46 protein-coding genes and 4 pseudogenes (1 of these 50 only partly in view) are annotated in these 56,659 nt (G+C 64.6%); 26 read left to right on the top strand and 24 right to left on the bottom strand.

All coding sequences use genetic code 11. The features are described 5' to 3' along the window. Window positions 1-193 precede the first annotated feature (193 nt). Window positions 194-1,192, bottom strand: a complete 999-nt coding sequence (locus FVF58_RS08675) for a phosphatase PAP2 family protein (RefSeq protein WP_149669479.1) — start codon at window positions 1,190-1,192, stop codon at window positions 194-196. 436 nt (window positions 1,193-1,628) lie between these two features. On the opposite strand from FVF58_RS08675, the pseudogene FVF58_RS52575 reads away from it, so the two are divergent. Beyond that, window positions 1,629-1,769, top strand: a pseudogene (locus FVF58_RS52575) (LysR family transcriptional regulator); the annotation flags it as partial. A gap of 333 nt (window positions 1,770-2,102) precedes the next feature. Here the strand turns inward: FVF58_RS52575 and FVF58_RS08665 are convergent. Together FVF58_RS08665 and FVF58_RS08660 are read right to left on the bottom strand one after the other, a co-directional pair. Then, window positions 2,103-2,630: a GNAT family N-acetyltransferase gene (locus FVF58_RS08665; protein WP_149669478.1), complete on the bottom strand. Its 528-nt coding sequence runs from the start codon at window positions 2,628-2,630 to the stop codon at window positions 2,103-2,105. Continuing rightward, window positions 2,627-3,217, bottom strand: coding sequence for a helix-turn-helix domain-containing protein (locus FVF58_RS08660; protein ID WP_149669477.1), 591 nt, complete (start codon window positions 3,215-3,217; stop codon window positions 2,627-2,629). The genes FVF58_RS08665 and FVF58_RS08660 overlap by 4 nt, the downstream gene beginning before the upstream one ends. A 161-nt stretch (window positions 3,218-3,378) precedes the next feature. Between FVF58_RS08660 and FVF58_RS52570 the strand changes: the two are divergent. After that, window positions 3,379-3,615: pseudogene (locus tag FVF58_RS52570) on the top strand (ester cyclase); the annotation flags it as partial. Here the strand turns inward: FVF58_RS52570 and FVF58_RS08650 are convergent. After that, a complete protein-coding gene (locus tag FVF58_RS08650) occupies window positions 3,616-3,888 on the bottom strand; it encodes a hypothetical protein (protein ID WP_149669476.1) in 273 nt (90 codons plus the stop codon). It abuts the pseudogene before it with no gap. Here FVF58_RS08650 and FVF58_RS08645 point away from each other — a divergent pair. Both FVF58_RS08645 and FVF58_RS08640 read left to right on the top strand, forming a co-directional pair. Next, window positions 3,872-4,312: a YciI family protein gene (locus FVF58_RS08645; RefSeq protein WP_149669475.1), complete on the top strand. Its 441-nt coding sequence runs from the start codon at window positions 3,872-3,874 to the stop codon at window positions 4,310-4,312. The genes FVF58_RS08650 and FVF58_RS08645 overlap by 17 nt on opposite strands. Window positions 4,313-4,575: 263 nt before the next feature. Then, on the top strand, window positions 4,576-5,397 hold the full coding sequence (locus FVF58_RS08640) for an alpha/beta hydrolase (protein WP_149669474.1): 822 nt from the start codon (window positions 4,576-4,578) through the stop codon (window positions 5,395-5,397). 244 nt (window positions 5,398-5,641) lie between these two features. Here FVF58_RS08640 and FVF58_RS08635 read toward each other — a convergent pair whose 3' ends face one another. Beyond that, entirely contained in the window at window positions 5,642-6,391 is a 750-nt protein-coding gene (locus FVF58_RS08635; RefSeq protein WP_149669473.1) for an SDR family oxidoreductase, read from the bottom strand. Between the two features lie 101 nt (window positions 6,392-6,492). Between FVF58_RS08635 and FVF58_RS08630 the strand changes: the two genes are divergently transcribed. Next, window positions 6,493-7,410, top strand: a complete 918-nt coding sequence (locus FVF58_RS08630) for an AraC family transcriptional regulator (RefSeq protein ID WP_149669472.1) — start codon at window positions 6,493-6,495, stop codon at window positions 7,408-7,410. Window positions 7,411-7,777: 367 nt separating this feature from the next. Here FVF58_RS08630 and FVF58_RS08625 read toward each other — a convergent pair whose 3' ends face one another. The 8 genes from FVF58_RS08625 to FVF58_RS08590 all read right to left on the bottom strand — a co-directional run bounded on the left by FVF58_RS08625 (window position 7,778) and on the right by FVF58_RS08590 (window position 15,600). Continuing rightward, window positions 7,778-8,815 (bottom strand): SGNH/GDSL hydrolase family protein, encoded by a 1,038-nt coding sequence (locus tag FVF58_RS08625; RefSeq protein WP_149669471.1) that lies wholly within the window; start codon window positions 8,813-8,815, stop codon window positions 7,778-7,780. 428 nt (window positions 8,816-9,243) lie between these two features. Continuing rightward, entirely contained in the window at window positions 9,244-10,122 is an 879-nt protein-coding gene (locus FVF58_RS08620) for an ABC transporter permease (RefSeq protein ID WP_149669470.1), read from the bottom strand. Then, window positions 10,119-10,949 (bottom strand): ABC transporter ATP-binding protein, encoded by an 831-nt coding sequence (locus tag FVF58_RS08615; RefSeq protein WP_149669469.1) that lies wholly within the window; start codon window positions 10,947-10,949, stop codon window positions 10,119-10,121. The genes FVF58_RS08620 and FVF58_RS08615 overlap by 4 nt, the downstream gene beginning before the upstream one ends. Window positions 10,950-11,019: 70 nt before the next feature. Then, window positions 11,020-12,072: an ABC transporter substrate-binding protein gene (locus tag FVF58_RS08610; RefSeq protein ID WP_149669468.1), complete on the bottom strand. Its 1,053-nt coding sequence runs from the start codon at window positions 12,070-12,072 to the stop codon at window positions 11,020-11,022. Window positions 12,073-12,121: 49 nt separating this feature from the next. Then, a complete protein-coding gene (locus tag FVF58_RS08605) occupies window positions 12,122-13,030 on the bottom strand; it encodes a TauD/TfdA dioxygenase family protein (RefSeq protein WP_188130753.1) in 909 nt (302 codons plus the stop codon). Window positions 13,031-13,244: 214 nt separating this feature from the next. Beyond that, window positions 13,245-13,940 (bottom strand): amino acid ABC transporter permease, encoded by a 696-nt coding sequence (locus FVF58_RS08600; RefSeq protein ID WP_149669467.1) that lies wholly within the window; start codon window positions 13,938-13,940, stop codon window positions 13,245-13,247. Beyond that, the gene (locus FVF58_RS08595) at window positions 13,937-14,686 is read right to left on the bottom strand and encodes an amino acid ABC transporter permease (protein ID WP_149669466.1); all 750 of its coding nucleotides are present in this window, start codon (window positions 14,684-14,686) and stop codon (window positions 13,937-13,939) included. The genes FVF58_RS08600 and FVF58_RS08595 overlap by 4 nt, the downstream gene beginning before the upstream one ends. Before the next feature lie 95 nt (window positions 14,687-14,781). Beyond that, window positions 14,782-15,600: an ABC transporter substrate-binding protein gene (locus FVF58_RS08590; protein ID WP_149669465.1), complete on the bottom strand. Its 819-nt coding sequence runs from the start codon at window positions 15,598-15,600 to the stop codon at window positions 14,782-14,784. Window positions 15,601-16,413: 813 nt separating this feature from the next. Between FVF58_RS08590 and FVF58_RS08585 the strand changes: the two genes are divergently transcribed. Continuing rightward, window positions 16,414-17,874 (top strand): amino acid permease, encoded by a 1,461-nt coding sequence (locus FVF58_RS08585; protein ID WP_149669464.1) that lies wholly within the window; start codon window positions 16,414-16,416, stop codon window positions 17,872-17,874. 110 nt (window positions 17,875-17,984) lie between these two features. On the opposite strand, the pseudogene FVF58_RS52565 reads toward FVF58_RS08585, so the two are convergent. Beyond that, window positions 17,985-18,371, bottom strand: a pseudogene (locus tag FVF58_RS52565) (LysR substrate-binding domain-containing protein); the annotation flags it as partial. Window positions 18,372-18,479: 108 nt separating this feature from the next. On the opposite strand from FVF58_RS52565, the gene FVF58_RS52560 reads away from it, so the two are divergent. Both FVF58_RS52560 and FVF58_RS08575 read left to right on the top strand, forming a co-directional pair. Then, window positions 18,480-18,887 carry a hypothetical protein gene (locus FVF58_RS52560; protein WP_246216986.1) on the top strand — a complete coding sequence of 136 codons (408 nt, stop codon included), beginning with the start codon at window positions 18,480-18,482 and terminating at the stop codon, window positions 18,885-18,887. 72 nt (window positions 18,888-18,959) lie between these two features. Next, a complete protein-coding gene (locus tag FVF58_RS08575; protein WP_149669463.1) occupies window positions 18,960-21,518 on the top strand; it encodes a penicillin acylase family protein in 2,559 nt (852 codons plus the stop codon). A gap of 57 nt (window positions 21,519-21,575) precedes the next feature. On the opposite strand, the gene FVF58_RS08570 is transcribed toward FVF58_RS08575, so the two are convergent. Both FVF58_RS08570 and FVF58_RS08565 read right to left on the bottom strand, forming a co-directional pair. Continuing rightward, complete coding sequence (locus FVF58_RS08570; protein ID WP_149669462.1) at window positions 21,576-22,913, bottom strand: MFS transporter; 1,338 nt, start codon at window positions 22,911-22,913, stop codon at window positions 21,576-21,578. Between the two features lie 90 nt (window positions 22,914-23,003). Further along, window positions 23,004-24,788 (bottom strand): FAD-dependent oxidoreductase, encoded by a 1,785-nt coding sequence (locus FVF58_RS08565; RefSeq protein WP_149669461.1) that lies wholly within the window; start codon window positions 24,786-24,788, stop codon window positions 23,004-23,006. 234 nt (window positions 24,789-25,022) lie between these two features. Between FVF58_RS08565 and FVF58_RS08560 the strand changes: the two genes are divergently transcribed. The 4 genes from FVF58_RS08560 (at window position 25,023) to FVF58_RS08545 (ending at window position 32,316) form a co-directional block, all read left to right on the top strand. After that, window positions 25,023-25,805: an IclR family transcriptional regulator gene (locus FVF58_RS08560; protein WP_246216979.1), complete on the top strand. Its 783-nt coding sequence runs from the start codon at window positions 25,023-25,025 to the stop codon at window positions 25,803-25,805. A gap of 659 nt (window positions 25,806-26,464) precedes the next feature. Next, window positions 26,465-27,646 (top strand): efflux RND transporter periplasmic adaptor subunit, encoded by a 1,182-nt coding sequence (locus tag FVF58_RS08555; protein ID WP_149669459.1) that lies wholly within the window; start codon window positions 26,465-26,467, stop codon window positions 27,644-27,646. Window positions 27,647-27,656: 10 nt separating this feature from the next. After that, window positions 27,657-30,869: a multidrug efflux RND transporter permease subunit gene (locus FVF58_RS08550; protein WP_149669458.1), complete on the top strand. Its 3,213-nt coding sequence runs from the start codon at window positions 27,657-27,659 to the stop codon at window positions 30,867-30,869. Continuing rightward, entirely contained in the window at window positions 30,862-32,316 is a 1,455-nt protein-coding gene (locus FVF58_RS08545) for an efflux transporter outer membrane subunit (RefSeq protein ID WP_149669457.1), read from the top strand. The genes FVF58_RS08550 and FVF58_RS08545 overlap by 8 nt, the downstream gene beginning before the upstream one ends. A 66-nt stretch (window positions 32,317-32,382) precedes the next feature. Here FVF58_RS08545 and FVF58_RS08540 read toward each other — a convergent pair whose 3' ends face one another. After that, window positions 32,383-33,816, bottom strand: a complete 1,434-nt coding sequence (locus FVF58_RS08540) for a trypsin-like peptidase domain-containing protein (protein WP_149669456.1) — start codon at window positions 33,814-33,816, stop codon at window positions 32,383-32,385. A 334-nt stretch (window positions 33,817-34,150) separates the two neighbouring features. Between FVF58_RS08540 and FVF58_RS08535 the strand changes: the two genes are divergently transcribed. The 5 genes from FVF58_RS08535 (at window position 34,151) to FVF58_RS08515 (ending at window position 38,491) form a co-directional block, all read left to right on the top strand. Continuing rightward, complete coding sequence (locus FVF58_RS08535; RefSeq protein WP_149669455.1) at window positions 34,151-34,672, top strand: 2,4'-dihydroxyacetophenone dioxygenase family protein; 522 nt, start codon at window positions 34,151-34,153, stop codon at window positions 34,670-34,672. Next, on the top strand, window positions 34,669-35,418 hold the full coding sequence (locus FVF58_RS08530; RefSeq protein ID WP_149669454.1) for an SDR family NAD(P)-dependent oxidoreductase: 750 nt from the start codon (window positions 34,669-34,671) through the stop codon (window positions 35,416-35,418). Before FVF58_RS08535 ends, FVF58_RS08530 begins: the two co-directional genes overlap by 4 nt. Before the next feature lie 91 nt (window positions 35,419-35,509). Continuing rightward, window positions 35,510-36,814, top strand: a complete 1,305-nt coding sequence (locus tag FVF58_RS08525) for an MFS transporter (RefSeq protein WP_149669453.1) — start codon at window positions 35,510-35,512, stop codon at window positions 36,812-36,814. 19 nt (window positions 36,815-36,833) lie between these two features. Next, window positions 36,834-37,562 carry an SDR family NAD(P)-dependent oxidoreductase gene (locus FVF58_RS08520; protein ID WP_149669452.1) on the top strand — a complete coding sequence of 243 codons (729 nt, stop codon included), beginning with the start codon at window positions 36,834-36,836 and terminating at the stop codon, window positions 37,560-37,562. Window positions 37,563-37,669: 107 nt separating this feature from the next. Next, window positions 37,670-38,491: an IclR family transcriptional regulator gene (locus FVF58_RS08515; protein WP_149669451.1), complete on the top strand. Its 822-nt coding sequence runs from the start codon at window positions 37,670-37,672 to the stop codon at window positions 38,489-38,491. 79 nt (window positions 38,492-38,570) lie between these two features. Here FVF58_RS08515 and FVF58_RS08510 read toward each other — a convergent pair whose 3' ends face one another. Further along, complete coding sequence (locus tag FVF58_RS08510) at window positions 38,571-39,671, bottom strand: NADH:flavin oxidoreductase/NADH oxidase (protein WP_149669450.1); 1,101 nt, start codon at window positions 39,669-39,671, stop codon at window positions 38,571-38,573. Window positions 39,672-39,975: 304 nt separating this feature from the next. On the opposite strand from FVF58_RS08510, the gene FVF58_RS08500 reads away from it, so the two are divergent. From FVF58_RS08500 to FVF58_RS08495, 3 genes and pseudogenes are all read left to right on the top strand, one after another. Beyond that, window positions 39,976-40,866: a LysR family transcriptional regulator gene (locus FVF58_RS08500; protein ID WP_149669449.1), complete on the top strand. Its 891-nt coding sequence runs from the start codon at window positions 39,976-39,978 to the stop codon at window positions 40,864-40,866. A 257-nt stretch (window positions 40,867-41,123) separates the two neighbouring features. Continuing rightward, window positions 41,124-41,294: a hypothetical protein gene (locus FVF58_RS51290; protein WP_188130752.1), complete on the top strand. Its 171-nt coding sequence runs from the start codon at window positions 41,124-41,126 to the stop codon at window positions 41,292-41,294. A gap of 60 nt (window positions 41,295-41,354) precedes the next feature. After that, a pseudogene (locus tag FVF58_RS08495) lies at window positions 41,355-41,534 on the top strand (hypothetical protein); the annotation flags it as partial. 29 nt (window positions 41,535-41,563) lie between these two features. Here FVF58_RS08495 and FVF58_RS08490 read toward each other — a convergent pair. Next, the gene (locus FVF58_RS08490; protein ID WP_149669448.1) at window positions 41,564-41,851 is read right to left on the bottom strand and encodes a DUF4148 domain-containing protein; all 288 of its coding nucleotides are present in this window, start codon (window positions 41,849-41,851) and stop codon (window positions 41,564-41,566) included. A gap of 317 nt (window positions 41,852-42,168) precedes the next feature. On the opposite strand from FVF58_RS08490, the gene FVF58_RS08485 reads away from it, so the two are divergent. The 3 genes from FVF58_RS08485 to FVF58_RS08475 are packed head-to-tail and all read left to right on the top strand — an operon-like array spanning window position 42,169 to window position 48,206. After that, a complete protein-coding gene (locus FVF58_RS08485) occupies window positions 42,169-45,393 on the top strand; it encodes an efflux RND transporter permease subunit (RefSeq protein ID WP_149669447.1) in 3,225 nt (1,074 codons plus the stop codon). Between the two features lie 19 nt (window positions 45,394-45,412). Continuing rightward, window positions 45,413-46,696: an efflux RND transporter periplasmic adaptor subunit gene (locus tag FVF58_RS08480; RefSeq protein WP_149669446.1), complete on the top strand. Its 1,284-nt coding sequence runs from the start codon at window positions 45,413-45,415 to the stop codon at window positions 46,694-46,696. 25 nt (window positions 46,697-46,721) lie between these two features. Further along, window positions 46,722-48,206 carry an efflux transporter outer membrane subunit gene (locus FVF58_RS08475; RefSeq protein ID WP_149669445.1) on the top strand — a complete coding sequence of 495 codons (1,485 nt, stop codon included), beginning with the start codon at window positions 46,722-46,724 and terminating at the stop codon, window positions 48,204-48,206. A gap of 35 nt (window positions 48,207-48,241) precedes the next feature. On the opposite strand, the gene FVF58_RS08470 is transcribed toward FVF58_RS08475, so the two are convergent. Both FVF58_RS08470 and FVF58_RS08465 read right to left on the bottom strand, forming a co-directional pair. Next, window positions 48,242-49,702 carry a heavy metal sensor histidine kinase gene (locus FVF58_RS08470; RefSeq protein WP_149669444.1) on the bottom strand — a complete coding sequence of 487 codons (1,461 nt, stop codon included), beginning with the start codon at window positions 49,700-49,702 and terminating at the stop codon, window positions 48,242-48,244. Then, window positions 49,702-50,379, bottom strand: coding sequence for a heavy metal response regulator transcription factor (locus FVF58_RS08465; protein WP_149669443.1), 678 nt, complete (start codon window positions 50,377-50,379; stop codon window positions 49,702-49,704). The genes FVF58_RS08470 and FVF58_RS08465 overlap by 1 nt, the downstream gene beginning before the upstream one ends. A gap of 301 nt (window positions 50,380-50,680) precedes the next feature. Here FVF58_RS08465 and FVF58_RS08460 point away from each other — a divergent pair, with 301 nt between their 5' ends. Further along, window positions 50,681-51,724, top strand: coding sequence for a rod shape-determining protein (locus FVF58_RS08460; RefSeq protein WP_149669442.1), 1,044 nt, complete (start codon window positions 50,681-50,683; stop codon window positions 51,722-51,724). A gap of 255 nt (window positions 51,725-51,979) precedes the next feature. After that, entirely contained in the window at window positions 51,980-53,572 is a 1,593-nt protein-coding gene (ggt, locus tag FVF58_RS08455) for a gamma-glutamyltransferase (RefSeq protein ID WP_149669441.1), read from the top strand. 115 nt (window positions 53,573-53,687) lie between these two features. On the opposite strand, the gene FVF58_RS08450 is transcribed toward ggt, so the two are convergent. The 3 genes from FVF58_RS08450 to FVF58_RS08440 are packed head-to-tail and all read right to left on the bottom strand — an operon-like array spanning window position 53,688 to window position 55,982. After that, on the bottom strand, window positions 53,688-54,278 hold the full coding sequence (locus FVF58_RS08450) for a flavin reductase family protein (protein ID WP_149669440.1): 591 nt from the start codon (window positions 54,276-54,278) through the stop codon (window positions 53,688-53,690). Then, the gene (locus FVF58_RS08445; protein WP_149669439.1) at window positions 54,268-55,023 is read right to left on the bottom strand and encodes a GntR family transcriptional regulator; all 756 of its coding nucleotides are present in this window, start codon (window positions 55,021-55,023) and stop codon (window positions 54,268-54,270) included. Before FVF58_RS08445 ends, FVF58_RS08450 begins: the two co-directional genes overlap by 11 nt. Next, window positions 55,020-55,982: a polysaccharide deacetylase family protein gene (locus FVF58_RS08440; protein ID WP_149669438.1), complete on the bottom strand. Its 963-nt coding sequence runs from the start codon at window positions 55,980-55,982 to the stop codon at window positions 55,020-55,022. Before FVF58_RS08440 ends, FVF58_RS08445 begins: the two co-directional genes overlap by 4 nt. Window positions 55,983-56,300: 318 nt before the next feature. Here FVF58_RS08440 and FVF58_RS08435 point away from each other — a divergent pair, with 318 nt between their 5' ends. Beyond that, window positions 56,301-56,659 carry the 5' end (the start) of an ABC transporter ATP-binding protein gene (locus FVF58_RS08435; RefSeq protein ID WP_149669437.1) on the top strand. 700 nt of this gene lie beyond the right edge of the window, so 359 of the gene's 1,059 nt are visible here — the first part of the coding sequence; it begins with the start codon at window positions 56,301-56,303; its stop codon lies beyond the right edge, outside the window.

The raw sequence follows: 56,659 nt of genomic DNA, 5'->3' as shown, positions 1-56,659 counted from the left end.
AGACTGGAACACGATACGACGAAAGTGTCTATCTGAACGCATTGAGGAAGCGAGGCTCGCCCCTTCTTGCAAACCTCACGCCTCCCCCTCTAAAAACTTGACGGACTGACTCAGGGCGTGAAACGGACCGTCGACCGGGGGCCTCTATGGCATTTAGCGCCTGTCTGATTGGGGCGGTCTGTCGACGGCCGTATCAGTCGCTAACGGCAAAATCTTCTCGGCGGGCTCCCCAGAAAATGCGACCGGGTGCCAAACGGAGCCCGCGGCGGAATATGAAAATAGTCAGCGCGCTTAGCAATATTCCCGCAAACACGTCCGCCAGATAGTGTCCTCCTTGTGTCGGCGTCGAAGCGATCATGGTGAGATTCAGCAAAACTGCCAGCGGAAATAGCTTTCGAATATGTCGAAGGGCGTAGGCAGAGAGAACCGCGACTATCGTGTGAAACGAAGGCAGGGATATGAGACCTTGCGATGGCACCATTTCGAACACTCTGAGTTTGCCATTGCGAAGCAAATTGAAATCCGAGTAACCAGATGCGGTGCCGGGGTCGGAAATGCCGAAATGCAGGAAGGCACTCGATGCTGGAATCGGCGTCGAAATCAAAAGAAGCAGAGACCCGGTGAGCATAAAGAGAAGCACAAATTCTGATAGCTCGCTTCGGCGACCGGTCAGGCCGAGGATGATCGGAACCGCGAGGACTTGCACAAAGAAGCTCAGATACGCCAGTTGAAGAGCGGCTTGAAGCGTCGGATGGGCATGCACCCATCGATAAAAGAGTAACCAGTGAAAGCCGAGGGCATTATCGAATCGTATGAGACTTTCATCGACGAGGGGCGCGTTTACCGTTACGGTCAGGTATTGAAGTAAGTCATCAGATGCAATGAAGCAAAGCAGCAAGACGAGCCAACTCAGCGTATAAGCTGCCTCTCGGAAGCGCAGTATCGCGGTCATCGCAGCGTAACGGCGGATGCACGCAAGCGAGAATAGACCGCCTGCGATGCCGATTAGATTCATGGCGAACCGCACGATCCCAATCACCCCTTCTTCGTGAACCGAATAACCGCCGACCGAAACCCAGACGTAGTCAATAGTCGTGACCAGTACAAGGATGAGACATCCTGAAAAGTATCGGCTCACGAATAGTTGGCTAGTTTGCGCTCGAGATATCAACTTGCGATGGATCCCCGTCATGTGCGTTCATCCTCGATTCTTGTTCTACGAGTCTTATTTGTCGGTCGATTCTGCCATCGATCGCCGCTGCGACCCATTCATAAGCATCAGGCATGCCATCGGCCGATCGTCCGTGTCGTTGGCCATCCGTAGACGTCAGCGCGAGATGGAAAGTTGTACTGGTGTTTCAGATTTGAGACAGCGAGCGTTTTCGAGGGCCCGTAGCGCGATTTGTTAAAGCCTGGAAGAATCTCCCAGCTATAGCGTGACGCGAGCATCCTTTCGGGTTGATCCCGATATTGCGGAACAATTCAACCAATCGCGCGGTGCGATAAATGCCGAGAGGTCCGAGGAGCACTCCGCGTTTGGCATTGGGTCCCGAGTCTCCTTCTTCGAGCCGTCCAATTTGTCGCAAATCTGAACGTCGCGAGTCTGTAAATGCGCGTCGTGTACGCGCGCCTTCAACGTCTCGGCGATCTGGCATCCGCGCCTCGATCAGGATCCGGCCCATCGCTGGCTTCGAGCCGAGGTGCTCGAGGTATGCCTGGCGGCTTATCAGCGAGATCCTGTCCCGGACTCGCCGCAATCCAGTCGCTAGTTCGGTCCCACGCGCAACGGCTGTGTCACGGTCCGTGATGCGCTGTTACTCGCCTGCTAGCCGCGATTGAAGGTCGTCGTGGCAGAAGCGATGCCTGTGTCGCTTCTCCGAGGCGCAGGTCGCCAGCCTGGCTGGCTGCATCAACGACTTCAATCGATTCAAACCGCTCGTTCGGCCGAACGACGCGAAGTGCCACACTGGGAATGGCAGCGTCCATTTGGCGGAGCGCACAAGGAGATTGCCATGGAAGCGTTTGATTCCTCTTGTCATCGGCGGGTGCCGTGGAACAAAGCCAGCTTGACCGGGCAGAAGCCGCCGTCGAAGTGTCGGCCATCAGAGTTGCTTGCAGAAGAAGGTCGTCGCACACAACTCGCCGTTGGGCATTAATGCGTAGTTGGGCACTGTCCCAACGCGCCGCCACCCGGAACGCTCATAGAGCCGTTCGGCGTCGCCGCCGGTCACCGTGTCGAGCACGAGCACTGACTTGCCCTCTTCCCGTGCTGCGTGTTCGACAGCCGCCATCAGACGCTGCGCGACGCCGCGTCGTCTGGCCTTGCGGCGTACCAGCATCTTCGCAATGTCCGCGCGATGCGGTTGATTCTCCGGCTGCGCGGTAATGAGGTGCACCGTGCCGACAATCTGACCATCTCCTTCTTCGGCGATGAGCAATACACGTTCGCCGCTCGCGACATCATCGGCGACCTTGCGCCAGAATCCCACGGCTCTCTCACGCGATATCGGCAGCATGAAGCTCACCGAGGCTCCGCCTTCGACGCAATCGATGAGCACATCGGCCAACGCCTCCACACAGGCCGCCGCTTCGTTGGCACCGACGCGGCGCACGCTCAGATTGTCGATCACCCGTGTCCCCTACGATCGTTGATGGAAACCGTTGTCAGCGCCACGAGGTAACGCGCGGGCTTGCGGGTCGCGTTGAAGAAAGAGATGGGACCGTCCAGCCGCATCGCGAGGCAGTCACCGGCTTTGAGCCGCCAATGTTTGTCGCCGACAGTCATCTCCATCGCGCCTGAGACTATCCAGACCTGCTGATGAATCTCGGCGTCGCGCGCACCGGTGTCGTAGGTGACGCGCTGGCCTGCGGGAAAGTTGACCTCTACCAGTTGAATGGGCGAGGGAGCAACAGGTGAGAGCTTGCGGCGGACATAGCCGGAAGCGGGATCGGTCCAAACCGATTGCTCGGCGGAACGCGCCAGGGGCGACGCCTCGGTGACCGGTTCACCAGGTTGCTCGAACAGTGACGCGAGGGGGACATTCAACGCGGTGGCGAGCTTATCGAGAATGACGGCGGTGGGACTGCTCTGCCCTCGCTCGATGAGCGATATGTTGGAGCGGCTCACCTTGCTGCGTTCAGCCAAGGCGTCCAGAGACCATCCTTGCGCGTCCCGAAGTTCTCGCACGCGGCGTGCAATGGTGCTGTTGATGTCCATTTCATCCAGTATTATGGATTGCATTTCCAAAATACTGGATGATCAAATCTGGCTTGTCAACTGGATGGAATATGCGGTTTATCGAGTATCACAGCAAGAAACGAGGGGCAGTTGACTGTCGGCGCTAATATTGTTCAGGCAGAGGGAAGCAAGGGTGCGCCGCTGATCTCATCGCCGAGGGGGACTATGTAGTGGGTCGTTGGGAGGGTGGTGGCACACATACCGGCCCGGCATTCGGCGATTTCCTTGTCGGATCGTTGCCTGCTGCGACCGGCCGGAAAATGCACTTCACCGGCACCACCGTGCTACGGCTCAAAGACGGCAAGATCGTTGAAGAAATCGGGCTGGACGACGGCGTGACCGCACTGCAGCAACTTGAACTCCTTAAGGCAGCGTGATCAAAGGCGCAGCGCTCGCGCAGTCTTCAGGCAACAGGCCGGGCGCACTCCGGCCTGTTCAATGGGTGAAACGCGAAACGGATCGCCGATCTCGCGGAAACCATGTCGGGTAGCAGATCGTTCATAGGTCGGAAAAATTTCTCCCGCGTGATACCTTGCGGATGTCGATTTTGTGTCCACTCGTTCGTCGTGGTGTTGAAGGCAGCGAATGTCTTTCGACATAATCCGGAACTCACTTTTTGACAGGAGAAAACCAATGCGCGTGATGGTCATGATCAAGGCATCCCCCGAATCCGAAGCCGGTCAAATGCCCAGTATGGAACTCATCGAGGCGATGGGCCGTTTCAATGAAGAACTGGTCAAGGCTGGCATCATGCTCGGCGGCGACGGACTGAAGCCGAGCTCGAAGGGCGTGCGAGTGAAGTTTTCCGGCAAGGACCGAACCGTCGTCGACGGCCCGTTTGCTGAAACCAAAGAACTGATCGCCGGCTACTGGATCTGGCAAGTGCAATCCATGGACGAAGCCATCGACTGGGTACGCCGCTGCCCGAATCCGATGGTCAGCGACTCGGAAATCGAAATTCGCCCCTTCTTCGAGCCCGCGGACTTCGGCGAGGCGTTCACGCCCGAGCTGCAGGAGAGCGAAGAGCGGCTGCGGCAGCAGATTGAATCCAATCAGGGTAAAGAGCGTCGTTGACCAAGTACGCGACACGGCACGCTCCGTGCCGTCACGCCCTCGCGCCCAAATCCTCAAGTCCGATAGGACGTTCAGAAGATTAATCGTCGAGACGGTCACCTGCCGTGGCCGCTCTTCGATTTGCTGGCTCGGCCCGCTCGTGCATAACCGCCGTGCGGGTCTTGCAGTCCTACTGTCCACCCCAGACACCCCCTGCCCCCGGACCCCACTAAAATATCCCGGCATCTGTCCCACCAGACATCTACGACCGAGGCCGACACACTATGACGACTCTTTATCGCGGCATGGACCGGGCCGCGCTCGACGCGGCCTACAACAATACCCAGGCCATTCCAGACTTCCCCGAGGTGCTGCGGGATTTTCAGTCGCGCAGCACGAAGCTTTATGAAAGAGTGTCGTGCCGGCGGGACCTGCGCTATGGCGAGCGTCCCCGTGAACGTTTTGACTGGCTGAGTTGCGGCAATGCAGGAGCGCCCACGTTCATCTTTATCCACGGCGGCTACTGGCAGAACTGCACCAAGGAAGACTTTGCGTTCATCGCCGATGGACCGCTTGCCCGAGGTTTCAATGTCGTACTGGCCGAATACACACTTGCGCCGCAGGCATCGATCACGCAGATCGTCGGCGAAATCGGCCGTCTGCTGGATCACCTCGCCGCCGACCCCGATCAGCTCGGAACAGCAGGCCGCGAAGTGTGTCTGAGCGGTCATTCGGCCGGCGGTCATTTGACGGCCTTGCATCGGGCCCACCCCGTCGTCACGAGCGCGCTTGCGATCAGCGCTCTGGTCGATCTCGAACCGATCAGTCTTTCGTGGCTCAACGACAAGCTGCAACTGAGCAGGGATGAAATCGACGCCTATAGTCCGTTGCACCATATCGGCAACGGCGCGCCAATGATCGTCGCGGTGGGTGCAGCAGAACTGCCAGAGCTGGTGCGCCAGTCGGACGAGTATGGGGCGGCCTGTCAAGCCGCGGGCGAAAGCGTCGAACTTGTTCACGTGCCGGCGTGTACGCATTTCTCCGTGCTGGATGATCTTGCGCGACCGGACGGTATGTTGATGAGTGCGCTCGGGCGGCTGGGCTAGCGTTGCCTTTAGCGCGTTTGGCTGATCGGTGTCGTGGCGGCAATCGATGGTTGCTCGTGCAGCGGAGCAGCGCCATCGCCGGGCGCAACGCACCGGCCGATGCTTCAGGCGAACGGCCGCAAGGATGTTGAACCCCCGGTATGCGTGCGTCCAGCAGACGCGACTTCAGCTGACCGCAAGCATTCGCACGGGCCGTTCGACAAGTCCCGATATTCCTGAAATGCAGAGCGATGGCGCCGATCGGTCAGCGAACCTCGGCCGCCCATGCTTCGGCGTCGGCGCCGGCCGGGATGCGCAGCGGGGATGACGGGTCGGTCGCCGCACGCCACACGGCTTCGGCGACGTCCTGTGCCCGGGTGATCGGCGAAGACGTTTCCTCCAGCCCCGCGAAGACCTTCTTGACGAGATCGGCATAGGCTTCGTGGTCGATGCCATGCATGTGCGCACGCGCGTTATCACCGAAACGGGTCTCGGGGGCGCGGCCCGGCAGCACCAGGCGCGCCCGCACGCCGAACTGCTCGAGCTCCAGCGCCATCGACTCGGTGAATGCGTTCACCGCCGCCTTGCTCGCGCGGTACGCGCCGAGCAACGGCAGTGCCTTCAGCGTCACGCTCGACGTGACGTTCACGACGACGCCGGCCCTACGCTGGCGGAATTGAGGCAGCACCGCTTGCGTCATTGCGATCGTTCCGAGGGTATTGGTTTCGAAAACCTCACGCACCGTCGCGATCGGCACGAGTTCGGCAGGGGAAGCCGCGCCGAAGCCCGCGTTGTTGACGAGAACGTCGATCGGGCCCGCGGCCTCGACAGCCGCTTGAATGCTCTGTGGATTCGTGACATCGAGCGCCAGCACGCGCAAACGGTCTGAAGGTGGCAGCACATCGGCACGCGGCGTGCGCATCGTCGCGATAACCTGCCAGTCGCGGGCCAGGAAGCAGCGCGCGATCTCGAGGCCAAATCCGGAAGAGCAGCCGGTGATCAGCACGGTTTTCATGAGAACTCCTGTGGGGTGGTTGACGTGTGCACCTACGATAGATCGCCGAGTCCGTACTCGCTACAATCAATCATCCGAATTTCATTTGCAGGAGTCCGGCAATGATCGATCCGTTGGCCGAAGTCGTCACGCTGCTGCAGCCGGGCGCCCGGTTCTCCAAACTCGTGCTCGGCGCGAGCCCCTGGCGCATCAGCCGATCGGATGCCGGCCAGCCGTTCTATTGCGTGATACTCGACGGCGGGTGCCGCATCGCGATCGACGGACACGAGCCCATCGAGCTACTGGCGGGCGACTTCGTGCTGATTCCAGCGGCCTACGGCGTCGCCATGTCCAGCCTCGCAGCGCCACCGCCAGGCGTCGAAACGCCCGCGCCCGTCGCGCTGGGCAACGGCGAATTCAGACTCGGCGCGCCGGACCGCCCGATCGACGCACGCATGATGGCGGGCCACTGCAGCTTCGGTTCGCCGGATGCGTCGCTGCTGGTCTCGCTGCTGCCGCAAATCGTGCATGTGCGCGGCGAACAGCGGCTCGCCACGCTCGTGCAACTCGTCCGGGAGGAATCGCGCGAGCAGCGGCCCGCGCGCGAAGTCGTGCTCTCGCGACTACTGGAAGTGCTGCTCATCGAGGCGCTGCGGTCGACGGCAGAAACGAACGCGTCACCGGGCCTGGTGCGCGGGCTCTCTGATGGCCGCCTCGCGGCCGCGATCCGCGGGATGCACGAGCACCCGACACGCGGGTGGACGGTGGCCGAGCTCGCGAAGGAGGCCGCGCTTTCGCGCTCGAGCTTTTTCGAGCGCTTCAGCCGCGCGGTCGGCGTTGCGCCGATGGAATATCTGCTCACCTGGCGCATGGCGCTCGCGAAGGATCTGCTGCGTCGTAACGAAGGCCGTGTCGCCGAGATTGCGCAGCGCGTCGGCTATAGCTCGGCCAGCACGTTTAGTGTCGCGTTCACGCGGCATGTCGGCCGGCCGCCTACACAGTACGCGCGAGAAGAACAGGCGGCCGCGAATAACGGATGAGGTGTGACCGCTCAACCTAAGGCCGCCCGATGGCCACCAAAGCCCCCGCTTTCAATCGACACACGCTGGAGGAGTCATGACTCATCTGGCGCAGCCGCCGCAATCAGCATGTCGCGCAACCATCTGGTCGCGGGGCCGCCATGGTTCCGGGAATGCCACGCCATCGAGCGCGTGAAGTTTTACACTTCGAATGGGAGTTCGACACGGCCCAATCTTCACTAATGACCGACTGAACGTACGTTCAGCCGGAGCGAGGCATCAATGAGTCTTTCGCAGGACCCAGGCGGCGCTGCCGGGCTCCCGCAAACAGGTCTAGCCGACCAACCGGCAGCGCCGACTCAGCCGACCAGTCATCGTTCCCGGCATTTCAATGGCCCAGCCCGGCGCTGGCAATCTGATGCTCCACGAACTGGGCGAACAGCGTATGCAGATGCGTCGTCGGATGAAGGTCGTCGGCGAACATGTAGGTCTGGTCCGCGTTGGCGGCGATGTAGGTTGCCGGCGAGCACAGCAGTGCCGTCTGGTCAGGCGTTTTCTTCGGATCGCAGGCGACGCCGGTGTTCGACACGGTGAAGCCATTGGCCTGGAAGTTCGCGATGATCTGGTTCACCCACGTATAGGCGTCGATCTGGATCACCTTGCCTTGCAGGCCATCGGTCTGCAAGGCGGCGTTCAGGGTGCTGTTGAAGAGTTGCGAAAGCTGGGCCAGGTTGGCCCCGCCATCGGACGATGCGATGCCAGTGGGCGACAGTCCGATGTTCGGCAGATTGACCACCACCACATGAACGCCGCCGTTCTGGACGATCTGCCCGACCAGCTGGGCGAGCGTGTTCGCCGCCGTCTCCACGGGCTGGGCTGCGGCCGGCAATTGGCCGGCCCGAAGGACATCGTTCGCGCCGGCCCACACGAGCACCAGCTGATTGGCGTTGAAGCTCTTGTGAGCGCCCAGATAGCTCGAGATCTGCTGATTGACGGGCATCTCGATGTTGCCGATCACGTCGGTCAGGAAGTCGTTCTGGTCCGCCGGCGTCGCCACCGTGGCGCCGCCTTCCGCATAGCCGAGGCCGCTTTGCGCACTGAGCTTATGTGTAATGTCGATGGTGTATGCCGCGCTCAGCGTATCGCCGTAGTATTGCGCGACATCCTGAGTCCACACCTGTCCGGGATTCGTCGTGAACCGCCCGCCGCCAACCGCCCTGGCGATCGGCGCGTAGGTCCCGACGTCCGACAGGCTGTCGCCGAACGAGACGATTTGCAGATTGACGCCGCCCGCAGGCGTAGGCGTGGGCGTGCTGCCGTTGCTCGAACTGCTCGAACCGCTGTCGTGTCCGCCGCCGCATGCCGCAAGCAGTGAGATCGCAATGGCAAAAACTACAGCGCGGACCTGGTCATTTATTCCTCGCATGGCTCCTCCTACCTGAAAGATCGGGCGGTTCAGCCACGTGACGTGGTTTGGCGGCCACCGCTGTCGCGACAAGCATGCTGATTACGCAAAAAGCGTGCGCTGTCGTGTTCGGGGGTTGACTGCGCGCTACTCTCGGCGTCATGCGGGGTCGTTCCGGCCGGTCGCGGTCCCGTCCCCTCAAGCTCGAGCCATGCACAGAACAGCACGACGAACTCATCGCCGAGATCGCCGCCTCAAATCAAAGGGCGCGAATGCCAATTGCTCCCATTTGTAAGGATGAGCAGGCCAGATTACAAATTACTGCGATCGACGGGAATGGTGGCGAGGTCTGACTGCGGCGTTGCGTGCCTCTTCGCTTCGGGTTCGCCGTCAGTCAGCGGCGAACCCCGGCATGGCCTGGCGGCGTCGTGAGCCCCGGCGTCAGTCCTTTAGTGCTGGACTCCCCAGCGGCGCACCGTCACGCGCTCCAGCGTATCGAACACCAGATGCTCGATCAGCAGGCCGATCACGATCACCGCGGCGAGGCCCGCGAATACACGGTCCGTGTAAAGTTCATTGCGATTCTGGAAGATGTACCAGCCGAGCCCCCCGCTGCCCGAACTCGCGCCGAACACCAGTTCGGCCGCGATCAGCGTGCGCCATGCAAACGCCCAGCCCACCCTCAAGCCGGCCAGAATCGACGGCAACGCAGCGGGCACGAGGATCAGCAGCACGTGGCGGATGCCGGTCAGTCCATAGTTGCGCCCTGTCATGCGCAGCGTCGCGGGCACCGACTGAAAACCGGAGTACGTGTTCAGAGCAAGCGGCCACAGCACCGCATGCACCAGCACGAACAGCAGGCTGCCGGTGCCGAGACCGAACCACAGCAACGCGAGCGGCAACAAAGCGATCGACGGCAACGGGTTGAACATCGCGGTCAGCGTCGACAGGACATCGCGGCCCACCCGCGTCGATACGGCAAGCGACGTCAGCACGAACGCAAGCGCGGCGCCGAGCAGATAACCGCGCAGCAGCACGGACATCGACACTGCCGTTTTCTGCAGCAGTTCGCCGGACCACACGCCCTGCACAAACGCGCTGAGCGTCGCGCCGAAAGTCGGCAGCAACAGGTCGTTGTCAACGATGCGCGCGGCAATTTCCCATCCCGCGATCAGCACCAGCGCAATCAGCGCCTTGCGCAACCAGCTTTGCGCAAACAGACGCTTGCCGAGCGGCAACGGCGCTTCGAGAGCGAGTCCGCCGAGCGGTTCGAGCGGACGTTCATACTCTTCGCGAACCGGCGGCAACAAGGTGGCGGGCGAACTCATTGAGCGGTCTCCGTCTGCTCGAACAACAGGTGATGAATGCGTGCAACGCTGCGCTGAAAATCGCTGCGCCCGAAACTGTCCTGCGAATACTGGTGGCTGTTGAGTTCGGCGCGCACGCGGCCGGGATGCGGCGACAGCAGCAGAATCCGGTTGCCGACCACGAGCGCTTCTTCGATTGAATGCGTGACGAACAGCAGCGTGAAATTCACCTCTTCCCACAGCCGCAGCAGTTCCTCCTGCATCTTGCGGCGAGTAAGCGCATCGAGCGCGGCGAAGGGTTCGTCCATCAGCAGCACGCGCGGTTGCATCGCCAGCGCACGGGCAATCGCGACGCGCTGCTTCATGCCGCCCGACAGCGTATGCGGATACGCGTTCGCAAACGAGGCCAGCCCGACCTTCTCCAGATAATGCAGCGCGCGCTCGTCGGCTTGCGCGCGCGAGAGCTTCTTCGCGACGCGCAGCGGGAACGCGACGTTCTGCAGCACCGTCTTCCACGGCGGCAACTGGTCGAACTCCTGGAACACGACGATCCGGTCCGCGCCTGGGCCGCGCACCGCCTGGCCGTCGAGTGAAATACTGCCCGAACTCGGCTGGATGAAGCCGGCCACGGCCTTGAGCAACGTCGACTTGCCGCAACCGGACGGCCCGAGCAATACGAAGCGATCGCCGCCGTAGACATCGAAGCTGACGTCGTGCGTCGCGCGAACGATCCGCTCGCGCGTGCGGTATTCGAGGTTCACGTGTTCGACCGCGAGCAGTTTCTCGCTGGTCGCCGCGCTGGGCTCGCCTGCGCGGTGCGGAAACAGAAGCGTGGGATTCGCCACCATCAGATCGCTCCCTGTGTGCTGAATGAACGGACTAAGCGGACCGACCGGGGTCCGGCAACGATGACCATGCTCAACTCCCCGCCGCCGTCGCCGGGTCGTCGAAGAAGTAGTCCTTCCACGACTTCGGCTCGTTCCTGATCGCGCCGACGCGATACATGAACTGTGCAAGCCCGAACGTGTTCTGCGGCGCGACCTTGAATTGCACCTGCGGATTCTTGATGACCTTCACGAGCAGATCGCGGTCAACCTTCGATTGATTCGTGCGGATGTAGATATCGGCGGCGGCATCCGGGTTCGCGGTGATGAAGCGCGCGGCATCGGCGAGTGCATCGACGAACGCGCGATACGTCTTCGGATTGTTGTCACGGAATTTTTCGGTCGCGTAAAGCACCGTCGCCGAACTCGGGCCGCCCAGCACGTCGTACGAATTCAGCACGATGTGCGCCTTCGGATTGCCCGCCAGTTCCTGGTCCTGAAACGGCGGATTGCCGAAGTGGCCGGTGATTTCCGTGCCGCCCGCGATGATCGCCGCGGCCGCGTCGGGATGCGGCAGCGCCTGGGTGAACTTGTCGAGGCGGTTGTACTCCTTGTCGCCCCAGCGTTTAGCGGCCGCATATTGCAGCACGCGCGATTGCACCGACACATTGACGGCCGGCACCGCGATGCGGTCCTTCGCGGAGAAGTCGGCGATCGTCTTCACCTCGGGATTGTTGCTCACCAGGTAGTACGGCAGATTGCCGAGCGACGCCACGCCCTTCACGTTCTGCTTGCCGTGCGTGCGGTCCCAGATGGTCAGCAGCGGGCCGACGCCGCCGCCGGCCACGTCGACCGCGCCCGACAGCAGCGCGTCGTTGACCGCTGCGCCGCCCGAGAGCTTCACCCAGTCGACCTTGATGTCGAGCCCCTGCTTATGCCCTTCCTTCTCGACGAACTGCTGGTCGCGCGCGACGTTCAGCAGCAGATAGACGATGCCGAACTGCTCCGCGATGCGGATCTGCCCTTCGGCATGCGCGGGCGCGCTGGCGGCGAAGCCCGCGACGCCCATTGATACAGTCAGCAGTGCCGCGGTGAAGCGGCGAACATACGACGGCCGCTCGGCGGTCGTGCGAAACCTGTCAGGCATTGAAACTCCGGTCAGCGTGTAGTGTGAGATGAAAGCGGACGACGTTGCGTCAGAACGGCACGTCGCCTTCGATCGTCGTGCGATAAAGTTTGCGGCGCAGATGATCCGGTGTGCCGGCCGCGAGATGCATCAACGAGCGGTTGTCCCAGAACACCATGTCGTGTTCCGCCCACTGATGCCGGTAGATGTGTTCGGGGCGCACGCTATGCGCGAAGATTTCGGCGAGCAGCGCGCGGCTCTCGTCTTCCGGCAAGCCGATCACGCGGGTCGTGAAATGCTCGCTGACGAACAGCGCGCGGCGCCCGGTCTCGGGATGCGTGCGCACGATCGGCTGCACGACCGGCTTCACCTGGGCGATCTGCTCGGCCGACAGGTCGGGCCGCCACGGGCTGCGCTTCTGCAGTTCCGCGTATTTGGCGAGGTAGGTGTGCTCGGCCGAACGCCCTTCCACGGCGGTGCGCAAATGCGCGGGCAACGTGTCCCACGCGAGGTGCATGTTGGCGAACAGCGTGTCGCCGCCTTCGGCGGGCAACTCCTGCGCATGCAACAGCGAACCGAGACTCGGCTTCTCCTTGTACGAGAGGTCGGAGTGCCAGAAATGGCCGGCGTCGCCCAAACCGATCGGCTTGCCGTCTTCGACGATGTTCGACACCACCAGCACCTCGGGATAGCCCGGCAACTGGAACTGGTGCAGCACGTGAATCTGCAACGGACCGAAACGGCGGCTGAACGCGATCTGTTGAGCGGGTGTGATGCGTTGATCGCGAAACACCAGCACATGATGATCGAGGTGGGCGCGGTGAATGCGCGCGAAATCGTCGTGGCTCAGAGGCTTGGCGAGATCGAGCCCGAGCACTTGCGCGCCGACGGGGCCGTCGAAAGCGCGAATCTCGATGGGCTGGTTCTCGATGGAGGCGCCGGCATGGCGGGTATCAGCAGGGGCAAAGGCAGTCGTCACAGGAAACTCTTCGTCGAATCTGTTCGGAGGACGCCGTCGAAGGCGCAGTCAGATGAATTTACCGGCGCGCGGGCGCGGCGACAACGAAGCAAATACGATACGTTTATCTGCTGGAGTGATAAACCCGATGCTTTAACGGGCCTGGGTGCGCGTGAGCGTTCCTGACAACTGCGTGCGGGCGGCCGTCAATGCGCGACGGCGCTCTGTGTTGCCATCAACGAGCACGCGCACCCGCATCGAACGCGCCGGCCAGCAAACGCGTGACCGCCCACTGAAACGCGCCGCACAACACGAGATACACCAGACCGACGAACAAAAAAATCTGCGCCGGGTAGACCATGAGGCGGCTATTCACCTGATTCGCGAGGAAGGTGAACTCCGGCACGCCGACGATATAGGCAAGCGACGTGTCCTTGATCAACGACACCCATTGATTGACGAACGACGGCGTCATCGTGCTTATCGCCTGCGGCAGCAGCACATGGCGCAGCGCCTGAGCGCGCGTCATGCCGAGCGACAGCGCGGCCTGCCACTGCCCGTCGCCGAGCGCGACGATGCCAGCCTGCACCGAATGTGACAGATACGCGCCGCCGATCAGCGCAAGCGCGCAGACCACGGTCGCAAGTCCTGGCACATCGATATGCAACAGCACCGGCATCAGGAAGAACGTCCAGAAGATCAGCATCAGCACCGGAATCGCGCGAAAAAAAACCACTGCGGCAAGCAGCAGAACATGCAGCGCGCCGCGCGTCATCACCAGCGCGATGCCGCCTGCCAGGCCGAGCAGCGCCGACAGCACGGCCGAGCTCAGCGTCAGCGCCACGGTCAGCGCGACTCCGCCGAGCGGGCCGGCGGGAAACGCGCCGGCTAGCAGATAGCGCAGGATCGGCAGCCAATCCGGCGCGTTCATGAGCCGCCTCCCCGCACGAACCGCGCGCCACCCGATTGATAGGCACCACGCCGCTGCCAGATCAGCAATGCAACTTCGATCGCGGCGATCGCCGCAATGTAGAGCAAGGTCGCCATGCCGAACGACTGAAACGTCTTGAGGGTCTCGGTCTCGACCTGGCGCGACGAGTACGACAACTCTGCGAGGCCGATCGCCATCGTCAGCGACGAATTCTTGATGACGTTCATATATTGCCCGGCGAGCGGCGGCGTCGCGATCCGCACCGCCTGCGGCAAAATCACATGGCGCAACGTAGCGAAGCGCGTCAGGCCCAGCGCCGCGGCTGCCTGATATTGGCCGGTGCGCACGCCACGCATCCCCGCGCGGAATTCCTCGCCGATGAAGGTCGTCGAATAGCACGTGAGGCCGAGCCAGCCCGCGACGAATTCGAACGTCGGCCAACCCAGCGTGACGGGTCCAAGCGCGACTGCATGCGGGGTATTGAGCCAGTTCATCACGCTGTCGGGCAACAGGACCGCCGCGCCGAAATACCAGAACAGCAATTGCACGAGCAGCGGCGAGTTGCGGAATATCAGCACGTAGCCGGCCGCCGCGCGGCGTAGTGCCGCGCCACGCGCGCTGCGTGCAAGCGCCAGCGCGAAACCCAGCAGCGTCGCGCAAACGATCACACTGGCCGACAGCGCCAGCGTCATCGCGAAGCCGCGCCAAATCCACGCGACATAGCGAGGTTCGAGCCACGCGTTCATGGTCACCATCCAGAAGCTATTGCATTTGCAGCGATAAAACAAAGCGGGCCGCCGTCATGCGAATGGCAGGCCGGACAGCGAGCGCTCCGAACGGCTCAACTCTTTTGCGGATCGCCGATCCTGAACAGACGAGGCAGCGGCGCTTTGCTCGACGGACCGAACCACTGGTCGTAAATCTTCGCCGCGTTGCCGTTCGCTTCCAGATTCACCAGCGTTTCGTTGACGACACTCAACAGGCGCGCCTCGTTCTTCGGTACGCCGACGCCTTCATAGTCGTTTGAAATCGTGAATGGCGGGATCTCGTACTTCTCTTTGTCCGGCACGTTGGCAAGCAAGGCGACCAGCTTCGGGCCGTCCTGCGTGATAGCCTGCACATTGCCCGCGCGCAGCGCGGCGAATGCGAAAGGCGTGTCGTCATAGGCAACGATGGTCGCGGCCGGGAATTGCGCGCGGACCTGCTGTTCATTCGTCGTGCCCTTGTCCGCGCCGATACGCAAACTGTCCAGTTGCTGCGGCGACTTCAACACGCCCTTCTTCGCGATGAACTGCGTGCCCGACGCAAAGTACGGGGTGCTGAAGTCGATTTCCTTTCTGCGCTCGTCGGTGATCGTAAAGTTCGCGAAAACCAGATCGACTTTGTTCGACTTCAGAAACGCGATCCGGTTGGCGGGATTGGTGGGCTGAATCTCGAGCTTGACACCGAGCTTCGCCGCGACGGCGCGTGCATAGTCGACGTCGAGGCCCGCGATCTGATTGGTCTTCGGGTCGACAAAACCGAACGGCGGATTACTGTCGAAGGTCGCGACGCGCAGCACGCCGGCTTTCCTGATGTCATCGAGTCGATCGGCGTGCGCGACGCCTGATAAGGTGAGCAGCAGGCCCAGCACAGCGGCGCTGCGAGTCCAGGTTTTCATGATCAAGCCCCGTAGTTATCCGTTCAATGCGTGTGTATCGTGTCGGGCATTCCTGTGCCCGTAGCGAAGACTGTAGCAGCGCGCCCTATCGTCACGAACAAACGATTTGTCACGTGCTAAGTCGGTGGCGTGATAACGGCATGTCGGAGCGCGGATCGTTGCCCTATCTGCAAGAGTGCAAGTGCTATCTGTGTGCGGTGGCTGACGCTGCACGATCTGCGTCGCGGCAACTGCTCGCGCATACCGGTGCGCGTGGACAGCGTCTACGAATTCAATGGAATTGCGCTGCAACATACAAACCTGGATGTCGAAACCAGGCAGCGTTGCACCCTGCTGATTCACTTCTACGACCCGGGGCTACCCGCTGGGCCTTGGCGCGATTGTGCGTCGTGGCAGCATACCTCGATGGTTTCCGCCGATAACGCGCGAGCGCACGCCGTCTTGCACTCGCGCATCCGCGTAATGCAGTTCGCTGCATCGATCTTCTCAAACCCCGAACTCCAGCAATTGCGGCCAAATCCCAATTGATAGGATGACCTTCCATCGCCATCGACTCTGTGCGCCCTTGCGGGCTTCGCCGGGCCCATTCAACACTCCGCGCTTCAATGCGCATGCTCCACGAGCCATCTCGACGAGCCCGCGTGCCGGCCAAAAACTTTCCCATTCCATTTAATCCGGAATACACTGAATTCGGGACTGCCTCCCATCTCTCCCCCACCAGCCTTCGCCAGCAGGAAGCTTTTGTCGTTTTCCGCGAGCCGAAGCAAGCCAGGTCGGTTCGTGCCCACACAACATCGAACGGGACGACTCATCATGGCTGATACGAGCTACATGGCACGCAAAACCGTCGCCGACATCGTGCACAGCGCGGATGTCCACGGAACCGCATCACTGTCGAAAACCCTCGGCGCGACCAGCATCACCGCGATGGGTATCGGCGCGATCATCGGCGCCGGCATCTTCGTGCTGACCGGCACGGCTGCCGCCCAGTTCGCCGGTCCGAGCATCACGCTGTCGTTCGTGCTCGGCGGTATCGCGTGCGCGTTCGTCGGCCTGTGCTATTCGGAACTGGCGGCCATGCTGCCGGTCTGCGGCAGCAGTTACACGTACACGTATGCCACGCTAGGCGAGATCTTCGCGTGGATCATCGGCTGGGACCTGATCCTCGAATATGCAATGGGCGCCGCGACCGTCGCGGTCGGCTGGTCCGGGTATATCGTGAGCCTGCTTCACAACGTGGGCATCAATATCCCGCCCACGCTGGCCGCCGCGCCCGGCACCGTCGTCAAGCTCGCGGACGGCACCACGGTGACCGGCGTCGTCAATCTGCCGGCCATCTTGATCATCGCGATCCTCACGACCATGCTGGTGCTCGGCACGAAGGAATCCGCACGGCTGAACAACGTCATGGTCGCGGTCAAGCTGGTCGTGGTGGTGGCCTTTATCGCGCTTGGCGTATTTTTCATCAAGCCGGAGAACTGGCATCCGTTCATCCCGGCGAACACCGGCGAATTCGGCAACTACGGCCTGAGCGGAATTCTGCGCGGCTCGGCCGTGGTGTTCTTCGCGTTCATCGGCTTCGACGCGGTCTCGACCGCCGCGCAGGAAGCGAAAAAGCCGCAGCGGGACATGCCGATAGGCATCCTCGGATCGCTGATCATCTGCACGGTGCTGTACATCCTCGTCGCGGGCGTGCTCACCGGGCTCGTGCCTTACACGGAATTGAACGTGCCTGATCCGATCGCGAGAGGCGTCGACGCGATCGGTCTGACCTGGTTCTCGATCCTGATCAAGGTCGGCGCGCTGACCGGCCTGACCACGGTGATCCTCGTGCTGCTATACGGACAGAGCCGCATCTTCTTCACGATGTCACAGGACGGCTTGCTGCCGCCGCTTTTCGCGCGGGTTCATCCGCGTCTGCAGACGCCTCATCGCAGCCAGATGCTGATCGGCACGGTGGTCGCCATCGTGGCGGCGCTGACGCCGATCGGGGTGCTGGGCGAGATGGTCAGCATCGGCACGCTGTTCGCATTCATCCTCGTATGCGGCGCGGTGATTTATCTGCGCCGCAGCGATTCCGATGCGACGCGCCCGTTCCGGGTGCCGGGCGTGCCGGTGGTGCCGGTGCTGGGAATCCTGTTCTGCCTGTTGCTGATGGTGGGGCTGCCGCTCGTCACGTGGCTGCGGCTGCTTGTGTGGCTGGTGATCGGGATGGTCATCTACCTCTCATACGGCCGTAATCATTCGAAGCTGAGGTTTCCGGAGCGGCATTGAGTAATGGGGTGTTCGATCGGCGCTGAGTGCCGTGCCTCACGCACTCAGCTCCCGTCCATCAAAGACGGCAACAGGACGCGATCCGGCAATTCACCGATCCCCTTCAGACGCTACGCCATGAACTCGCGCAGCACGCGGAGCCTGGTCGAGAAGCGCTGGTTCGGCAGATAGACCATGCAAATCTGCCGAACCGTCAGCGCGTTTTGGAGTCGGTGCTGCGGCAGCGCAACCTCCAGCTCGCCACTCACCAGCAGCTCGCGGATCAGCCAGACCTCGAACCCGGCAGTCCCGAGTCCGGCGCGCGCCGCCTCCAGCAGCAGTTCCGAATGATCCGACTGCAGGTTGCCCGCGGGCAGCACCGACTGCACCGTCGTCCCGTCCGACCGATGCCAGCGAGGATCGCCCTCCGGATGCAGATAGCGCAGGCGGTTGTGCTGCGCGAGATCGGCGGGCGGGCGCGGCCGTCCGCGTCGCGCGAAGTACGCGGGGGGCCGCGCACAGAATGCTGGCGTTGCGCGAGATCGGCTGCACGATCAGGTTGTCCAGAGAGTTCTCGCCCTCGTGAATGTCCAGGTCGAAGCCGCCAATCACATCACCGTGTCGTTGTGATTGCCGGTCAGTCGCAGAGCGAGCTGGACGGCCGGACAAAGCTCCAGAAATGGCGCGATCAGCCGTGCCCGAACGCGCTGGGCTATGCGATCCCCTATCACGAACTGCTGTACCGCTCGCAGGACGTGTCGAGCTATGCGCCGCGGTCGCTGTTGCAGGCGGCGTTCATCGTCACGATGATGTACGGTGTGTCGCGCACGGCGCTGCTCTATCTGAAGCGCTGGATGACGCGCCGTCAGGGACGTGTGGTGGTGAGGAGCGCTGCCGTGAGCGGTCTTTCCGCGGCGGCGTCCGATGCGCCGCAATGTCGCCGAGGCATCGGTTGCCGGGGTGATGCCGAGGAAATGAGGGCGCAGCGCGGGCCATGGGCCTGCGTTGGGGTTCTGGGCTCGCGCTTCGGATGATCGGCGCAGGTACGTCAGACGGCGCGATTGCGGTATGTTCTCTACCGCTAACCGCGTTTTCGTGAGCCGCCCATGCCTTTGAATGCTTCCCCGCGCCGCTGCAGCCGTTTTGCCCACCGGGTCCGACTGCTGGCCACCCTGCCCTTGATCGCCTTGGGATTGCAAAGTTGCGCCGTCCCGAACGCCGACGCCGATGCGCACGCTGGACCGTATCAGGTCGAGATCCGCCGCACCGCTCTCGGCATTCCGCATGTGAAAGCCGGCGACTGGGGCAGCCTCGGTTACGGCTATGGCTATGTCCAGGCGCAGGACAATCTGTGCACGATGGCCGACGGCTTCATCACGTATCGCGGCGAACGTTCGCGCTACTTCGGCGCCGACGCGCGCCCCGCTTCCGAAGCGACCTTCGGACAGCCCGACAATCTGAACGCCGACTTCTTCTTCCGCTTCATCGTCGACGATGCCGCTGTGTCGCGCTATCGGCAAAGTCAGACCGCCGAGATGCGGGCGCTGATCGACGGCTTCGCGGCAGGCTACAACCGCTATGTCGGCGAGCTTGCGCACGGCGAGTTTCCCGGTGCGCACGCGGCATGCCGCGCGGCGCCGTGGGCCGGAAAGATCAGCAGCGCGGACGTGTACCGGCGTCTTTACGCGGCGAATCTGGCCGGCGGCCAAACACGCTTCGTCAATGCGATTGCGACCGGCAGGCCGCCGGCTGCGGCCGCGCAATTGCCGGATGCGTCGCGCGAACCTGATGCTGAAGATGAGCATGGCGGCAGCAACGGCGGGCTGGCCGCCAACGCGCCGCTCGACCCCATCGGCGGCCACTCCGGAATCGGCAGCAACGCGCTCGCGTTCGGCGCGGACGCGACCCGCAACGGCAGCGCGCTGCTGCTCGGCAATCCGCACTGGTTCTGGAGCGGCCCGGACCGCTTCTACCAGGCGCAACTGACGATCCCCGGCCAGCTCAACGTGAGCGGCGTGTCCTTTCTCGGCATGCCGCTGATCTTGATGGGGTTCAACGAAAACGTCGCATGGGCGCATACGGTCTCCACCGCGAAGCGCTTCGGCCTCTTCAAGCTGACGCTCGTGCCGGGTTCGCCGACCACCTATCAGGTCGACGGCAAGGCCGAAGCGATGACGCCGACGCAAGTGAAGGTCGACGTGCGCGCCGCCGACGGTTCGATCCATACCGTATCGCGCACCTTGTATCGTTCGCGCTTCGGCCCGCTCGTCAATCTCGGCGCGAGGTCGCCCGCGCTGGCCTGGAACGCGCAGCAGGCTTTCGCGCTGCGCGATATCAACGCCGATAACTTCCGCGTGTTCGAAAACTTCCTCGAATGGAGCCAGGCGAATTCGCTCGACGACTTCATCCGCATCCAGAAGAAGAACGCGGCGTTGCCGTGGGTGAATACGCTGGCGATCGGCCGTGGCGATCCGCGCGTGTGGTACGCGGATATCGGCGCGGTGCCGGATGTGCCCGACGAACTCGCGCAACGCTGCACGCCGCCGGTCGGCAAGGCGCTCGCGCAGTCGATGCCGGGCGTGCCCTTGCTCGACGGCTCGCGCAGCGAGTGCGACTGGCGCGATCAGCCTGGTGCCGCGCAGCCTCGTGCGATGCCGGTCGCGCAGATGCCGGGGCTGCTGCGGCGCGATTATGTCGGCAACTTCAACGGCAGCTACTGGCTCAGCAATCCGGCTGCGCCGTTGACCGGCTACGCGCAGATCATCGGCGCGACGAATACGCCGCAATCGCTGCGCACGCGACTCGGGCATAGCATCGCGACGCAATTGCAGAGCGATCCGAAGGGCGTGTCCGCCGACGCGCTCGGCCGCGCCGCGCTCGACAGCCGGTCGATGTCGGCGCTGCTGTTCAAGCAGCCGGTGCTTCAGCGTGTGTGTGGCAGCGGCGGCGACGCGGCGGCTGGTGCGAACGCGGTTGCAGGCACCGCTGCAAAAGCGGACGCGGACACCGCTGCAAGCGCCGCAGTCAACACCGCCGAACTACACGAGGCCTGCAAAGTCCTCGCGGCATGGGACAACACCGCTTCTGCCAACGCCATTGGCGCGACGCTCTGGGACGAGTTGTGGCGCCGCCTCATGACAATTCCACCTGCGCAACTGTATGCAGTCCCCTTCGATCCGGCCGAACCTTTGACGACCCCCGCAGGCATCGCAGCCGATCCGGCCAAACTCGCCGCCGCGCTGCACGACGCAAGCACGGCGCTGCAAAAAGCCGGCCTCGCGATCGACGCGCCGCGCAGCGCCGCGCTCTACTTGCAGCGCAACGACGAACGCATCCCACTGTTCGGCGGCTGCGACGCGGCCGGCTACTTCACCGCCGCATGCGCGGCCCATCCGTTCGACGCGCGCGCCTATTCGATGAACGTCAACCCGAGCGGCGACACCTACTTGCAGATCGTGTCGTTCGCCGGCGATCAGGTGCTTGCGCGGACCCTGCTGGCGTCGTCCGAATCGGACGACCCCGCATCGCCCCATTACGCCGACGCGACGCGCGACTATGCCGCGCAGCGCTGGCTCAGTATTCCGTTTTCCGAAGCGTCGATCGTGCGCGATCCCGCGTTGAGCGTGCGCACCCTGAGTTCATCGGACGCGCAACCGGTCAATTGAATCGAGGCATTTGGCTGGCCGGAAAAATGACCACACGATGCGATGAGCCCGCGCTCGTCAGCTTGCCGAGGCCCGCCCCTTCACGCCGAGAATCATCGCAACGCCGCACGCCAGCAGCAACGCGGCGAGCATGTACATGGCGCCGTCCATGCTGCCGGTATGCGTGCGGATCTGGCCGATGACCCACGGGCTGATCATTCCGCTCGACACACCGATGCTGCTGATCAACGCAATCGCACCTGCCGCGCCCGCACCCGAGAAGTAAGTCGACGGCACCGCCCAGAACACCGGGTGCGCGGAAAAAATCAGCAGCGCGGCGAGCGACAGCAGGCCGAGCATGATCGACAGACTGTTGAAGTGCAGCGTCATCAGCAGCAGCGTGATCGCCGCGCCGCCGACACACACGGCGAAATGCCAGCGCCGCTCCGCCTTGCGGTCCGAATGGCGCGCGATCAGAATCACGCCTACCGCGCCGATCGCGTTCGGAATGATCGACAGCAGGCTGATGTGCACGACATCCTGAATGCCGAACTCGCGGATCATCAACGGCATCCAGAACAGCAGCATCAACAGCGCCGAGGTGAGCGAGAAATAGATGAACGAGAACAGATAGGTGCTCGGGTTGCGCAGCGCGGCGCCCAGCGAGTGTCCGGCGTGCACGGGTGCAACACGGGATTCGGCGGCAAGATCGTCGGCGAGGCGTTGGCGGTCCGTGCCCGACAGCCAGGCGGCCTGTTCGGGACGGTCGGTGAGCCAGAACCACGCAATCACGCCGAGCAGCACCGCGGGTGCGCCTTCGATCGCGAACATCCATTGCCAGCCGTGCAGATTGAAGACCCCGGCCATGCCGCGCATGATCCAGCCGGACAGCAGCCCACCCACCATCCCGGCCACCGCGACGCCCGCGTAGAAGATCGACAACACCGCTGCGCGGCGCTTTGCCGGGAACCAGAAGGTCAGGTACAGCACGACGCCCGGAAAGAACCCCGCTTCGAACACGCCGAGCAGAAAGCGCAGCACATAGAAATGCCGGGCGCTGGCAACGGCGATCATCGCAATCGATGCCGCGCCCCACAACACCATGATCCGCGCGAAGGTGCGGCGTGCGCCGAACTTGCGCAGCAGGAGATTGCTCGGCACTTCGAACAGCACGTAGCCGACGAAGAACAGCACGGCGCCGAGGCTATACATGGCATCCGTGATGCCGAGATCCTGCTTCATCTGCAACTGCGCGAAACCGATATTGCTGCGGTCGAGAATCGACACGATGTAGCAGATGAACAGGAACGGAACGATGCGCAGCGAAACGCGCCGGTACAGCGTGTCGGCGCTGCCGTCGTCGGCTGGACTGGCGTGGCCGACGGCAAGCGCCGGGGCGGGAATGGGTGCGGACATCGGGTCGTCTCCTCAATGATGGCCGTCGCGTAGCGCGTGACGGCCGGTGCGGTGCGATAAACAGCGACGCTCTGACGGCGTCCTTTCTCTTCAGAATTCCTCGGCGGCAGAAGCTTCCGCACTGACTCGCGCGGTCCCCGCCGGCGCATTCGCGTCGTGGCAATCGTTCATGCGATCGCCGGCAAGCTGCCTGCCCGCGATGTAGCCGAACGTCAGCGCCGGGCCCAGCGTGATGCCGGCACCCGGATAATTGCCGCCCATGATGCTGGCCATGTCGTTGCCGACGGCGTACAGCCCGGCGATCGGCTGGCCTTGCCGGTCCAGCACCTGCGCGGCGCTGTCGGTCGAGAGTCCCGCGAACGTGCCGATGTCGCCGACCACGAGCCGGATCGCGTAATACCGGCCGTGTTCCAGCGGCGCGATACACGGGTTCGCGCCGTCGTGCATGGCGTCGCCCTGATAGCGGTTGTAGGCGTTGCTGCCTTTGCCGAATTGCGGATCGTTGCCTTCGCGCGCCGTGCGGTTGAAGTTCGCCACCGTCTCCTCGAGCACGGCTGGCGCGATACCCAGTGCTCTCGCCAGCGCGCCGATGCTCTCTCCGCGTTGCAGATAACCGCTGCGCAGATGGCGGCCGAGCGGCATCGGCGCGGGCGGCACACAGCCGAGGCCATAAGTGCGCATAGTCCTGTGGTCGCACAGCAACCAGGCCATGACGTTGGGATCGCCATCGGCTTTGCAGGCTGCGACCATCGCCTGGACGAAGTCGTGATACGAGTCGCTTTCGTTCACGAAACGCTTGCCGTGCCGGGTCACCGCGATCACGCCGGGTTTGGCGCGATCGATGAAATGCGGCATCACGCCGCGCGTACCGTCAGCGTGTTGCGTAACCGAAGCCGGAACCCATGCGGCCGCATGCGGGATGGTCGGATCGACCCAGCCGCCGGCCGCTTCGGCGAGGCGCAGGCCGTCGCCGGTATTGCCCGCGGGCGACGGGCTGAAGTGCGCGCCGCCATCCGGCGCATGCGGGAACAGTTGCGCGCGCCGTTCGATATCGTGCGGGAAACCACCGCACGCAAGCACGACGCCGCGCCTCGCGCGAATCTCGACACGCGCGCCGGCGCGTTCGACGAACGCACCGGCGACCCGCCCCGCTTCGACGATCAACTCGCGGGCCGCGGTCGAGCGCCACACGGGAATCTTCAGGTCGAGCACCGAGCGATAGAGACGCCCGGCCAGCGCATTGCCATTGGTCAGCGTCATGCCGCGACCGTGGCGCAGCACGTCCAACGCGTAACGGGCCAACCTGCGCGTGACATAGGCAAACGACGTGAGCGAACGGAACATCCGCATGAAATGCCAGATTTCCTTGCCCGAGCCGAGCATCATCCCGAACACGGTCAATTCGGGCAGCGGCGGCGCCAACTCGCTGATGTGCTCGCCGAGTTGCCGGCCGTCGAACGGGCGCGTCACCATCGAACGCCCACCTGGGCGGCCGCCCGGCGCTTCCGCGTGATAGTCGGGAAACACGGCCGGCATGTCGAACTGCACGGCGGTGTGGTCCGTGAAAAAGCGCACAGCCTGCGGGCCGAAGCGCAGGAACGCTTCGACTCGCCGCGCGTCGTAGTGCGTTCCTGCTTCGTGCTGAAGATAGGCGGCGGCCGCGCCCGCCGCCTCGTGGATGCCTTGCGCCGTCGCGAGCGACGTGCCCGGAATCCATAGCCAGCCACCCGAACGCGCGGTGGTGCCGCCGATGCGCGCTTCCTTTTCGATCATCAGCACATCCAGTCCGCGCGACGCTGCCGTGATCGCGGCAGCCATGCCCGATGCCCCGGTGCCGATCACCAGAACGTCGCAGGTGTGAGTGTCTGCGGCCATCGTGTCTCCTCGAATGCCTTGTCCCAAGGGCATGCACAGTTCGTCACGCACGCCTGATGAGTGACTTCTGGCAGCACTGCTGCAGCGTTAAATCGAGTCTAGGTGCGCATCTGATAATAGTCAATGCGTTTGATATTATCGAAAACCACGACATGCCCGCAAATGGCTGAACACGGAACGCGCGCAAGCGGGTGCTACAATTCGGCCCGGCCTACACTCCTCATACCGCTCCCCGTGGACGCTAAACCTCGCCGTGGCATCCAGTCGATCGAGATCGGCAGCACCTTGCTGGTCGCGCTCGCGAACCATCTGAAGCCCATGCCGTTGCGCGATCTTGCTCGTGAAGCGGGCATTTCGGTGGGCAAGGCGCATCCGTATCTGGTCAGTTTCGTCAAGGTGGGATTCGTCACGCAGGAGCCCGCCACCGGTCTCTATGCGCTAGGACCGCTCGCGTTGCAGATTGGACTCGCGAAGCTGTATCAGCTCGATCCGGTGCGCGAGGCGGCGCCGGTGATCAGCACGCTGGCGGCGTCGACCGAGCAGAGCGTGGCCGTCGCGGTCTGGGGCAACCTCGGGCCGACCATCGTGCAACTGGTCGAGCCGGTGCCTATGCACGTCAACCTGCGCGTGGGTGCGGTGATGTCGGTGCGTAATACGGCGACGGGCCGTCTCTTCGCCAGCTACCTGCCGCCGAAGATGCTCGAAAACTTCCTGGCGAGCGACGCGGCGCGGCTGGCATTGCACGAAGACAAAAAACGCTCGAAGAGCGACTTCGATGCCGAGCTGATCGAGAACCGCCGTCGTGGAATCGCGCGTACGATCGGCGATCCGATTCCGGGGATCAACGCGTTCAGCGCGCCGGTATTCGATGCGACGGGCAATATCGTGCTGGCGATCACGGTAATGGGGCCCGCGGCGTCGTTCGATTCGAAATGGGATGGCAGCGTCGCGACTGCGTTGCGCGAATCCTGCGAAGGTATATCCAGACACCTGGGCTTCGTTGCCAACCAAGGCTAGGTGGCGTGTGGCTCGCGCATCGCCGTTCTTGACAGAGCCGCGAGCCGATCCGTTTCTCCAGATAGTCGCAGTCCTGATTATATTGATTGGTTTCTGCTCAATTCACTCAAGCCGCAGACCCCATCGCGCGGCGGCAATTCACGCACATTCCTTTCTAATAGCAATCACGGACGGCACGCCGCACGGCGGCCATCTGTATTAGACTTTGTTCGCCCGCAGCCCGCAGCCCACCTCGCATCGCCACGTATTGCAATGGTGCGCGCAAGTTTGACAAGCAAGGCAAACGTTGTAAGATCAACGGGAGTTTTTCAGTCAGCTTTAAAACGCCGCGTCAGTTGTTTGCATGAAAACGCATGACTGAAATATCGCATCGAGCGTGCATGTCTTCACTTCAATGAGCGAGCGCATAGCTTTGATTGCAATGCGCATGCATGCAATCGCAGCGGGACTGCACGCGCGTTATGCGCCGCTTGCAACGGCGCTTCAGAGAAATGTCAAAGGCCGCCGGCCATAAAACCGCCAGACCACAACACCACACAACTGTAAGACTGCAACACTGCAAGCCAGCAAGACCCGGCATGACCCGTAAGGCAATAAGACCGTAAGAATCCAGCCGAACTGAAGCGCAGTAAAAGAATGCCTTCACTGAGGAGTTTCTCTTGCCCTGCTCCGCGTCCAGCCTGTGTAGTCGCGCCATCTCCGTTCTGGTCCTTGGTTTGCCGCTCGTGCTTGCCGCGTGCGGCGACAAGCAGGGTGCGCCGGCTGCGGCCATGCCGCCGGTTCCGGTGCTGGTCGAAACGCTCACCACGTCGGCTGTTCCGGATGTCGTCGAACTACCTGGCCGGATCGAGGCGGTCCGCTCCGCGGAGATTCGCGCGCGCGTCGATGGCATCGTCGAACGCACGCTCTATCAGGAAGGCAAAGACCTGCCGGCTGGCGCGCCGCTGTTCCAGATCGATGCGCGAGACTATCGCGCGCAGTTGCAGCAGGCGCAGGCCGCGCTTGCGCGAGCCACCTCTTTGCGCGACAACTCGGCGTCGGTGGTGGAGCGCTTCAAGCCACTGGTCGGCCGTCACGCGGTCAGCGCGCAGGAATACGACGCCGCGCTCGCGACGATGCAGCAGGCCGACGCAAGCGTCGCCGATGCGCAGGCGGCCGTCACGCTTGCGAAGCTGCGGCTCGAACGCTGTATCGTGCGCACGCCGATTGCCGGACGCGTGGGCCGCGCGCAAGTCACCGAAGGCGCACTCGTCAGTGCCGGCGCAGCAACGCTGCTCGCGCAGGTCAATCAGCTCTCGCCGATCAACGCGGTGTTCACGCAGTCGAACGCCGCGATCCTCGATGTCGAGCAACAGATCCAGTCAGGCGCCCGCCAGGCGATCGACATGAAGCACGTCGAGGTCGAGCTGGTGCTCGCCAACGGCCAGCTGTATGGCGAGCGTGGCTTCCTGGACTTCGCCGATCTGGTCGTCGATCCCTCGACCGGTACGCAGACGGTGCGGGCCCAATTCGCCAATCCGTCGCGCACGCTGTTGCCGGGGCAGTTCGTGCGCGGACGCATCATCGCGGCGGGCAACCTGCAAGGCATCCGGATTCCCGAACGCGCGGTGCAGCTGGATAACGGCGTCGCCAGCGTGGCGCTGGTCGCGGACGACGGCACCGTGGTCCACCGCAACATCGCGCTGGGCGAGCAAGGCGAAGGACGCTGGACCGTGCGCGATGGGCTGAAGCCCGGCGAGCGTCTGATCGTCGACGGCTGGCAGAAGGTCCAGCCGGGCCAGCGCGTCGAGGCCCGCCCCGTGCCGGCCGCGCCGCCGGCGCCGGCCTCGGCCACGCGCTGACGGGCGCCCGATGAATCGATTCTTCGTTTCCCGTCCGGTCTTCGCGTGGGTCATCGCACTCTTCACGGTGCTGTTCGGCGGCCTGGCCGTGGCGCTTCTGCCGGTCGAACAGTATCCCGACGTCGCGCCGCCTTCGCTCAGCATTTCTGCGAGCTTCAGCGGCGCCGATGCGCGTACGCTCGAGCGGACCGTGACCTCGATCATCGAAGACGAGATGAACGGCATCGAGAATTTTCTCTACATGTCGTCGGTCAGCCGCTCGAACGGTACTGCACAGATCACGGTGGTGCTCAAGCCTGGCACCAATCTGGACATCGCGCGCACCCAGGTACAGGACCGTCTGAGCCGGGTCGAGCCGCGTCTGCCGCTCGAAGTGCGGCAGCTCGGCGTGCGCGTGACCAAGGCGTCGTCGGGCTTCCTGATGCTGCTGGCGCTGCAGAACGCCGACGGCTCCACCAACGCGACGGCGATGGGCAACTTCGCGTCCAACAACATCGTCAACGAGTTGCGCCGCATCGACGGGGTCGGCGACGTGCAGCTGTTCGGCTCGTCGTACGCGATGCGGATCTGGCTGGACCCCGGCAAGCTCGCGGGCTTCGGGCTGTCGGCGAGCGAGGTGTTCGCGGCGGTGCAGGAGCAGAACAGCCAGACCGCCGGCGGCGGACTGGGCGACCAGCCCAACGCCGACCACTCCGAATTCACCGCGCAGATCGTCACGCAAAGCCGCTTCTCGACCCCGGAGCAGTTCCGCGAAATCATCGTGCACGCCAATCCGGACGGCTCGACCGTGCGGCTGGGCGACGTCGCGCGGGTCGAGCTCGGCAACGACAGCTACGGCAACCGGCTCACCGTCAACGGCAAGGAAGCGGCCGGCATCGCGATCCAGCTGGCGAGCGGCGCGAACGCGCTGGCCGTCGCCAACAACGTGCGCCAGCGCATGGCCGAACTGCAGCCGATCTTCCCGCGCGGCGTGACCTGGACCGTGCCGTTCGACACCACGCCGTTCATCACCACGTCCGTGCAGGGCGTGATGCGCACGATGATCGAAGCGCTGCTGCTCGTCACCGTGGTGGTGTTCCTGTTCCTGCAGGACTGGCGCGCCACGCTGATTCCGACGCTGGTCGTGCCGGTCGCGCTGATCGGCACCTGCGCGGGGCTCTATCTGTTCGGCCTGTCGATCAACATCCTGTCGCTGTTCGGCATGGTGGTGGCGATCGGCATCCTCAACGACGATGCGATCGTGGTCGTCGAGAACGTCGCGCGCATCATGCGCGAAGAAGGACTCAGCGCGCCGCGCGCGACTGTGAAGGCGGTCGGCCAGATTTCCGGCGCGGTGATCGCGAGCACGCTGGTGCTGGTCGCGGTGTTCATCCCGATGGCGTTCTTCCCCGGCTCGACGGGCGGCATCTACCGGCAATTCTCGGTCACGCTGGCGGTTTCGATTCTGCTCTCCACGCTGCTTGCGCTTACGCTCGGCGCAGCGTTGTGCGCCGCGCTGCTGCGCAATGAAACGACGCAAGGCGCCGCTTCGAGCTCGCGCGCCGCAAGGCTGCTGCACCGCGTGTTCGACGGTTTCAACCGAGGTCTGGGCGCAGGCACCGAGCGCTATATTCGCGGCGTCGACGCGATGCTGCGCGCGCCGCTGCGCTGGCTGCTCGTGTTCGTGATCGCATGCGTGATCACCGCTTACCTGTTCGTGCGTTTGCCGGGCGGCTTTCTGCCGACCGAGGACCAGGGGCATCTGTTCATCACCTACACCGGCGCGCCGGGTTCCACCGAACAACGCACGCAGCAGGCGATCCGCCAGGTCGAGGCATTCCTGCAACAGCAGCCGCAAGTGCGCAACGTCGCGTCGGTGACGGGCTTCAGCTTCTTCGGCCAGGGACAATCGGCGGCGCTGTCCTTCGTCGACCTGAAGCCGTGGGACGAGCGCCCCGGCGAGGCGAACTCCGCGAGCGCGCTGGTGCGCCGCGCGAATGGCGCGTTCCGGCAGATTCCCGAGGCGACCATCTTCGCGCTCGATCCACCGGCTATCCCGTCGCTCGGCAACGCGACCGGCTTCACGATGAAGATCCAGGATCGCAGCGGCGTGGGCGGCGAGGCGCTGCAACAGGCCGCGCGGCGCGTGATGATCGAGGCGTCGCAAAGCAGCGTGCTCGCGGGCGTGCGCTCCGAAGGCATGCCGGAGGCGCCGCAACTGTACGTGGAGATCGACCGCATCAAGGCTCGCGCGCTGGGCCTGCAGATCGGTCAGGTGAATCAGGCGCTGGCGCTCTCGTTCGGCGCGAACTATGTGAACGACTTCGTGTTCGAAGGCAACGTGCTGCGTGTCATCCTGCAGGCTGACGCCGAGCATCGGATGAGAGCCGAAGACGTGAGCGCGCTGAGGCTTCGCAACAACCGCAACGAGATGGTGCCGTTTTCGGCGTTCAGCCGCGTTCGCTGGATCTCCGGTCCGCAGCAGCTCGAACGCTACAACGGCTTTCCGTCCGCGACCTTGTCGGGCCAGGCCGCCGCGGGCCGTTCGAGCGGCGCGGCCATCGCCGAGATGGAACGCATTGCATCGCACGTGCTGACCGGCAATTTCACGTATGAATGGACCGGTACGGCCTTCGAAGAGAAACAGGCCGGCGGGCAGATCGGCATGCTGCTCGGACTGTCGCTGGTGGTCGTGTTCCTGCTGCTGGCCGCGTTGTACGAAAGCTGGGCGATTCCGGCGGCGGTGCTGCTGATCATCCCGTTCGGCGTGATCGGCGCAGTGTTGCTGACGATGCTGCGCGGCCTCTCGGCGGACGTCTACTTCAACATCGGGCTCGTGACCATCATCGGGCTCGCGGCGAAAAACGCGATCCTGATCGTCGAGTTCGCGATCAAGGAGGAGTCCGAGGGCAGCGACGCCGTCACCGCCGCGAAGAACGGCGCGCAGCAGCGTCTGCGCCCGATCCTGATGACCAGCGTCACCTTCGTGCTCGGCATGATGCCGCTCGTGCTCGCCGCCGGCGCGGGCGCGGCGAGCCGGCGCGCAGTCGGCACCGGCGTGATGGGCAGCATGTTGACCGCGACGCTGTTCGGCGTGTTTTTCACGCCGCTGTTCTACGTGGCCGCGCGCCGCTGGCTGAGCCGTAAGAAACGCAAGAGCGATCTGGACGATCTGGACGGGCCGCCGCGATCCGCACCCTCGCCCGCCAATGGCGAACCAGGCGGAGGACGGCACGATGCGTAAGCGCCTGCTGTTCCCGCTCGTCTGCTGCGCGCTCGCAGCGTGCAACTTCGCGCCGACCTATCGCCAGCCCGAGTTGCCGATCGCCGAACACTTCGATACGCCGGCGGTGCCCGCCTCGCCGGGCACACCGGACGCACGTCTCGCGGCCGAGATCGACTGGCAAACCTTTTTCGCCGATCCGCAATTGAAGCTGCTGATCACGACGGCGCTCGAACGCAATCGCGATCTCGCGGCGTCGGTGGCGCGCATCGAACAGGCGCGCGCGTTCTATCGCATCCAGAACGCCGCGCGCTTTCCGCAAGTGAACGTGAACGCCGGCGCGACCCGCACCAAGGCGCCGCTCGGCTCGATCGAGCCCGAGTTGGGCGACACCGGCACGTCGATTCAATTCAACCAGTACAACGTTCAGGCGGCGGTGAGCTCGTTCGAACTGGACTTCTGGGGGCGCGTGCGCAACATGAGCGAAGCCGCGCGCCTCAGATATCTGGCGACCGTCGAGGCGCAGCGCGCATTCCGTCTGTCGCTGATCGGCAATGTCGCGGCGAGCTACTATGCGATCCGTTCCGGCGAGGAAGGCATCGAGCTTGCCGAGCGGACGCTCGCGAGCCGCCGGTATGCGCTCGACGTCGCGAAAGATCGGCTGGACGCGGGCGTGACGTCGATGGTCGATTACGAGCAGGCCGCGATTCTCGTGACCCAGGCGCAGACCCAGTTGGCGGAGCTGCAAAGAACGACCGCGCAGCAGCACAATCAGCTGGAGGTGCTGGTGGGGGGGCCGCTAGAGGATGCGTTGCCGCCGGCACCGCCGATTGCCGACGCCAGACAGTTCAACGAGTTGGACCCCGGCCTGCCGTCCGCGCTGCTCGTCAATCGGCCCGATATCTTGCTGGCCGAGCAGCAGTTGCGCGCCGCGGACGCGGATATCGGCGCGGCGCGCGCCGACTTCTTTCCGCGCATCGCGCTGACGGGGAGTTTCGGTTATGTGTCGGCGGAATTGAACGATCTGTTCGTGCCCGGCAGCCAGGCGTGGTCGTTCGGCGCTTTGCTCGCCATGCCGATTTTCGATGCTGGTCAACGCCAGGCTCAGCTCTCCCAGGCGCGCGCGCGGCGCGACGAACTGGTCGCCGATTATCAGCGCACCGTGCAGACCGCTTTTCGTGAGGTGTCCGATGCATTGATCGGACGGCAGCGCTATAAGGAACAGATTGCCGCGCAGGAACAGGCTGTCCAAGCGCAACGGCAGCTCGCGGAAACCGCCGAGCTGCGTTACGAAAACGGCATTTCGATCTATCTGGAAGTGGTGGATGCGCGGCGCAATCTATTTGCTGCCGAGCAGCAGCTCATTCAGCTTCGCGCGACCGCGCTGCAAAACGGTGTATCGCTTTACGTCGCGCTGGGCGGTGGGCCCGATGCACCGCAAGCGCATGGGAACAAGCAGTCCAACTAAGGCACTGCGCGCGTTCCCGATGCGCGCAGTGCCGTCCTGCGATGGCGTTGAGATGCCGCCAGTTGATCAGCCCAGCGTCACGTTCACCGACGCTTCTTCACCATCGCGCACCACGGTGACGGAAACGCTGTCGTCCGCCTGTGCAATCAGCTTTCGAAGCTGTTCGACGCCGCGAATCACATGGCCGTCCACTGCCACGATGATGTCGCCAGTCTGAATGCCCGCCGCGGCGGCCGGACCACTTGCCTGCTGCACGACCACGCCGCCCGGCAGCGACGCTTCCTGGCGCTCGTCGTCGGTGAGCGGACGCACTGCCACGCCCAGACGCGGACGCGCCTGCTCCGGCTGCTGCGGACGCGCCTGGTCCGGCTGCTGCTGCCGCGCGCGCGGCGCAGCGGAGGCGATCTGCGGCGCCTGCGCGCCGACCGTGACCGACAGCTTGCGCTCGGCGCCGTTACGCCACACGTTGACCGTCGCGGTGCTGCCCGGCGTGAGTTGCGAGACCTGTGCCATCAGTTCCGTCGTGCTGGCAATCCGCGTGCCGTTCACGCCGACGATCACATCACCTTCGCGCAAGCCGGCCGCCTGTGCCGGGCCGCTCGGATCGACCGAACCGACCAGCGCGCCATGCGTCGAGTCGAGGCCAAGTTGCTTGGCCTGCTCCGCCGTAACCGGCTGCACGCCTACGCCGATGCGGCCGCGGCTCACATGACCGGTTCGCACGAGCTGGTCTTTCACGTGCATTGCCGCGTCGATCGGAATCGCGAATGACAGCCCCTGGAAGCCGCCCGTGCGCGAATAGATCATCGAGTTGATGCCGATGACTTCGCCGTTCAGATTGAACAGCGGGCCGCCCGAGTTGCCGGGATTGACCGGCACGTCGGTCTGAATGAACGGGATCGGGCTGTCGTCGGACATTTGACGCGCCTTCGCGCTGATGATGCCGGACGTCACCGTGTTGTCGAAACCGTACGGCGAGCCGATCGCCACCACCCATTCGCCGACCTTGCTGTCGGCGGGGTTGCCGATCCTCACGGTCGGCAGATTCGATGCTTCGATCTTCAGCACCGCGACGTCGGAGGTCTTGTCCGTGCCGACCACCCGGGCGTGGAATTCACGGCCGTCCATCAGCTTGACGGTCACCCGCTCCGCGCCTTCGACCACGTGGTTGTTGGTCAGAACGTAGCCGTCCTGGCTGATGATGAAGCCCGATCCCAGCGCTTCGCCACCACGTCCGCCTTCGCCGTTTTCGTCGGGGGAAGCGGCCTGCTTCGCGCCGATATGCACGACCGCGGGGCCGTAGCGCGTAACGATGCTGGAGAAATCCGGCGCCGAAGAGCGTGTGCCGGTGATGCCTGACGAAGCGCCGGGCGCGGCGATCTGGCCATGAGCATCACTGACCGACGCATCGGCTTCGCGATGGCTGATCGCATACGTACCGGCGGCCGCGAGCGCGACGCAGACGGCAGCGCTGCCGCGCCAATATTTCTTGATGGTCATAAGTTGGAGACGTTGCGGTGGGTTACGTGAAGGAAGCGTAATGTAGTGGGCTCCACTTAAAGGAAGCTTAAAGATGGTGAGCGATCGCGAGGTGTGTGCCGGTGCCGGTTCGCGATGCAACGCGAGGGCGCGGCAGGGTTGATCGGGCATATGCTCGCGCGTTGTGGAACTGCTCGCATCCGTCTTTCCGAAGTCCTTCGCAGCACTTAGAAACCGCTCACCTTGCGCGCCTCTTAAGTAATTTCCCCAGGATTGACCTCGATCAAGGGCGTTCTGATAATAGCCATATCGTGGACCATATGTCCACAATGCGGACATTTCAAAGAGGATCCCCATGCCCGAGGCTAACCATTCCCCTATGACGCCGTACCAGTTGCCGTTCCCGAAGGAAGCGCAGCAGGAAATCGTCGTGCCCTTCGCGATCCCGACCGATGAACGCGTATGGGTCCCGCAGGCCGAAAACGTGTCGTTTCGTCCGCTATGCCTGAACGCGTCGCAAGGCTACTGGATGAACCTGCTGCGGGTTCGGAAGTCCGGCGTGCTGAGCCGGCATCGTCATCCGCAAAGCGTGCACGGGATGGTGCTCAAGGGCCGCTGGCGCTATCTGGAGCACGATTGGGAAGCCACCGAAGGCAGCTACGTGTACGAGCCGCCCGGCGAAACGCACACGCTCTATGTGCCCGACGACGTCGAGGAAATGATCACGTACTTCCAGGTCAACGGCGTGATGTTCTATTGCGACCCGTACGGCAACTACACCGGCTACGAGGACGTGTTCACCAAGATCGACATGTGCCGCAAGCACTATGCGGCGGTCGGCCTCGGTGAGGACTACGTGGACCAGTTCATCCGATGAGCGCGCCCGCTCGTCTCGCTCAATACGATTTCTCCGGGCGCGTCGCGGTCGTGACCGGCGCGGCCGGCGGCATCGGCCGCGCGGTCTGCGATGCGTTTGCGCGCAACGGCGCGGCGGCGGTCAACTGGGACCGCGTGCCCGGCGCACAGGACACGCGCTGCACACCGCGCCACTTCGCGGTGGACATTACGCGCCCCGAGTCGATCGAAGCCGCGCTCGCGGCGACGCTCGACGCGTATGGCCGCATCGACTACCTGGTGAACAACGCGGGCTTCGCGGGCCCCACGCTGCCGCTCGACGAATACGATCCGCTCGAATGGCAGCGCGTGATCGACGTGAACCTCGTCGGCACCTATCACGTGAGCCGCTTCGTCGTGCCGGTGATGCGGCGCGCGAACGCCGGGCGCATCGTCAACGTCGCGTCGCTGGCCGGCAAGGAAGGCACGCCGAACGCGTCCGCATACAGCGCGGCAAAAGCCGGCGTGATCGCGATGACCAAATCGCTCGGCAAGGAACTGGCGCAGACCGGCATCCTCGTGAACGGGATCGCGCCCGCCGCGGTGGAAACCTCGCTGCTCGCGCAGATGTCGCCGTCACACGTGCAGACGATGATCGGCAAGAGCCCGATGGGACGCCTCGGCACGACGGAAGAAGTCGCGCAACTGGCCTTGTGGCTTTGTTCGGATTCCTGTTCGTTCAGCACCGGCGCGATTTTCGATCTGTCCGGAGGACGGGCGACTTACTGATGCGCCTGAATCGTGGTTGCAGCGTCGTTGCTCCGCTTTAGTACCCGCACTATTCCAATCATCCAGCAAGTCACTTGCGCAGGAGACAAACATGCTTCAGAAGTCACAGCGTCTGAAACGCATCCAGGTGGTCGCGGTCGTCTTTCTGACGGTCGCGGGCATCGTCAACTACCTCGATCGCAGCACGCTGTCGATCGCCAATCATCTGGTAAGCCAGGAGCTTCATCTGTCGGCGTCGCAGATGGGGCTGCTGCTGTCGGCGTTTTCGCTCTCCTACGCGTTCGCGCAGTTGCCGGTGGGCGCGCTGCTCGACCGTTTCGGCTCACGCGTGATGCTGGGGCTCGGCATGCTCCTGTGGTCGCTCGCGCAGGTCGCGGGCGGCTTCATCCAGACGCTCAATCATTTCCTCGCCGCGCGCGTCGTGCTCGGCGTAGCCGAAGCGCCGCTGTTCCCGGCAGGTGCGAAGGTGGTCAACGAATGGTTCGCGGTGCGCGAGCGCGGCCGCCCGACCGGCACCTTCATCTCGTCGTCGACCATCGCGCCGATGATCGCCCCGCCGCTGCTCACCGTGCTGATGCTGGCTTTCGGATGGCGCGCCATGTTCATCATCATGGGTGTGCTCGGCGTTCTGGTGGCGATCGGCTGGTACGTGGTCTACCGCAATCGCGATGAAGTCGCGCTCACCGACACCGAGACCGCCCACCTGGACGAAGGCATGCAGAAGGCCGCGGACCGTCCGAAGGGCCTGAGCTTTGCCGAATGGGGCGCGCTCTTCAAGCTGCGCAATACATGGGGGATGATCTTCGGCTTCATGGGCGTGATCTACATGGTGTGGCTGTACCTCACGTGGCTGCCCGGCTATCTGGAGAAGGAGCGTCATCTGAGCATCGCGCACACCGGTTGGCTGGTGTCGATTCCGTATATCTTCGGCACCATCGGGATGCTGAGCAGCGGCGTGATCGCCGACTACCTGCTCAAGCGCGGCATGGCGCCGATCCGCAGCCGCAAGTGGCCGCTGTGCATCGGCCTGATCGGCGCGGCGGCGTTCACCGTGCCCGCCGCGTACACGCCGAGCACCACGCTCGCGATCGTCTATGTGTCATGCGCGATGTTCTTCGTGAATATGTCGAGCGGCACCGCTTGGGCGCTGGTCAGCGTCGCGGCGCCGCGCCACCTCGTGGCCTCGCTCGGCAGCATGCAGAACTTCGGCGGCTATCTGGGCGGCTCGTTTGCGCCGGTGATCACCGGCATCGTCGTCGACCAGACGCATTCGTTCGTCAACGCGCTGCTGATCAGCGCGGGCGTCGCGTTCGCGGCCGCGTTCGTCTATCTGTTCGTCGTCAAGGAAGTGGCGCCCGCGCCGCTGCCCGACGCGATCAAAACCCAACCAACCTGAGCACTCGTTGCTGACTCACATGACATTCCAGAATCAACTACTCGAAGGCAAGGCCGCGCTCGTCACCGGCGGCTTCTCCGGCATCGGCGCGGCGATCGCGAACCAGCTCGCGCGGCTCGGCGCGAAAACGGTCGCGGCAGGTTTGCCGCTGCCCGAGGGCGCGCCGGATACGCTCGACCCCGCTATCCAGCGCGTCACGCTGGACGTGCGTTCGGGCGATGACGTCGCCGCCGCGTTGCGGTCGTTCGAGCGGCTCGATATCGCGGTGAATTGCGCGGGCGTGATCAGCCGCGTCGAGGAACATCGCATCGAGGTGTTCGAGCGCGTGATGGACATCAACCTGAACGGCACGATGCGCGTGTGCTCGGCCGCGCGCGAGTTGCTGAAGGCGTCCTCGGGCTGCATCGTGAACACGGCGTCGATGCTGAGTTTCTTCGGCGGCGGACTGGTGCCTGCGTACAGCGCGAGCAAGGGCGCGGTCGCGCAATTGACCAAGTCGCTGGCGCTCGCTTATGCCGCCGATGGCATTCGCGTGAACGCGATCGCGCCGGGCTGGATCGCGACGCCGCTGACCCAGGCCTTGCAGGACGACGACGGCCGCTCGCAAGCCATTCTGGAGCGCACGCCGATGCGCCGCTGGGGCACGCCCGACGAAGTCGCGCAGGTCGCGGCGTTTCTCTGCACACCGGCGGCTTCATTCATGACGGGCGCGATCGTGCCGGTCGACGGTGGCTATCTGGTCGCGTGACGGCCTCGCGCGCTAGATGCTATCCGCACGACAACAGGCTCACTCCGGCCACCTTCCGGGCCGGAAAATAAAGGCATAATTGCTCAACCGTGCCCTACCCTCGCCTGATGTCCACCACCGATTCCAAGCCTTCCCCCAACGCCGGCGCCGCCGATGCCAAAACCGTTGCCGGCGCCGCCGCGTTCTCCAAGTTCATCGCCGTATTGCAACTGATCGCCGACGCCCAGACGCCGCCGAATATCGCGAAGCTGAGCGCGGCGAGCGGCTATCCGCGCCCCACTGTCCACCGTATCGTTGCCGCGTTGCAGGCCGAAGGGCTGATCGTCGGCACGGGCGCTGGCAACACGTTCGCGCTCGGCCCGCGCCTCGTCAATCTGGCGAGCCGCAGCTGGGAGCGTTCGGACCTGCGCCTCGCAGCGGTCGACGCCTTGGTGGAACTTCGCAACATCACCTCGGAGACGATCCACCTGGCAGTACCTAGCCAGGGCGAGATGGTGTACATCGAAAAGCTCGAAAGTCCGCACGCGGTGCGCATGGCGTCACGCATCGGCACGCGCGTGTCGCTCACATCGAGTTCGGTCGGCAAGGCATATCTTGCGACGCTCGGCGAGGCCGAACGCGAAGCGCTGCTAAAAGACGCGCCGCTCGCGCGCTTCACCGAACACACGCTCACCACGCTCGACGAGGTCCGCAACGAGGTGAACCTCACCGCGCAACGCGGCTACGCCGAGGACCGCGAAGAGAACGAAGTCGCGATCTCCTGCTACGGCGCGGCGATTCGCGGCGTCGACGGACGCGCGGTAGGCTGCGTGAGCATCAGCATGCCGACCTTCCGCCATCAGGCCGACGCGCAAACGCGTTATATCGAGCCGTTGCTGGCGGCTTGCCGGACTATCGCGGCGCGCCTCGGGCCGACTTCGGGGCGCTGACCTACCGTTTCACCTTGCATGCAACGGCACGGAACGGTCGCGCATCGCCATCGCCATCGCGACGCGCGACCGCCTTGCATTACTGCGCCACCGCATAACGTTCGAGCCAATGCGCGTAAGGCGCGGGCAACACCCACGACGGCCGCTGCGCCTTCAGATTCAAGGCCGCGTGATACGGCCAGTGCGGATCGGCCAGATGCGCGCGGCCCACCATCACCAGATCCAGCTGCCCATCGGCGACGGTGCGCTCGCAGATTGCCGGCGAGTCGATACCCCATGCCGACGACACCGGCAAGCCGGCCTCGCGCCGCACCCGTTGCGCGATCGGCGCGAGAAACGCGGGTCCCCACGGAATGCGCGCGGCCGGCGTCGAGAATCCGACGCTCACGCTCAGCATGTCGAGGCCGCCGCGGCGGAACGCCTGGGTCAGCTCGATGGATTCCGCGAGCGTCTCGTCATCGCGCCCGTCGTATTCGATCACGCCGAAGCGCGCGGTCAGCGGCAGGTTCTCCGGCCACACTTCGCGCACCGCGTCGAGCGTTTCCAGCAAGAAGCGGCTGCGGCCCGCGAGGTCGCCACCGTATTGGTCGTCGCGCTGGTTCGCGTGGATCGAGAAGAAGCTCTGCGCGAGGTAGCCGTGCGCAAAATGGAGTTCGAGCCACTCGAAGCCCGCATCGCGCGCGCGTCGGGCCGCGGCCACGAAGTCCGCTTTGACTCGAGCGATGTCGTCGAGCGTCATCGCCTTCGGCACCTTCGGCAGGTTCGCGCCGAACGCGAGCGCCGACGGCGACAGCGTGTCCCAGCCGCGCGGATCGCCGGCCGCGAGGTGGTCGTCGCCTTCCCACGGGCGGTTCGCGCTCGCCTTGCGGCCCGCATGCGCGATCTGGATGCCGGGCACCGAGCCGGCCGCCTTGATCGATGCCGCGATCCGCGCCATGCCTTCGGCCTGCGCGTCGTTCCACAAGCCGGTGCAGCCGGGCGTGATGCGCCCTTCCGGCGACACCGCCGTCGCCTCGACGATCACGAGACCCGCGCCGCCGCGCGCAATGCTGCCGTAGTGCGTCTGATGCCACGCGTTGGTCAGGCCGTCGACGGCGCTGTACTGGCACATGGGCGGCACGGCGATGCGGTTGCGCAGCTCGACGTCTTTGAGCTTGAAGGGGGTGAAAAGTGCTGACATTCGTGTTTTCCGATGGTGTTTAGGTGATGCGGTGCGATGCGGGTCGACGGCGGCCGGCGGCTTGCCCGGCGACTACCGCCGCCGAAACGCTCACTGGTATGCGCCGGCCGGGTAGGTCAGCTCGTAGCTATGGCTGTAGATCACGAGGAGTTTGCCGGACGGGTCTTCCTGTCCTGAAGACCATCCGGTACGGTTCGTGGACATGAATAAGGCTCCCTGCCGGGAAAGTGGCTGGCTACTAGATTAGGGCTTCGTCGCTATAATTAAAACCACGTCCAGATTATCGACTCGATAAATTATCGTTATGCTGAATCCCCAGTGGCTGCGAACGTTCACCACGCTGGCCGAGTTGGGCAGCTTTACGCGCACCGCCGAGCGCCTCCAATTGACGCAGGCGGCGGTCAGCCAGCATCTGCGGCATCTGGAGAATGAACTCGGCCTGCTGGCAATCCGGCGTCCGCGCCAGCTCGAACTGACGCCGGCCGGCAACGCGCTGCTCGCCTACTGCGCCGAGCTGGATCTGGCCGACAAGCGCCTACGGCTGCGCCTGAGCGGCGCGGACGCGGAATCCGGGGAGATCAGCCTGATCAGTCCGGGCAGCATCGGGCTCGCGCTGTTTCCGATGCTGCTCGCGCTGCAGCAGGCGCACCCCGGCTGGGTGGTGCGCCACCGTTTCGCGCCCGATCCCGAAGTGCTCGCCGCCGTGCTGCAGAACCAGTACGAACTCGGCCTCGTTACGCTCAAGCCGGACGACGCGCGTCTGAGCGCCAGCCACTTCACCGAAGAGCCGCTCGAACTGGTAGCGCCCGCCGCTCATGCCGAGATCCATGAATGGGCCGATCTCGAACGGCTCGGCTTCATCGACCACCCGGACGGCCAGGCGATGGCGAGCCGTTTGCTGAGCCGGCGTTTTCCCGGCAGCCCCGGCATTCATACGCTGCGCCGCCAGGGCTTCAGCAACCAGATCGGGCTGATCCTTGAACCGGTGGCGCGCGGGCTGGGCTTCACCGTGATTCCGCGCTACGCGCGCAGCGCGTTTCCGAGGCAGGACGACATCGCAGTGGTCGAATGCGGCCCACCCGTGGTCGATACGCTGTGGCTGATTCATCGCTCGGAATGGCCCGTGTCCAACTGCGCGGCCCGCGCAATCGACCATCTGCGCGAGCGCTTCGCAAAGCCGGACGCAGCGCGCTGAACGGATACCGCGCTTGCGGGGTGGAACCGCCGTCAGCCGTGGGGTTGCCGCGCGCATCGCGGCGCGCCGCGCGGCGACCTGGCCGGGCCGGGCACGGAACCTGCGTCTCGATAGACCCATTGATCGCAGGCCTGCGACGCCGACCACCGGTCGATCGTCAGCGCCTCGCGACTTCAACGGATCAATCGGGGCATCCGGTCGCGCTTTCCACGAGACGCAATCGGGGCCATCCGTCGAATCGAACGAGGAGAACACCGATGACCCTGCTCATTTATCTGGCTGGCTGGATCATTCTGATCGGCGGCGTGTCGTGGGGATTGATGACCCTGCACGTCGCTCAACACACGATCGAAATCGTGGCCGTCATTCTGCTCGGCGTGGCGGTCATCACCGGCGCGACCCGCGCACGCAGCCGCGACCGCTCGTAGCAGCGCGCCCGGCCGCAGAGCATCGGCGTGTCCGAGCAGGTCACGTTCGCTTCGGCAGGCGCGACGCTGTACGGTCAGCCGGAGAAAGCGGCAATTTTCGCGTATGAGAAAGGCGCGACGATGAACTATGAGTCGCTCGCGCCTGCACCGCAGATGATGTTCTTTCTGAACAACGACACCTTCGGCAATCCGTCGCCAGCGGGCGTGAGCCTGTTCGATGCGGCGGTGGATTGGGCCGCCGCCGGCGGCGCCGGCGATCCAGCCCGCACTCAATTGGTTGCCGGCTCGGCTTGCACGGCGGCCCCGGCCGCCGTTGCCATCTCAGCCGCGTGATCCGTGCCGTGCTGGATCGCGTAGAGCTCGCGGTTACGCGCAATCGTGGCCGCCGACGGCGGATAGTCGTATTTCGGCGCGGGCACCAGCCCTTCGGCCTGCGCCTGCTGCAACTGCGCGATCACTTCGGCCCGCGTCAGTCCTGACGAAGTAGTTTGAGCAAAGGCATTCGCGCCGAACGGCAGCGTGAGGGCGGCAACGGCAATAGCGGTAAGCAGTTTCATGATGTCTCTCCGGGTATGGGCAAGAAATGAGTGGCCTGAACCACGCCTACCATTCTTGTCATTCGAGCTGTCGGAGCACTGACGCGCGGATTACCGTTTTGTTATCCGGTCGTCGCGCTGCATTGCCGCGCCGGACCCGCCGCCTCGCGCCTGCGATAAGACCCCCAGATAACAGAACAGTAATCTAGCCGACCGCAGTTGGTAAGCGCCCCGCCTTCACACTCCTGACTCATGAAGCCCGCGTCACGTCCGCTCATCCGCCCCTTGCGGCTCTGACACGACGCGCGCCTTCCTTCGCTTCTCTTCAGGAACCCGTTATGTGGATCGTCACGCTCGCACTACGCCGGCCCTATACCTTCGTGGTCCTCGCCGTGCTGATCTTTATCGTCGGCCCGCTTGCGATACTTCGCACGCCGACCGATATCTTTCCGAATATCGACATTCCCGTGGTCAGCATCGTCTGGACGTATAACGGCTTTTCCGCGCAGGACATGGCCAATCGCATCACGTCCAATTACGAGCGCGCGCTGACCTCGGATGTCGACGACATCGAACATATCGAGTCGCAATCGCTGAACGGCGTCTCGGTGGTGAAGATCTTTTTCCATCAGGGCGCGGACATCAATCGCGCGATCGCCGAGGCGGCGTCGAACTCCGCCTCGATCCTGCGCGTGCTGCCGCCGGGCACACTGCCGCCGAACATCATCACGTACAACGCGTCGACGGTGCCGATCCTGCAACTCGGGCTCTCCAGCAACACGCTGTCCGAGCAGCAGCTGTACGACCTCGGCAACAGCGCGATCCGCACGCAGCTGGCGACGGTGCAAGGCGCGTCGGTGCCGCTGCCGTTCGGCGGCAAGGTGCGCCAGATCATGGTCGACATCGACCCGCGCGCGCTGCAGGCCAAGGGGCTCGCGCCGCTCGACGTGGTCAACGCGGTCAACGCGCAGAACCTGATCCTGCCCGGCGGCACCGCGAAGATCGGCACGAAGGAATACAACGTGCAGATGAACGGCAGCACCGACACGGTCGCGGCGCTCAACGACCTGCCGGTCAAGACGGTGGCCGGCGGCGTGGTGTACGTGCGCGACGTCGCCCATGTGCGCGACGGCTATGCGCCGCAGACCAACATCGTGCGCGCTGACGGCAAACGCGCCGCACTGCTGACCATCGAAAAATCCGGCAGCACCTCGACACTGACGATCATCCAGCAGGTCAAGGCAATGCTGCCGCATATCGCGGCCGGCCTGCCGAGCGCATTGCACATCACCGCGCTATCGGATCAGTCGGTGTTCGTGAAATCGGCGGTGGTGGGCGTCGCGCGCGAGGCGCTGATCGCCGCCGCGCTGACCGCGCTGATGATCCTGCTGTTTCTCGGCAGCTGGCGCGCCACACTGATCATCGCGGTGTCGATTCCGCTCGCGGTGCTGACCTCGCTGATCGCGCTGTCGGCGCTCGGCCAGACCATCAACATCATGACGCTCGGCGGTCTCGCGCTTGCGGTGGGGATTCTCGTCGACGACGCCACCGTCGCGATCGAAAACATCACGCATCATCTGGAGAACGGCGAGCCGCTGCACGACGCGATCCTGAACGGCTCCGGCGAAATCGCGGTGCCGACGTTCGTGTCGACGCTGTCGATCTGCATCGTGTTCGTGCCGATGTTCCTGCTGTCCGGCGTCGCGCGCTACCTGTTCGTGCCGATGGCCGAAGCGGTGGTGTTCGCGATGATCGCGTCGTACTTCTTCTCGCGCACGCTGGTGCCGACCCTCGCGATGTATCTGATGCGCGCGCGCAGCCAGACGCCGGTCAGCGGCAACGGACCGATCGCGCGTCTGGTCCGCTTCCAGGCCGGCTTCGAGCATCGCTTCGAGTCACTGCGCGCACGCTATCGCGGCGTGCTCGGCGCGGCGCTGGCGAGTCCGCGGCGTTTCATCGTGATCTTCCTCGTGCTGTGCATCGGCTCGCTCGCGCTTCTGCCATTCGCCGGACGCGATTTCTTCCCCGCTGTCGATACCGGCGAGATCCGCTTGCATCTGCGCGCGCCGACCGGCACGCGGATCGAGGACACCGCGCGCCTGACCGACGAAGTCGAAGCACGCGTGCGTCAGGTGATTCCGCAGCAGCAACTGGCGGCGCTGCTGGACAACATCGGCGTGCCGGTCAGCGGCATCAACCTGACCTACGATTCGTCCGACCCGATCGGCCCGGAAGACGCCGACGTGATGATCTCGCTCGCGCCGAAGCATCAACCCACCGCGCAGTACGTGGCGACGCTGCGCACGACGCTCGCGAAAGATTTCCCCGGCGTCACGTTCGCGTTCCTGCCCGCCGACATCGTCAGCCAGATTCTCAACTTCGGCTTGCCCGCGCCGATCGATATCCAGATCGTCGGCAACAAGCTCGACGCGAACCGCGTCGTGGCCGACAAGCTGCTCGCGCAACTGCGCGGCGTGCGCGGCCTCGTCGATGCGCGCATCCAGCAGCCCGGCGACGAGCCCGCGATCAACGTCAATGTCGACCGCACGCGGGCGATCCAGGCCGGCCTGTTGCAACGCGACGTGTCGCAGAACCTGCTGATCGCGCTGTCCGGCAGCTCGCAGACCACGCCCAATTTCTGGCTCGATCCGCGCAACGGCGTCAGCTATCCGCTGATGGCGATGATGCCTCAGTACGACATCAACTCGCTGCAGGCGCTCGCCAATATCCCGATCGCGCAGAGCGGCCCGGCGACGGCCGTCCCCGTCCCCGGTGCGCCCGCACCGCAGAACCTGCTCGGCGCGTTGAGCACGCTGACGCGCGCCACCCAGCAGGCCGTGGTCTCGCACTACAACGTGCAGCCGGTGCTCGACATTTTCGCGTCGACGCAAGGGCGCGACCTCGGCGGCGTCGCGGCCGACGTGAATCGCCTCGTCGACCAGATCCGGCCGCAACTGCCGCCCGGCGCGTCGATCGTCGTGCGCGGCCAGGTGCAGGCAATGCAGGATTCGTTCAGCGGCCTCGCCAGCGGTCTCGTGTTCGCGATCGCGCTCGTCTATCTGCTGATGGTCGTGAACTTCCAGTCGTGGCTCGACCCGATGATCATCGTCAGCGGCTTGCCGGGGTCGCTCGCGGGTATCGCGTGGATGCTGTTCAGCACCGGCACCCGCGTGAGCGTGCCGGCGCTCACCGGCACCATTCTGTGTATCGGCATCGCGACGGCCAACAGCATTCTCGTGATCAACACCGCGCGCGAATTCCACCACGGCGGCCGGCCGCCGCTGCAGGCCGCGCTCGATGCCGGGTTCGGCCGCTTCCGTCCGGTGCTGATGACCGCGCTCGCGATGCTGATCGGGATGCTGCCGATGGCGCTCGGCCTCGGCGACGGCGGCGAACAGAACGCGCCGCTCGGACGCGCGGTGATCGGCGGGCTCGCGCTCGGCACGGTATCGACCCTGCTGTTCGTCCCGGTCGTCTACGGGATGGTGCATGCGTGGCTCGACCAACGCCGCGCGGCGCGCACCCGCATCTTGGAAGCCGGCGTTGCCGCCCGAATTGATTGACTCCGACGAGACCTCGCCCATGAACGATTCATCTCTTCCGCCCGACATTGCCGGGCGGACCGATCCGACTGCGGACGCTGCGTCCGCGTGGCGTCCGGACGCCAGCGAAAGCGCGCGCGCCGACACTGCCGGAGCTAGCGAAAGCACCCACGCGACCAGCAAACCGCGCCGCCGCCTCTGGCCGCTTGCGCTGACCGGACTCGCCGCGGCCTTGCTGCTCGCCGGCATCCTGCCGCGCCGCGAGGCGAGCGCCGCGCTCACGCAGCAAACGCAGGCGCAGAGCATGCTCACCGTGTCCGTCGTCACGCCGCGCGCCGCGCCGGCCGTCCACGAACTGCTGCTGCCCGGCGCGGTTACGCCGTTCGCGGAAGCGTCGATCTACGCGCGCACGAGCGGCTATCTGGCGCACTGGAACACCGACATCGGCGCGCACGTGACGAGCGGCCAGACGCTCGCGACCATCGAAGCGCCCGAACTGGACGCGCAACTGCGCCAGGCCCGCGCCGACGAAGCGACCGCGCAAGCCAACTTCGACCTCGCGAAGACGACCGCGCAGCGCTGGCAGGCGATGCTGAAAACCCAGTCGGTCGCGCAGCAGGACGCCGACACCAAGTCCGCCGATATGGAGGCGCGCCGCGCGATGCTCGCGTCGGCGCAGGCCAATGTCGCGCATCTCGCGGAACTGGTGTCGTACGAGAAGATCACCGCGCCGTTCAACGGTGTGATCACCGCGCGCAACGTCGATGTCGGCGCGCTGGTGACGGCGGGCGGCACGCCGGGCACGGCGGGCTTGTCGGGCGAGCTGTTTCATCTGCAGCAGACCAGCGAGCTGCGCGTGTTCGTCGATGTGCCGCAAGACGACGCGCCCTACGTCACGCCCGCCACCGGCGTCTATCTGAGCGCGCCGCAGTATCCGGGCCGGCGCATTGCCGCGAAAGTGGCGCGCAATAGCGGCGCGATCGATCCGACGAGCCGCACGCTGCGCGTCGAGGTCGACGTCGACAACCAGGACGGCGCGTTGATGCCCGGCGCGTATGCCCAGGTGCACCTGCAATTGCAGTCGAGTACCCCGGCGCTCGATCTGCCGGTCAGCGCGCTGCTGTTCCGGCCGGACGGCGTGACGGTCGCGGTGGTCGACAGCCAGGGCCGTGCTCAGCTGAAGACCGTGCATATCGGCCGCGATTTCGGCACGCACGTTGAAATCACGACGGGCCTCGCGGCCACCGACCGCGTGATCGACAACCCCGGCGATTCGCTGAGCACCGGTCAGCTGGTTCAAATCGCGCCGGCCGCGCATGGCTGAGCCCTGTCATCGAAAGGATTTGCCGATGTTTTCCATGTCTGCTTCAAGGCCGCTGCTGCGCCGCTCGGTCGTCGCCACGCTGATCGGCGCACTGCTCGGCGCATGCTCGACCTTGCCGCCTTACCAACGGCCCAGCGCCGCCGTGCCGGCGCAATACGCGGGCGCGACGCCCGGCTGGGCGCAGGCCGCGCCTGCCGACGCGGCGCCGCGCGGCCCATGGTGGACCGTGTTCGACGATCCGGTGCTCAACCAGCTCGAAGCGCGCATCGAGGTGTCGAACCAGACCGTGCTCAAGGCCGTCGCCCAGGTGCAGCAGGCGCGTTCAATGGTCGACTATCAGCGCGCGGGCTTTTTCCCGACCATCACCGCCGGCGTCGCGCAGGACCGCTTCCGGACTTCGCAGAACGTCGAAGGAAAATCGCTCGCCGGCAAGACCGTGCCTGACTATTCCGTGGGCGTGGGGGCTAGCTGGGAGCCGGACCTGTTCGGCCGGGTGCGCGACAGCGTGGCCGGCGCGCGGGCCGACGCCCAGGCGAGCGAGGCGGACCTCGAAGGCGTGCGTCTGTCGATGAGCGCCGATCTGGCCGCCGACTATTTCGCGCTGCGCTCGCTCGACACGCAAAAGAAGCTGCTCGACGACAGCGTGACCGCGTACGCCGCCGCATTGAAGCTGTTGCAGCAGCAACTGGACAACGGCGCGATCGACGCGTCGGCGGTCGCGCAGGCCACCACGCAACTGGAGGCGACGCGCACGCAGGATACCGACATCGACGTGTCACGCGCGCAGATGCAGCACGCGATCGCCACGCTGATCGGCGAACCGGCGTCGACTTTCACGCTGCCGCCGAACGGCTCGCTCGCGGCGCCGCCGGCCATTCCGGTCGGCGTGCCGTCGCAATTGCTGGAGCGGCGTCCCGATATCGCCGCCGCTGAACGGCGGGTGGCGTCGGCCAATGCGCGAATCGGCGTCGCGCGCGCGGCGTTCTACCCCGATCTGACGCTGTCGGCGAGCGTGGGGCTGGAGAGCACTTTTTTTGCGCCGTGGCTAAGCGCGCCGAGTCTGTTCTGGTCGCTCGGCTCGCAACTGGTCGGCACGCTGTTCGACGGCGGCCAACGGCGCGCGACGCTGCATGGTGCGAACGCGCAGTACGACGGCACGGTCGCCGATTATCGCCAGTCCGTGCTGGTGGCGTTCCAGCAGGTCGAGGACAACCTGTCGGCGTTGAACGCGCTGGCCGACGAAGCCGCCAGCCAGCAGCGCGCGACCACCGCCGCCGATCTGTCGTTGCGGCTCACGACGAATCGCTACAACGCGGGCGCGGTCAGCTATCTCGACGTCGTGACCGCGCAGACGATCGATTTGACGAATCAGCGCATCGCCGATCAGATCGCCGCGCGCCGGTTGGAGTCGAGCGTGTTGTTGCTGAAGGCGTTGGGCGGCACGTGGGACGACAAGCGGCTGAACACGACTGCGACTGCGGCGGCGACTGCTGCGGCGACGCCTGGCTAATGCGCCGATGGACCACTCAGGCTAGCAGCGAGCCGTCATGCACCGCGCCTGAACGTCAACACGAATCGCGTGCTGCGCGCATCGCTTTCGGCATGCGCCGAACCGCCATGCAGCTCCATGATCGTGCGCACGATCGCTAGCCCCAGCCCCGTCGAACCGGTCGACCCTTGCGAGAGCCCCGACGAAGGCAGCGCACTGCGCGACGGATCGACCCGATAGAAACGGTCGAAAATCCGTTCGAGATCCCCGGCCGCGATCGGCTGCCCCTGGTTCGACACGGTGATGCGCACCGTGTCGGCCGAGGCCTGCGCGTCCAGCACGATTTCGCCGTTCGGCGGCGTATAGCGGATCGCATTGGCGAGCAGATTGCTGACGGCGCGGCGAAACAGTTCGAGATCGGCCGTGAGGCGCGCCGCGCCGCTCACGCTCACGCGTACGTTCGCTTCTTCCGCGATCCCTTCGAAGTAATCGGCGATATGAGTCAACTCCCGCGCCGCGTCGAACTCGCGCATGTGTTTGACGAACTGCGGATGTTCGGCGCGCGCAAGAAACAGCACGTTTTCGATCATCCTCGACAGGCGGTCGCACTCTTCCAGATTGGACGCCAGCAGCGCTTCGTATTCGTCGACGGAGCGCGGCCGCGCCAGCGCGACTTCGGCGGCGCCGCGCATGTTGGCGAGCGGCGTGCGCATGTCGTGCGCGAGATCGGCAGTGAAACGTGACAGCCGCTGGAAGCCCTGGTCGACGCGTTCAAGCATCGCGTTCAGCGATGCCACCAGCGCCACCAGTTCGCTCGGCACGCGCGCGACCGCGATTCGCGTATCGAGGCGATTGACCGTGACGAGGCTCGCGCTCGCCGCGATATCGCGCAAGGGCCGCAGCGCCGCACGAATCAGCAGATAGCCCAGCAGCATGGCCAGCAACACACCGGCCACGCCGGCCAGGTGGAGCTTGTCGCGGTAACGGTCCAGCAGCAGCCAGCGGTCGCTCATGTTGCGCGCCACCAGCACGCTCGCCGTGTCGCCGTTGCGCAGCCGCGCGTCGGTGAGGATGCCGCGAATCGGCGCGCCGGCGCGGCCGTGCCAGTCGCCGATGTCGGCGTCGGTGATGCGCGCGGTGTCGGCCACCCTTGTCAGCGGCGGCAACGCGGCGACGCTCGGCGCGCCGCCGGCCGCGTCCGAGGTCGCGAGCGTCTCGGCGATGTTGTGTTCGAGCGCCCGGTTGCCGTCCGGGCCGAACACTTCCATCGACATCGCTTGATTTCCGAACACGATGCTGGTCAGCCGCTCGCCATGCTCGCGAATTCCCTGCGCCGACTCCAGCTCCTGCATCAGCCGCCGTGCGTGGCGCGCCGCAAGCACGATGTCGAGATCGTCCTGCGCCTTGATCTGCCGTTCGAGCCCGAGGTACAGAAAACTGCCGACCAGCACGAACACCGCCAGCGTGGTGACACCGAATGCAAGCGCGAGCGTCGCGGCCAGCGAACGGCCGCGCATCAGGCGGTGTCCTTCACTTCGAGCACATAGCCGACGCCGCGCACAGTATGAATCAGTTTGACGGGGAAGTTGTCGTCGATCTTGGTGCGCAGCCGGCGGATCGCGACCTCGACGACGTTGGTGTCGCTGTCGAAATTCATGTCCCACACATACGACGCGATCTGCGTGCGGCTCAACACTTCGCCCTGGCGGCGCGCGAGCAGTTGCAGCAGCGAAAATTCACGCGGCGTCAGATCGATGCGCATGCCACCACGTTTGACGCGCCGGCGGCTCACGTCCATTTCGAGGTCGCCGACCTTGATCAGTTCGCTTTCGCGCGGCGGCCCACGGCGCGCGAGCGTACGCACCCGCGCCAGCATTTCGACGAACGCGAACGGCTTGACCAGATAATCGTCGGCGCCGAGTTCGAGGCCGCGCACGCGGTCGTCGACATCGTCGCGCGCGGTGAGGAACAGCACGGGCGTGGTACGGGTGCTGCGCAAGGTCTTGACGACGGTCCAGCCGTCCATGCCGGGCAGCATCACGTCGAGCACGATCACGTCGTACTCTTCTTCCAGCGCGAGCAGCAGCCCTTGCTGGCCGTCGTTCGCCACGTCGACCGCGTAGCCGGATTCTTCCAGGCCTTTCTTCAGATAGGCCGCTGTCTTCAGCTCGTCCTCGATCACCAGGATTCGCATTGTTTGCTCCGCTTTGCGTTGACCCTGAAATCATACCGTCAACGCCACGGCCGATGATTACGATCCGGTAATGTGCGTGCGCCTGGCGACCCGGCTGCACGGCCCATGACAAGGCACGCCAGCCCGCCGCGCCGGGGCTGGTTCGCCCGCGCCGCGCCGCCAATGCAGGCGCCGCTCCGGCCGCCGCACCCGGAACTGTTATTCTTCCCTCTCCTTCGACCCTCAGCGGGTCGCCAGCCGCCAACCGGCGGCACTCCCGGGCGGCGCTCGCGCGGCCCCCCTCCGAGACACAGGAATTTGCATGTTCGGTTTTCTGCGCGGTTATTTCTCCAACGACCTGGCAATCGACCTCGGCACGTCGAACACGCTGATCTACATGCGTGGCAAAGGCATCGTGCTGGACGAACCCTCGGTGGTCTCGATTCGTCAGGAAGGCGGCCCGAATGGCAAGAAGGTCATTCTGGCCGTCGGCAGGGAAGCGAAACAGATGCTCGGCAAGGTGCCGGGCAACATCGAGGCGATCCGCCCGATGAAAGACGGCGTGATCGCCGACTTCAACATCACCCAGCAGATGATCAAGCGCTTCATTCAGATGGCGCACGAGTCGCGCATGTTCGCGCCGTCGCCGCGCATCATCATCTGCGTGCCCTGCGGTTCGACCCAGGTCGAGCGCCGTGCGATCAAGGAGGCCGCGCATAGCGCGGGCGCCTCGCAGGTCTATCTGATCGAGGAGCCGATGGCCGCCGCGACCGGCGCCGGCCTGCCGGTGTCGGAAGCCACCGGCTCGATGGTCGTCGACATCGGCGGCGGCACGACCGAAGTCGGCGTGATCTCGCTCGGCGGCATCGTGTACAAGGGCTCGGTGCGCGTGGGCGGCGACAAGTTCGACGACGCGATCGTCAATTACATCCGCCGCAACTACGGGATGCTGATCGGCGAGCAAACGGCCGAGGCGATCAAGAAGGAAATCGGCTCCGCGTTTCCGGGCTCCGAAGTCAAGGAGATGGAAGTCAAAGGCCGCAACATGTCGGAAGGCATTCCGCGCAGCTTCACGGTGTCCAGCAACGAGATTCTCGAAGCTCTCACCGATCCGCTCAACCAGATCGTGTCGTCGGTGAAGATTGCGCTGGAACAAACGCCGCCGGAACTCGGCGCGGACATCGCGGAGCGCGGCATCACGCTGGCGGGCGGCGGTGCGCTGCTGCGCGATCTGGACCGGCTGCTCGCGGAAGAGACGGGGCTGCCGGTGTTCGTGGCCGAAGCGCCGCTGACTTGCGTGGTGCGTGGGTCGGGGATGGCGCTCGAGCGGATCGAGAAGTTCGGGGGCGCGTTTTCGTACGATTGAGCGAGCGGGACGGAGCGGCGCGTTTGGTCACTTCGTCACGCACGCACAGCATCTTTCGCATTGGCGGTAGCGCGATCATTTGAAGGTGAGCGCTCTCGCTTCGCCGATCGCGCAACTTGCACGAATAGGCACCACGCCCCCCACTGCTAGCCCGCAACAACGCCCGCCAGATTTTTTTCTGCGCAACGCGCGAACTTATACTCCGTACGTCGGCACGCCCCCACACGGCTCGCCGCAACCCGTAGCGGAGCCACAATGCACGACACACGCACACGACTCGCCGGCACGCCGGGCGGCATGGTCACCAGCCCTCACGCGTTGGCGAGCGAAGCCGGCCGCGACGTCCTGCGCGCGGGCGGCAATGCGATCGAAGCGGCTATCGCGATCGGCGCGGCGCTGTGCGTGACGTATCCGCATTTCACGGGACTCGGCGGCGACGCTTTCTGGGTGATCGCCGACCGCAACGGCATGTTGCGCACGCTCTCGGGCATAGGCCAGGCCGCGGCGCAACTGCCCGCGTTCGACGCTGCGATTCCGGTCCGCGGCCCGGCGTCCGCGCTCACCACCGCCGCGACCGTCGACACCTGGCATCACGCGTATCAGATCAGCCAAAGCGCATGGGGCGGCACGCAATCGTGGGCGTCGCTGTTCGACCGTGCGCTCGACTATGCAAGCAACGGCTTTGCCGTCACGCCGTCCCAACATTTCTGGCAAAGCCTGCGAGCCGAGGAACTGGGTGCCTTGCCGGGCTTCGCGGCGACCTTCGCTGCGCACGGCAGGGTTCCCGCGGTCGGCGACCGTTTCGTGCAACCCGCGTTGGCGAACAGCATCGAGCGGATTGCCCGCTTCGGTGCGCGCGAATTTTACGAAGGCGAACTCGCCGAACGCATCGCGCGCGGCTTGCAGCAGGCCGGCTCGCCGCTCACATCGAGCGATCTCGCCAGCACCCGGGCACGCGACGAAGCGCCGCTGCGAGTCGCCTATCGCGGCGGCGAACTGGTGAGCCTGCGTCCGCCCACGCAAGGTGTAACGACGCTGCAAATCATGGGCACGCTGGAGCGCTTCGACATCGGCGCGATCCGCGAAGGCAGCGCCGATTACTATCATCTGCTGGTGGAAGCGGTGAAGTGCGCGTTCGTCGATCGGGACCGTTTCGTGGCCGACCCCGAGTTCAACGACGTGCCGGTCGATCAGATGCTGTCGCCCGCGACGCTCGATGCCCATGCGCGCTCCATCAACCTGCATCGGGCACGGGCATGGCCGCACGTGTTCCGTCCAGGCGACACCGTATTCATCGCCGCGACGGATAGCCAGGGCCGCAGCGTCAGCGTGCTGCAAACGGTCTACTTCGATTGGGGCAGCGGCGTGGTCGCGGGCGACACCGGCATTCTGTGGCACAACCGCGGCGCGTCGTTCAGCACGCAGGCTGCACATCACAATGTCGTGCGGCCGGGCAAGCGGCCTTTTCATACGCTGAACCCCGGCATGTATCTGCAACACGGCCGCCCGCGCCTGCTGTTCGGCACGCAAGGCGCCGACGGCCAGCCGCAAACGCTGGCCGCCATTCTCACGCGTTTGATCGACTACGGCATGGACCCGCTTGCCGCACTCGCGCGCCCGCGCTTTCTGCTCGGCAAGACGTTCTCCGATACGCGTGATGCGTTGAAGCTCGAACAGGACGCCGGCGCCGATGTATTCGCCGCGCTCGCCGCGCGCGGTCATGAGATCAGCGCGATTCCTGCGCAGAGTCCCTTGGCGGGCCACCCTGGCGTGATCCGCATCGATGCGCACGGCGCGGTTTCAGGCGCGCACGATCCGCGTAGCGATGGCCACGCGCTCGGCGTTTGACGAACTGCGCCACAGCTCTCGCGCGTGCGCAGCCTCACTGCGAACGCCACCGTCTCCACCGCACGCATTCGCGCACTGACGAACACGTGCGGTCAACACAGCGCCCCGAGCATCGTCACCCCAACGTAAAGCGATCACGCGTCGTCACATAATCGCTCGCGCCAAAACGGCCTACCGGAAAATAGTGCTGCAAACGCACGCGCCACGTTTCGATGTCGATCAACTCGTCGCGCGCGTGCAGCCGATGCACGCGGCCAATGAAAATCTGGCGGCTCGTCGTCTCCAGCGTCTCCCAGATCGTGCACTCGAACGCGACCGGCGCTTGCGCGATACGCGGCGGCGCGACGTGCGAACTCGGCAGCGGCGTCAAGCCGACTTCGGCAAGCTCGCTCACATTGGGCGGCAGCCTCGCGCCGCAGCGGTGCATCTTTTCGGCGATGGCTTCGTCGGCGAGATGCACGACGAACTCGCCGGTCCGTGTGATATTGACCGCCGTGTCCTTGAGCGTGCCGTCCGCCACGCGATTGATGCTGATCATCACGATCGGCGGTTCTTCGCCGAGCATGTTGAACATCGAGAACGGCGCGGCGTTGATCGTGCCGTCGGCGCCGAGCGTGGTGACGAGCGCGATCGGACGCGGCACGATCAGGCTCGCCATCAGCTTGTAACGCTGGTATTCGGTGATCGCGTCGAAATCAATTTCCATGTCGAGCCGCCTCGTGGGTCGTCGCGTGTCCAATGATGCCGAGTAACTGGCCGAGGCTTTTCTCGCCCCGCATGCGCGACGTTTCGATGCGTTCTTCGAGATCGCGCAGATGCGCTTCCATATGCGCAATCGCGCCCGCCGCATCGCGCGCCTCGATGCAATCGACGATCGCCGCATGCTCCGCGTGCTCGCACGGCGCGTGCCCCGGCGGTTCGTACACCCCGACGATCAGCGAACAGCGCGACACCAGTTCCTTCAGATAGCTTTGCAGGATCGAATTGCCGGCCAGTGCGGCGATGCGCATATGAAAGCCGCTGGCGAGCGTCGCCCACGAAGGCTGATCGAAGCGATGCATCGCATCGTGCTCGCTCGCCAGTTGTTCACGCAGCGCATCGATGTCGGCCGGGTTCGCGCGCTGCACGGCCAGCTCGACCAGCATCCGTTCGACGGAGCGCCGCGCTTCGAAAATCTCGCGGGTTTCCTCAGGGGTCGGCTCGGCGATCACCGCGCCCTTGTTCGGCCGCAGCACGACGATGCCGTCATACGCGAGCTTCTCCAGCACGCGCCGCACGACCGCGCGGCCCACGCCGAACAGCTGGCACAACTCGGGCTCCGGCAGCTTGGTGCCCGGCGTCAGCCGATGATTCAGCACACCGTCGAAGATCGATTGATAGATGCGCGCATCGATGTCCGCTTCGTCGGCGGCCGCTTTCCTCGCGGTGGCCGCCACCGCTTTCGCACTCATGCCGCGGCCGGGCGCACGATGCCGTCCCGCTCCAGATCGTCCATATGACTCGCGATCGCACCCGGCGTGGTGATCCACACGTCGCCTCGCGCACGCGCGGCCGCGAGGTGTTCGAGCGCGCGGCGCAGATGCCGCAGCCGGTACGGCTGGCCGACCAGATACGGATGCAGCGCGATGCCCATCACCAGCGCCTGCGGTCGCGCGCCCCGATTGGCCTGTTCGAGCATCTCGTCGAACTGGTCGATGATCATGTCCGCGAACGCGCGGCCGTCCATGTGACGGCCCACCATCATCGGCAGATCATTGAGTTCCTGTGGATACGGAATCGACCAGAGCGGCGCGCCGCGCGTGGTCATGCGCACGGGGCGGTCGTCGTGACACCAGTTCAGCGTATAGCGATAGCCGGTCTCGGCCAGCAGATCGGGCGTTAGAGCCGACTCCGAAATCCACGGCGACAGCCAGCCGTGCGGCGGCGTGCCCGATTCCTCCGCGATCCGTTCACGGCAATGCAGAAGCAACTCGCGCTCGCCGCGCTCATCCAGCTCGCTCTGCCGGTGCGCGTTCGTGTGTCCATGGCCGATCAGTTCGTCGCCGCGCGCGACGCATGCCGCGATCAGCGCAGGGCAGTGATCGTAGAGCGCGGTGTTGATCAGCGTGCCGGCGGGCAGCGCGAGCTGATCGAACAGTTCGATGCAGCGCCACGCGCCGACGCGGTTGCCGTACTCGCGCCAGCTATGGTTCAGCACATCCGGTTGCGGCGACAGCGGACCGAGCGCCGCACCGAGGCCTTCCCCGAATGCAAAGTGCTCGATGTTGAAGCCGAGATAGACCGCGAGTCCCGTATCCCGCGGCCAGCGAAAAGCGTCGCTATCGGTGATCGGCCGGTAGGCGAAGCGGCCATGCGTGGTGAGCGCCTGACGCGCGCGGTTTGCTGTTGGCATGTTCCGTATGTCGTTCATTTGCAAGAAGCCGTGGATGACGAAAAGCGCCAGGACACGCCACGGATGACCCGGATTGGACCGGTTCATGCCCCTAGACGGACCGGCTACGCACCTTGATCGCGCGAAACGAGCCTGCTGATCGCGAACGATCGACGCTGCGGATCGTTTGCAATATGTGAGCCAACTCGTAGACGTTAAGTACAACGGTGCGTCGGCGTTCGGCGAGCGCCGCAATGCAACGAATGGCACATGTCTTGCATTTGCATGGCGTCGCATCGGCGGCGAGTCTATCGCCGCGCATGCTCCACTGTTCGCCGTTCACGAGGACACCTCTTCATGATTCAGCCCGCTTCAACGGTGCTCGAAACCCAAGCCGCCGATATCGAACTGGTGCACGTGTCGAAGCAATACGGCGAGTCGCTGGCCGTGGACGCGATCGACCTGCGTATCGACGGCGGCCAGTACTGCTGTCTGCTCGGTCCGTCGGGGTGCGGCAAGACCTCGACCTTGCGCATGATCGCCGGGCATGAATCGGTCACCGAAGGTGACATTCTGATCGCGGGCCGCAACGTCACGCGCGCCCAACCCGCCGCGCGCGGCACGGCGATGGTGTTTCAGAACTATGCGCTGTTCCCGCATCTGAGCGCGCTCGACAACGTCGCGTTCAGCCTGAAGATGCGCGGCGTCGCCAAGGA

Source organism: Paraburkholderia panacisoli, from assembly GCF_008369935.1.
Lineage (GTDB): Bacteria > Pseudomonadota > Gammaproteobacteria > Burkholderiales > Burkholderiaceae > Paraburkholderia > Paraburkholderia panacisoli.
This window is presented reverse-complemented; position numbering and strand designations above follow the sequence as displayed.

Bases quoted from the DNA above. Each gene is read 5' to 3' on its own strand.
- ggt (WP_149669441.1), top strand. From the start codon at position 51,980: ATGCACGACACACGCACACGACTCGCCGGCACGCCGGGCGGCATGGTC.
- FVF58_RS08450 (WP_149669440.1), bottom strand. From the start codon at position 54,278: ATGGAAATTGATTTCGACGCGATCACCGAATACCAGCGTTACAAGCTG.
- FVF58_RS08485 (WP_149669447.1), top strand. From the start codon at position 42,169: ATGTGGATCGTCACGCTCGCACTACGCCGGCCCTATACCTTCGTGGTC.
- FVF58_RS08480 (WP_149669446.1), top strand. From the start codon at position 45,413: ATGAACGATTCATCTCTTCCGCCCGACATTGCCGGGCGGACCGATCCG.
- FVF58_RS08630 (WP_149669472.1), top strand. From the start codon at position 6,493: ATGATCGATCCGTTGGCCGAAGTCGTCACGCTGCTGCAGCCGGGCGCC.
- FVF58_RS08620 (WP_149669470.1), bottom strand. From the start codon at position 10,122: ATGAGTTCGCCCGCCACCTTGTTGCCGCCGGTTCGCGAAGAGTATGAA.
- FVF58_RS08600 (WP_149669467.1), bottom strand. From the start codon at position 13,940: ATGAACGCGCCGGATTGGCTGCCGATCCTGCGCTATCTGCTAGCCGGC.
- FVF58_RS08510 (WP_149669450.1), bottom strand. From the start codon at position 39,671: ATGTCAGCACTTTTCACCCCCTTCAAGCTCAAAGACGTCGAGCTGCGC.
- FVF58_RS08445 (WP_149669439.1), bottom strand. From the start codon at position 55,023: ATGAGTGCGAAAGCGGTGGCGGCCACCGCGAGGAAAGCGGCCGCCGAC.
- FVF58_RS51290 (WP_188130752.1), top strand. From the start codon at position 41,124: ATGACCCTGCTCATTTATCTGGCTGGCTGGATCATTCTGATCGGCGGC.
- FVF58_RS08610 (WP_149669468.1), bottom strand. From the start codon at position 12,072: ATGCCTGACAGGTTTCGCACGACCGCCGAGCGGCCGTCGTATGTTCGC.
- FVF58_RS08570 (WP_149669462.1), bottom strand. From the start codon at position 22,913: ATGTCCGCACCCATTCCCGCCCCGGCGCTTGCCGTCGGCCACGCCAGT.
- FVF58_RS08470 (WP_149669444.1), bottom strand. From the start codon at position 49,702: ATGCGCGGCCGTTCGCTGGCCGCGACGCTCGCGCTTGCATTCGGTGTC.
- FVF58_RS08540 (WP_149669456.1), bottom strand. From the start codon at position 33,816: ATGACCATCAAGAAATATTGGCGCGGCAGCGCTGCCGTCTGCGTCGCG.
- FVF58_RS08585 (WP_149669464.1), top strand. From the start codon at position 16,414: ATGGCTGATACGAGCTACATGGCACGCAAAACCGTCGCCGACATCGTG.
- FVF58_RS08575 (WP_149669463.1), top strand. From the start codon at position 18,960: ATGCCTTTGAATGCTTCCCCGCGCCGCTGCAGCCGTTTTGCCCACCGG.
- FVF58_RS08535 (WP_149669455.1), top strand. From the start codon at position 34,151: ATGCCCGAGGCTAACCATTCCCCTATGACGCCGTACCAGTTGCCGTTC.
- FVF58_RS08625 (WP_149669471.1), bottom strand. From the start codon at position 8,815: ATGCGAGGAATAAATGACCAGGTCCGCGCTGTAGTTTTTGCCATTGCG.
- FVF58_RS08590 (WP_149669465.1), bottom strand. From the start codon at position 15,600: ATGAAAACCTGGACTCGCAGCGCCGCTGTGCTGGGCCTGCTGCTCACC.
- FVF58_RS08550 (WP_149669458.1), top strand. From the start codon at position 27,657: ATGAATCGATTCTTCGTTTCCCGTCCGGTCTTCGCGTGGGTCATCGCA.
- FVF58_RS08515 (WP_149669451.1), top strand. From the start codon at position 37,670: ATGTCCACCACCGATTCCAAGCCTTCCCCCAACGCCGGCGCCGCCGAT.
- FVF58_RS08635 (WP_149669473.1), bottom strand. From the start codon at position 6,391: ATGAAAACCGTGCTGATCACCGGCTGCTCTTCCGGATTTGGCCTCGAG.
- FVF58_RS08565 (WP_149669461.1), bottom strand. From the start codon at position 24,788: ATGGCCGCAGACACTCACACCTGCGACGTTCTGGTGATCGGCACCGGG.
- FVF58_RS08675 (WP_149669479.1), bottom strand. From the start codon at position 1,192: ATGACGGGGATCCATCGCAAGTTGATATCTCGAGCGCAAACTAGCCAA.
- FVF58_RS08440 (WP_149669438.1), bottom strand. From the start codon at position 55,982: ATGAACGACATACGGAACATGCCAACAGCAAACCGCGCGCGTCAGGCG.
- FVF58_RS08645 (WP_149669475.1), top strand. From the start codon at position 3,872: ATGCGCGTGATGGTCATGATCAAGGCATCCCCCGAATCCGAAGCCGGT.
- FVF58_RS08640 (WP_149669474.1), top strand. From the start codon at position 4,576: ATGACGACTCTTTATCGCGGCATGGACCGGGCCGCGCTCGACGCGGCC.
- FVF58_RS08475 (WP_149669445.1), top strand. From the start codon at position 46,722: ATGTTTTCCATGTCTGCTTCAAGGCCGCTGCTGCGCCGCTCGGTCGTC.
- FVF58_RS08520 (WP_149669452.1), top strand. From the start codon at position 36,834: ATGACATTCCAGAATCAACTACTCGAAGGCAAGGCCGCGCTCGTCACC.
- FVF58_RS08460 (WP_149669442.1), top strand. From the start codon at position 50,681: ATGTTCGGTTTTCTGCGCGGTTATTTCTCCAACGACCTGGCAATCGAC.
- FVF58_RS08530 (WP_149669454.1), top strand. From the start codon at position 34,669: ATGAGCGCGCCCGCTCGTCTCGCTCAATACGATTTCTCCGGGCGCGTC.
- FVF58_RS08595 (WP_149669466.1), bottom strand. From the start codon at position 14,686: ATGAACGCGTGGCTCGAACCTCGCTATGTCGCGTGGATTTGGCGCGGC.
- FVF58_RS08525 (WP_149669453.1), top strand. From the start codon at position 35,510: ATGCTTCAGAAGTCACAGCGTCTGAAACGCATCCAGGTGGTCGCGGTC.
- FVF58_RS08500 (WP_149669449.1), top strand. From the start codon at position 39,976: ATGCTGAATCCCCAGTGGCTGCGAACGTTCACCACGCTGGCCGAGTTG.
- FVF58_RS08490 (WP_149669448.1), bottom strand. From the start codon at position 41,851: ATGAAACTGCTTACCGCTATTGCCGTTGCCGCCCTCACGCTGCCGTTC.
- FVF58_RS08650 (WP_149669476.1), bottom strand. From the start codon at position 3,888: ATGACCATCACGCGCATTGGTTTTCTCCTGTCAAAAAGTGAGTTCCGG.
- FVF58_RS08660 (WP_149669477.1), bottom strand. From the start codon at position 3,217: ATGGACATCAACAGCACCATTGCACGCCGCGTGCGAGAACTTCGGGAC.
- FVF58_RS08545 (WP_149669457.1), top strand. From the start codon at position 30,862: ATGCGTAAGCGCCTGCTGTTCCCGCTCGTCTGCTGCGCGCTCGCAGCG.
- FVF58_RS08465 (WP_149669443.1), bottom strand. From the start codon at position 50,379: ATGCGAATCCTGGTGATCGAGGACGAGCTGAAGACAGCGGCCTATCTG.
- FVF58_RS08615 (WP_149669469.1), bottom strand. From the start codon at position 10,949: ATGGTGGCGAATCCCACGCTTCTGTTTCCGCACCGCGCAGGCGAGCCC.